Source organism: Vibrio pelagius, assembly GCF_024347575.1.
GTDB lineage: Bacteria > Pseudomonadota > Gammaproteobacteria > Enterobacterales > Vibrionaceae > Vibrio > Vibrio pelagius.
Window position 1 is genome coordinate 1,268,774 of sequence record NZ_AP025503.1, and the last position, 57,671, is coordinate 1,326,444.

Below are 57,671 nucleotides of genomic sequence, written 5' to 3' on the forward strand. Positions count from 1 at the left end.
GAAAGCAACGCAACTGGGTTTTCTAGCTCGTTAATTGCTGCTTCTACTGCTTCTGCAGGGATGTTATTACGGTAGATCTTCACGTTGTGGCCAAGTGAACGGAACTGGTCAACAAGGTTGTAAGTAAACGAGTCAAAGTTATCAATAAATACGATATCAGCCATGATTAAGACTCCTGCTTACTAGATGGTTGCTTAGGTGCAGTATGTGCTGCTTGAATCGCAGAAATGACGGCTTGCGCTTTGCCGCGTGTTTCATCGGCTTCGGTTTGCGGGTCTGAATCGAAAACCACACCTGCGCCAGCTTGGACTTGAGCAATACCGTTTTCAACATACGCTGAACGAATCACGATACAGGTATCGAGCGTGCCTTCACCCGTTAGGTAGCCCACTGCGCCTCCGTAGCTGCCACGACGAGTCTGTTCAACATCACGAATTAGCTGCATCGCACGAATCTTAGGTGCGCCTGTTAGCGTGCCCATGTTCATACAAGCTTGGTAAGCGTGCAGAGCATCAAGGTCTTCACGAAGTTGGCCCACAACGCGAGAAACGAGGTGCATTACGTGGCTGTAACGGTCTACTTTGAGTAGGTCCGCTACGTGGCGAGTGCCTGCTTCAGAGATACGTGCAACGTCGTTTCGTGCTAGGTCAACCAGCATCATGTGCTCAGCGTTCTCTTTTTTATCGGTGCGCAGCTCTAATTCAATGCGGCTATCTAGGTCGAAGTCAATTTGACCATTTGGACGCTTACCACGACGACGAGTGCCGGCGATAGGGTAGATTTCTACTTGGTTAGTCTCTTTCTCGTATTTCAGAGCACTCTCTGGTGAAGCACCAAACAGAGTAAACAGCTCATCCTGCATGTAGAACATGTAAGGGCTTGGGTTGCTCTGCTTCAGCTCTTTGTACGCTGCTAGTGGTGCAGGGCAAGGCAGAGTAAAGCGACGAGAAGGAACCACTTGGAATACATCGCCTTTTACCACGTACTCTTTTAGGTCACGAACCGTCTGGCAAAAATCTTCGTCAGAAACACTTGGTACAGCTTCAACGTCATCAAGAGGAGTAACTTCAGCAATCTCTTTGAGTGATTGGCATTGAGTTTGGATATCCGCTAAACGTTCAGTCAGGCGAGTTTTGATTGTTTGATCTTCTGAGAAAACGCTTGCGTGAAGCAGACCTTCGTTCTGTTGATGGTCAAAACGAAGTAGCGTTTCAGCCACGTAGAAGACAAAGTCAGGGCAGTTATTGGTCGCTTCTGCATCGCCAAGTGGCTCGAAGTTTGCCACGATGTCGTATGCAAATAGACCCGCCATGAAGAGCGCGTGCTTGTTGTCTGGATCTTGTGTAAAGCTGTGCTGGACTAAACGAAGTGCATCGAATGAAGAGGCTTCTCTTAGGCGAGAGTCTTCGTCTAGGTTAATGCTTGGTTGAGTGAAGCTCAGAGTCAGTACATTGTCTTCTAACGCAGATTTAATGTCTGATTTCACGTTCGCACTTAGGTGTTCGATCAGGTGTTGACCGTTATCCGTTAGAGCTTGGAAAGTGACCTGATGGCCTTCGCATACGATACGTACGGCAGAATCGATAAGCAGCAGGCTAGTGAGGTTTTGTTTAGACTCAATCTCAGCAGATTCTAGCAACAAGCTGTCTGTTTTATTTTCACACAGTGTGTGGAACACGCTTGTTGGATCTTGCGAGTAAGGAACGGTCGCATTGATAACATCAATCGTTCCCAGCTTTTTGATTTCAATGGCCTTGTTCACAAGACCTCCTTTATGATTCTTTAAATTTCCTGCCGTACATAGTCGCATAAAGATACCGCTTGCCCAATCTAGAATCTGTTCAATTCGTTGATTTGTTAGTCAGTTGAATGTGAGATGTCCGACAAATTAAAAAGCCCGCTATGGAAGCGGGCTTAGTGATAAACTTTTTATAAACAATCTGTTTAATTAGAAGTACACATTAGCCCACCAAGAACCTGTCCAAGTGCGCCACCAATTCAGCTCTGAACTTGCTTCTACTGAAGAAAGTTCTAAAACTTTATCTTTATGGTATTGGTTAAATTCTTGTAACATAGTGAGCCTATAAATAAAGGTACTTCGTATTTGTGTACTAGTTAACTAGTTCGGGGCTCGCAAGTCAAGCCCAATAAAGCAAATATCGTGTTAAATACAAAAAATAATGAATAGAAAATATGAGAATTGATCTACATAGCCATACCACAGCTTCAGATGGTCGACTTACACCACCTGAACTGATTGACCGTGCGTTGAGCTTCAATATTGAAGTTCTGGCTATTACCGATCATGACACAGTTGATGCCCTTGACGAGGCGCATCGTTATATCCTTGATAATGAGCTGCCAATTCAATTGATTAACGGTATCGAAATCTCAACCGTTTGGCAGAACAAAGACATCCACATTGTTGGTTTGAATGTTGACCCACAATCACCAGAGCTCAATACGTTAATTGAACAACAGAAACAGCATCGTATCGGCAGAGCAGAGCTGATTGCCCAACGACTGGAAAAAGCGACGCGCGAGGGTGTGTTAGAAGAAGTGAAAGCGATCGCGGGTGATGCTCCCATTACCCGAGCGCATTTTGCCAAGTGGCTAGTGGATAATGGCTACGCGAAAACCATGCAGCAGGTGTTTAAGAAGTTCTTAACACGTAATAACCCAGGCTATGTGCCACCAACATGGTGCAGCATGAGTGATGCGGTCACGGCAATTCATGCAGCTGGCGGACAAGCAGTACTTGCTCACCCGGGGCGCTATGGCTTTACCGCTAAATGGGTGAAACGTCTATTGACTGCTTTTGTCGAGGCGAACGGTGATGCGATGGAAGTGGCTCAACCGCAACAGGCGCAACAAGAAAGACGCACTCTTGCCGATTATGCTATACAATACAAACTATTAGCCTCTCAAGGCAGTGATTTTCATTACCCGTCTCCTTGGATGGAGTTAGGGCGCAATCTTTGGCTGCCTTCTGGAGTCGAAGAAGTATGGAAAGATTGGGAGTTTCAAACGTTTTCGTCATCTGAAACATCATCAGACGAACAAGCTCCTTCTGAAGATAGAGTCGAGAGACTCGATAATGAGGAAAAACAATGAGCCAGTTTTTTTATGTACACCCAGATAACCCGCAAGCTCGTTTGATTAATCAAGCGGTTGCTATTGTCCGTAATGGCGGTGTTGTGGTTTATCCAACAGACTCGGGTTATGCTCTTGGCTGTCAGCTTGAAAACAAACAAGCATTAGATCGTATCTGTCAGATTCGTAAAATCGATGATAAGCATAACTTCACGCTGCTTTGTCGTGATCTTTCTGAGCTTTCTCTTTACGCACGTGTTGATAACACGGCATTTCGTCTATTAAAAGCTCACACGCCGGGCCCGTACACGTTCATCTTTAAGGGAACGAAAGAGGTGCCACGTCGTCTAATGAACTCGAAGAGAAAGACTATTGGTATTCGTGTTCCAGACAACAAGATTGCACTCGATCTCCTGGAAGCACTAGGCGAGCCTTTGATGTCAACGTCTTTGATTCTGCCTGGTAACGAGACAACGGAATCGGATCCTGAAGAGATCCGTGATCGCCTAGAACACGCCGTTGATGTGATTCTAAATGGCGGTTATTTAGGTGAGCAACCAACCACGGTAGTTGACTTTAGCGATGATGATCCAGTAGTCGTTCGTGTTGGTTCAGGCGATCCAGAACCGTTCGAGTAACCCAGAAACTCGTTCACATCATGTTACTGTGCATTCGACGGTAATGTGTAAATAACGAGTGATTTTTCAAAGGTTCTTTGCGATAATGCGCGACCGCGATTTTGGTCGCGTATATTTCATTCGACGTCTGTGAAGACGACAATTAGGTAGAAAAGAGTAAATGAGCGAAAAATTACAGAAGGTTTTAGCGCGAGCTGGTCATGGCTCTCGTCGTGAGCTGGAAGCTTTAATCAGAGCAGGTCGTGTAAGCGTCAACGGCCAAGTCGCGAAATTGGGTGAGCGTCTAGAAGACGAAAACTCAGTGATTCGTATTGATGGTCACACTGTATCAGGTAAAGCGTCTGAAGAAGTGGTTTGTCGCGTACTTGCTTACTACAAGCCAGAGGGTGAGCTTTGTACTCGCCACGACCCAGAAGGTCGTCGTACTGTGTTTGATCGTCTACCTAAAATCCGCGGCTCACGTTGGATCTCGGTAGGTCGTCTTGATGCGAACACATCAGGCCTTCTACTTTTCACAACTGATGGTGAGCTAGCAAACCGTCTAATGCACCCAAGCCGCCAGGTTGAGCGTGAGTATCTAGTACGTGTGTTCGGTGAAGTGACTGAACAGAAGGTTAAAAACCTAGTACGCGGTGTTGAGCTAGAAGATGGCATGGCGCGTTTCGAAGACGTCGTTTACGCTGGTGGCGAAGGTATGAACCATACTTTCTACGTAGCGATTAACGAAGGTCGTAACCGTGAGGTTCGTCGTCTTTGGGAATCACAAGAAACGACAGTAAGCCGTCTAAAACGTGTTCGTTACGGTGATATCTACCTAGACAAGAAACTGCCTCGTGGCGGTTGGAAAGAGCTCGATCTTCAAGAAGTAAACTACCTACGTCAATTGGTAGAGCTTAAGCCTGAGAAAGAGACGCTACTAGACCTTGATCCTTCGAACACATCACGTAAGCGTGAGCGTTCTCGTAGCCAGAAGATTCGTCGTGCTGTTAAGCGTCACGAAGAGCGTGCAAACGCACCAAAAGGCCGTAGCAACCAGCCTAAGCGTAAGAAGCCAGCAACTCGCGGCACAACAACGCCAGATGCAGGTCGCAGCGCACCGAGCAGCAAGGGCAAGCCAAGCAACTCTCGTTCAGGAAATGGTTCTCGTGGCAACAACACGAACCGCCCGAACAAGCCAGCTAAGCCAAGAACTCGTCAATAATTAACGACTTCTTTTGAATACTAAAAAACCTGCTAACTTAGCAGGTTTTTTTACGTCCAAAAGAAGGGGAAGATGCGAGATGAGAGTCATCGAGTAGCGAAAAGCGCTGCAGTGATCAACTGTCTTGTGTTTTACGCTTTTCTTGCTTTGATTTCGTGAAGCTATAAATCTCTTCGTATCTCGTATCTCGTATCTCGTATCTCGTATCTCGCATCTGATGTTTTATTTATGATTCGAGAAGTTATCGCCTTTTGCCATACGATCATAAAGAATCACGTTCACCGCGGCGGCTAAGTTCATACAACCATTGGTTGGAACGTAAATCGTCTCGCGACAGAAATTGGTGATCTCTTTCTTCAATGTGCCATCTTCAGGGCCGAAAATGTAGAACGCGCGAGGAGGGTGCTTGTATTCAGGCAGAGGCTTAGCGCCTTCAATCAAATCAACAGCAACAGGTACGCATCCTACAGGGATAATGTCTTTTAGGTCTTCAACACCAATCAACGGAAGCTCTAAGTGCTTCTCTTTAGTGTCGGTATGAAACTGACGTGCGTGGTCGTAGCGTGTGCCTGTATAGAACACAGAATTTGCGCCGTAACAGCCCGCTGCACGCATAACCGAGCCTACGTTTTCTGGCGTTTTTGGGTTTACCAAGCCAATACAGGCATAGCCTTTTGACTGTGTATCAGTTTTTGCTTTGGTCATAATTGGTAATGGTGAAATTGGTGACAAAAATTAGCCGAGCATAGAGCCCGGCTAAGATATTGGTGTACTCATTGAATAGAGCAGCACAAACTTAAGTTCTAGTCACGCTTCCACAGCATGTGGCAGAACTTATGGTCTGGGTCGCGGCTGATCAGCATACGCGCGAAAACGTCATCTAAAACGTCGTCCTCTTCGTTTACTAGACCAATGCGAATTTCAGCGTAGATCTCTTTGTCGACTTCAAAGCCAACATGACCGACCCAATCGTCACCCGTTTCAACAAGTTCAGCAGCGCCGCGATCTTCGAACTGTGCAGTGAATAGAATCACGTCAGCAGGCTCTAGGTTATCCGGTGCCATCTCTAGGAAGATGTCGTATGCAGTGTCGATCGCATCATCATAAGACATTAAGTCATTAGCTTCAGTCATATCAGTATCTTAGCTTGCGCGGTTCATGTATTTACGTTCAGCAGTGTTAATCACAACTTTATCACCCGTTGCGATGTACTCTGGAACTTGAACGGTTAGGCCTGTTGCGAAACGAGCTGGCTTAGTGCGAGCAGAAGCAGAAGCGCCTTTGATTGACGGGTCTGTCTCTTCGATAACAAGCTCAACAGAAGTTGGAAGTTCAAGTGTTGCAGCGTTACCATCGATTAGGATTGCGTACATACCTTGAGTTTCTTCGTTGATGAATAGAAGCTCATCTTCGATCATCTCGCCGTTAAAGATGTATTGCGTGTAGTCTTCGTTGTCCATGAAGATGTACTCGTTGCCATCAACGTAAGAGAACATGACAGCGCGCTTAGTTACATCGATAGTTTCAACGATTTCGTCAGCCTTATGGCGAACTTCAGCTTTTACGCCTGTTGCTACGTCGTTACCACGGAAACGGTAGATCTTTTGACCACCACGACCGCCTGGTGTTGTGATCTCGATATCTTTAACTAGAAGCGTTTTGCCATCTACGTCGATCGCAAAACCTTTTTTAATTTCACTTGCTCTAGGCATTTTGTGTTTATCCTTATTGGTTCTATCTGGCGATTATATCTCGGAGAACCTATAAATAGGAATAGCTTGAATCATAAAGTCTCCTAAGCGATCATAGAGAAATAGTTAAATCATTCAATTTATTGACGAACTCACTTATGCAGCTACCTGTTATTGACCCGAAAGCGCCTTTCCAGCCTGAGTTTCAACCTGTGGTAAACGACCTGATTACATTTTTGAAAAGTGGCTTAGGTTCGAATCTTCATAGCATTTACATTTATGGCAGTGTAGCGAGGAAAACGGCAAAACCTGGGCAATCTAATCTTGATGTTGTTGTAGTCACGCACCGTTCGTTTTCTGATCAAAGAACCACACTACTCAATACGATTAAGTGGCGCTTCCAAAAGAGCTTTCCTCAGGTAACGCAAGTCTCTATTAAAACTGCTTTAGTCAGTGACATTGTCGACTTTGAGAATATCTTCACTTGGGGCTTTATGCTTAAGCACCTAGCGGTATGCGTACATGGTGAGGATCTTTCAGATTGCTATGGCGACTTCGAAACCAGTTGGGAGATTGCTAAGCACTGGAATATGGATGTCGAAAACTGGCTAGCGGTTTACCGTAACAGGATTGCCAGAGCTGCCACGCCTAAAGAGCAGGTTGCCGCGCAAGTTATTATTGCTAAAAAGCTACTCAGAGCCAGTTATTCGCTGATCATGTACCGAGACAAGTATTGGTATGACGATCCACGCGAATGTGGTCAACAGTTTCTAAAATATCATCCGGATCGAGAGGTTGAGATTCAACGCTTAGGGATACTTCTTGCAGGCAAACCGGTACCGAAGCGTTCTGTAATAGGGATTCTCGATGGCTTTGGTGAGTGGTTGGTAAAACAGTATGAAAAAACGGAATTTAGGATTGGTTAGAAACGCGTGAATGAAAGAGAGCAGAAGCGCGGTGCTTCTGCTTTTTTATTTGGGATAAGTGGACCTAGAACAACCCTAGTTGTTGACCGCTGACTTGTTCAAAATCGAGTCCGATAAACGGCAATATCGCTTCCGCGACAGGTTTCAACTGCTTATCGATGTAATGTTGATAGTCGATGCCACTCTTCAAGTACTCTTTGGGTTCAGGGCCGTTTAACGTAATCAAATACTCAATGCGCCCTTTGTTTTGGTATTGCAGAGGGCGGCCTAGCTTGTCGTTTATCTCATCCGCCATGCGTGCAGCACGAACTTGGGGCGGAATGTTCTTCTGATATTCGTGCAGTTTTCGTCTTAGCCGTTTTTGATAAACCAGCAAATCGTCGTGTTTGCCAGCCGCTGTTTCATCGACAAAATTACGAACGTAGTCGGTTGGGTCTTGGTCATGGAAAACCATCTCATACAAAGTCTGCTGAAAGCGTTGGGCGAGTGGCGTCCAATCGGTACGCGCACTTTCTAGCCCTTTGAAGACAATCTTCTCATCGCCTTCTTCGCCAATTAGACCTGCATAGCGTTTCTTTGAGCCTGTCTCTGAACCACGAATAGTAGGCATCAAGAATTTTCGATAGTGAGTCTCGTACTCCAGTTCGAGTATAGAAGTCAGGTTGTATTTGTCTTTTAGATGCTGTGTCCACCAATCGTTGATATACGCGACCAGTGATTGACCGATTTCATCCGCATCTTCTTGACTGTAGCTACCATTCAGAGACACGAATGTAGAGTCAGTGTCACCATAGATAACCTGATAGCCTTTCTCTTCGATAAGTACCTTGGTTTGTTTCATGATCTCATGCCCGCGCATGGTAATCGACGACGCCAAACGAGTATCGAAGAAGCGGCAGCCAGATGAGCCCAAAACCCCATAGAATGAGTTCATGATGATCTTGATCGCTTGCGAGAAGGCCTTTTCATTGTTCTTCTTTGCAACATCACGCGCAGCCCACAAGGTTTCAATCATCTCGGGTAGAAAGTGCTTGCTACGGTGGAACTGTCCACCTCGAAACCCCTCAACGGCTTGGTCGTCATCGCGGCCAATTTCTTGCTTTAATCCTTCAATCAAACCCATTGGGTCGATGAGGAAAGATCGGATGATAGATGGGTATAGGCTCTTAAAGTCGAGCACCAGCACTGAATCGTAAAGGTTCGGGATGGAATCCATCACATAACCGCCGGGACTAGCAATCCAGTTCTCAGGCTGTAAGTTTGGCGCAATGTACCCAGCTCGATGAATCTGAGGTAAGTAGAGATTAGTAAAGGCCGCCACAGAGCCACCAACCTTATCAAGCTCAACACCAGTTAGGCGAGACCGTTCAATAGCAAACTCAACAAGGTGTGTATGTTCAAAGATGCGATTGACTAAAACACAGTCTTGGAGGTTGTACTTGGCAAGTGAAGGTTTATCGAACTTAAACATTCGATTAATTTCATCCATGCGGTCGTGCACATTGTGGATGTCTTTACCTTCACCCAATAGCTCTTGAGAAACCGACTCTAGAGACCAAGACCTGAAGTGGTAGGTTGCGGTTTTGAGCATGTCGATACCGTCCAAAACCACACGTCCAGGGATAGTGATAAACCCTTGCTGACTTTGAGCAGAACTGCGGAAGAAGCTAGGTTGATTATCGCGACCGATATTGAGTTTTATTTTGTTCCATTCAGCCCGCTTGTGAAGCAGTCGGAAATCAAAATCAATCACGTTCCAACCGATAATGACGTCGGGGTCATAACGTTTAAACCAATCTATCATGGCTTCTAATAGTGCCGCTTCGTCTTTAACCCATTGAATCGCGGTTTCGGCTGCCTGCTCTGGACCCACCATGATAACGCGACTGTCCATTGGGCTATCTAAACCAATAGAGTAGAGGATACCTTTCTCTGAGCACTCGATATCTAATGAAACGACGGATAGAGTCGGTAAGTAATCGCCGGCTCGACATTTAGTGTTAGTGACACGCTGGTGCTGAGTTCGAGAAGTGACATTGCCGGTAAACTCAATGCTGCCTTTAATGAATCTTTCCATTAGGAAGCGATCGGCGAGACGAATATCAGCCTCAAACGTCACGATAGACTCTTGATTGAAGACTTGGTTTAAGGCGCTGCTTTCACGAATTAATCGTGTATAGCAACCTGCTAGCGGTGTGTGCGAGAAGTTGGTCAGTTCCAGGGCTTTTATTTCGCACTCAATCCCTGCTTCCTTAGCGAGTTTGATACAGGTGTCGATATTCGATTGCTCGATGAAGAAGATTGGGCGCTCGCCTTTAACAGTAAGCAAAGTTGGCCCATCCGGTGTACTGACCCAAATATCAATTTGAGTCTGGCCAGAAAAATCTCTTGCTTGTCTTGTCAGCACAAAGCCTTGCTGAATATCCAATATTGTCGCCTGTAATAATTTTTGGTGTTAAAACAAGATGCGATTCTAGCACTTAGTGTCGAAGCTGAGACAAAAGTCATTAAAAATAGCCAGTTTTTTTTGCTTTTAGCGACTCGATAACGGGACTTACCGAACAAAAAGGTGAATTTGTAACAATTGTTCAAATCGCGGTATTGAAAATATATTTATCTTGTGTAAATTAAATGATTGGCATCTTAACTGATTGTTTTTTAATAAAGCTTAGCTGAATAACTGTGGTTCTTGTAAATAAGTACTTGCTAAAGTTCGCGTTTCAGCACATATTCAACAGAGCTTTTTTTAACGATTTAAGTTAAGATGAACAGCAATGCTGCGATCCACTGTTCCTTTATTCAATTGTTTCAATTAGATGAATCAATACGGTGGTTGCAGAGCCAATTAATAGTGTGGAGATACAAGTTTGATAAATGTTTTCCTTGTAGATGATCACGAGCTGGTTCGCACAGGGATACGACGTATTATTGAAGACGTCCGTGGAATGAACGTAGCAGGGGAAGCTGAAAGCGGTGAAGAAGCAGCAAAGTGGTGTCGTACTAATAATACCGACGTCATTTTGATGGATATGAATATGCCTGGTATTGGTGGCTTAGAAGCAACCAAGAAGATTTTGCGCTTTAACCCAGACATTAAAATCATCGTTTTAACTGTTCATACGGAAAATCCGTTTCCAACTAAAGTGATGCAAGCTGGAGCTGCTGGTTACCTTACTAAAGGGGCAGGTCCGGACGAAATGGTCAATGCGATTCGCGTGGTAAACAGCGGTCAGCGTTACATTTCACCAGAAATCGCGCAGCAGATGGCACTAAGCCAATTCTCGCCTGCCTCTGAAAATCCATTCGCTGATCTTTCTGAGCGTGAACTTCAAATTATGATGATGATCACCAAAGGTCAGAAAGTAACGGACATTTCAGAACAACTTAATCTAAGCCCTAAGACAGTGAATAGCTACCGCTACCGACTGTTTAGTAAACTAGACATCAGTGGTGATGTAGAGCTTACTCACTTAGCGATTAGACACGGAATGCTAGACACCGAGACCCTCTAGCACTGAGATTATATAGTGACATCCTCATTTGACTCAGTCTCATTCCTAAAGACCGTAACAGAACAGCCCGGCGTTTATCGTATGTATAACGCCGAGGCTGTTGTTATCTATGTCGGCAAAGCAAAAAATCTAAAGAAACGCCTCACTAGCTACTTTCGTAAAAAAGTCGATAGCGAGAAAACGCGTGCTTTGGTTAGCAATATTGCCAAGATAGACGTAACGGTTACACATACTGAGACAGAAGCCCTAATCCTCGAGCACAACTACATTAAGCAGTACTTACCTAAGTACAACGTTTTGCTGCGCGATGATAAATCTTACCCTTATATCTTCATCAGTGGTCACAAACACCCAAGACTGTCGATGCACCGTGGTGCAAAAAAGAAAAAAGGGGAGTATTTCGGACCTTATCCTGATTCTGGGGCAGTGCGAGAAACCCTGCACTTGCTGCAAAAGATATTCCCAGCTCGACAATGTGAAGATACCGTTTATGCGAATCGTACTCGCCCTTGTCTGATGTATCAGATTGGTCGATGCGCCGCACCTTGTGTCAGTTCAATCATCTCCGATGAAGAGTATGCAGAACTGATTGGTTATGTGCGCTTGTTCTTGCAAGGGAAAGACAATCAAGTGTTGGAAACTCTGGTCCAAAAAATGGAGCAAGCAAGCCAACAACTCAAGTTTGAACAGGCAGCGACATTTCGCGACCAAATTCAGGCGATTCGTCGAGTACAAGAGCAACAATACGTATCTGACGATTCAATGGAAGATATGGACGTACTCGGCTTTGCGCAAGAAAACGGTGTCGCTTGTATTCATATTTTGATGATTCGTCAGGGCAAGGTGTTGGGTAGCCGCAGTCATTTTCCAAAGATCCCAAACAATACGGTTAGGGAAGAGGTGTTTTCGAGCTTCTTGAGTCAGTATTATCTGGCACATAATGAAGCGAGAACCATCCCAACTCGTTTGATCCTCAATACTGATTTGATTGAGGATGTGACTCCGATTCAACAAGCTTTGTGTGAAGTCGCAGGTCGAAAGATCCACTTCAATGCCAACCCTTCCGGAACCCGAGGTCGTTATCTCAAGTTGTCGAACACCAATGCGTTAACGGCAATAACGACCAAGATTAATCATAAAATGACGATTAATCAGCGCTTTAAAGAGCTTCAAGATGTCTTGTCTATGGATGCCATTAAGCGCATGGAGTGTTTTGATATCAGTCATACCATGGGTGAGAGCACTATCGCGTCTTGTGTCGTATTCAACCAAGAAGGTCCAGTGAAGCAGGAATACCGTCGTTACAATATCACGGGTATCACTGGAGGTGATGATTATGCTGCTATGGGGCAAGCGTTAGAGCGTCGTTACTCCAAGCAACTGGATGTGGATAAGATTCCAGACATTATCTTTATCGATGGTGGTAAAGGGCAGTTGAACCGCGCTCATGAGATTATTTCGCAATATTGGGGTGATTGGCCTGTTCGACCAAGAATGGTGGGTATTGCGAAAGGGGTTACCCGTAAACCAGGTCTTGAAACCCTAATTACTTTGGAAGGCGAAGAGTTTAACTTACCAACGGACGCGCCAGCTTTACACCTCATTCAACATATTCGTGATGAGAGCCATAACCATGCCATCGCTGGTCATCGAGCGAAACGTGGTAAAACACGTCGCACGAGTGCGCTTGAAGGAATCGAGGGGGTGGGGCCAAAACGTCGCCAAGCTCTGTTGAAATATATGGGTGGACTGCAAGAGCTTAAGCGTGCAAGTGTTGAAGAAATAGCCAAAGTGCCGGGCATTAGTCATTCTTTGGCAGAAAACATTTATCAAGCATTGAAACAATAGTAAAAATCCCGCACCATAAACGCGCAATGGATAAGAGCCTAATAATATGCGTTTGAATATACCCAACATTTTGTCCCTACTGAGACTTTTTTTAATCCCAGTATTCGTTATCGTTTTCTACCTACCTTATCAATGGGCTCCTTTTGCAGCTGCGATGGTTTTTTGGGTGGCCGGATTTACTGACTGGCTAGATGGTATGTTAGCGCGTAAGCTAGGCCAGACTTCTCGTTTTGGTGCCTTTATCGACCCTGTAGCCGATAAAGTTCTCGTAGCAACGGCTCTGATTCTGATTACTGAACACTACCACTCAATTTGGGTGACGATTCCAGCAGTAACCATGATTGCACGTGAAATTATTATTTCAGCACTTCGAGAATGGATGGCTGAAATTGGTAAGCGCGCAAGCGTTGCGGTTTCTTGGGTAGGCAAGGTTAAAACTGTTTCTCAGATGTTTGCCTTATGGGTCCTGATTTGGCGCTATGACGACTGGATGATTTGGGTCGGTTACGCCGCGCTTTATATCGCAACTATCCTGACATACTGGTCAATGGCTCAATACTTAATGGCAGCCAAAGATGACTTGTTGGATGAACAACATCATTAATTGAGAAAAGCGAGCTTAGGCTCGCTTTTTTGATCTTTGAATTTCAGCATCGAAGTAATCATATGACGTGACAGTGTGATGTTGATCAATTTTAATCGCCTATTCCTTCGACCTTTTTGTACATTAAGTTAGCTATTTAGCCCTTTTCGTATAAATACTATTCAAACGAATTAAAAATACAAAAATAGTGTTGACTCAATCGTGTGATTCCGTAGAATGCATCCCGTACCCAAGAGGATGGCAATGAGCGGTTCGATTGGAGTTACTAAGGCGCCTTGGCAGAGTGGCTATGCAGCGGATTGCAAATCCGTGGACCTCGGTTCGACTCCGGGAGGCGCCTCCATTCAAACCTTGAGTTTGAATACTATGCGACACTAGCTCAGCTGGTAGAGCGCAACCTTGCCAAGGTTGAGGTCACGAGTTCGAACCTCGTGTGTCGCTCCAAATTTTGTAATGTCGATTAGCATCGACATTAAGATGGTGTTTACGAATCGTAACGGCATCGCAATAAAGAATTGCGTGCCCTGGTGGTGGAATTGGTAGACACAAGGGATTTAAAATCCCTCGGCGTTCGCGCTGTGCCGGTTCAAGTCCGGCCCGGGGCACCATCTATAAAGTCTAAATTTAGTTTAGCAAATGCGACACTAGCTCAGCTGGTAGAGCGCAACCTTGCCAAGGTTGAGGTCACGAGTTCGAACCTCGTGTGTCGCTCCAAATTGAAAAACCCGAGCAGAAATGTTCGGGTTTTTTCTATTTCAGGTGCATACAATTTATTGGTAAACACAGTTATCTAAAAAGTAGGTCACGAGTCCCCCCGTGTACCTAGCCGGCCGCGTCGTTCCAAATTAAGAAAGGCTCATCAGAAATGATGAGCTTTTTTGCATCTAGAACATCGTAAAGGCCGACCGAAATGTTCGGGCTTCTTTGTATTCGGATGTTTGAAAATTCACGTGCTGTTTTAGATTCCCTATGAACTCGTTCCTCGTTCTAGGGAATGACGGCTGACAGGGGATCTTCTGTCTAATACCAATCACAGTAAATAAGTGGTCAAAAATAGCGCCGGGAAAAGACTTAAGAACAAGGCAGAATTTTTTGGTAAGTAGTTATTCTACAATCAAAAATTCTAACGCAGTTATCAAGCGTTTTAACAAGCTAGGATGATCAGTTATTTACTACGATTGGTATAATCACTCGTTACGCCTTTCTGGTTAGTCCTTTAACATAGGATGCAGTCTTAGGTTCCATGAGAGTCCCAATGAACTCGTTCCTCGCTCTAGGGAGTGACGGTTGACTGGGAGTTATCTTCGTCATCCTCGATCGTGAGGAACGAACGAGTCGGGGATCTTCTGTCTAATCACTCGTTACGTCCTTTCTGGTTAGTCCTTTAACATAATATGCAGTCTTAGGCTCTATGAGATTCCCTATGAACTCGTCCCTCGCTCTAGAGAATGACGGTCGACTGGGAGTTATTTTCGTCATCCTCGGTTGTGAGGATCGAGCGAGCCGGGGATCTATTCCGTTTCGCGACGAGTTTACCTATACCTCGTATTTATAGTCCTAATATTAAAAACTATTGCTAGTGTGTTAGAAACTATGTTACTTTCCCGCCCAATCTCGGAATGGACAACGATTGCTTCTGGGGGATACGCGCAGTGACCATTCAGGCTGATTGTGACACTGCGTAGGGTAGGTATCAGTTAGTTCTTTAACTGATAGACGGGATACTTATGGCGCTTGGTGCCATGTTAATGGGAAACCCAACATTGAACTCACTTAACACAACACTGCGAATCAGCTTTTCACATCCAATTGGGCCGGTGCTTCACCTTTGCCCGATCCTTCAAAACAGTAGTATTACTGAACCTTGATTTTACGCTAAGTAAATTTTGCTGCCGTTAGGCGGCGCTTGGTCGTGTTTGTCATTTGACTTGCACGGGCGTACAACTATACCTCGCTTCTAGCAATGTGCTGTTAGGAGGGAGTATGAATACATTCAAGGGATTTTTTATGACTACCGCCTTTGAAGTCGATACAAATACTATCGCACACTCGTTTTCAACTTCAGTTCCAGTCGTTGAAGGCACTTATGATCTTACACCAGACGCTATTTTGCTTGAACAAGAGCAAAACGAATCGGCAGTTCGTTCTTACCCAAGACGTCTACCGATTGCAATAAAACGCGCCTATGGTGCTCTGGTGGAAGATACTCGCGGACAAATCTTCCTAGACTGTCTTGCAGGAGCTGGGACGTTAGCGCTAGGTTACAACCATCCAGAGATCAACCAAGCATTAAAAGCTCAGTTGGATTCAGGTCTACCGTATCAAACTCTAGATATCACAACTCAGGCGAAAGAGACCTTTATCAATCGCGTTAAAGGATTCTTACCACAAGACTTTGCTGAAAATTCAGTGATTCAATTCTGTGGTCCATCGGGTGCTGATGCGGTTGAAGCTGCTATTAAGTTAGCCAAACAGACTACCGGTCGTAATACTATGTTTGCTTTCCGTGGCGCATACCACGGGATGACCAACGGTACTATGGGCATGATGGGTAACTTAGGCACGAAAGCGCGTCGTAGTGGCCTGATGTCTGATGTGCACTTTATGCCATTCCCATACAACCTTCGTTGCCCATTTGGTCTTGGCGGTGAGCAAGGTGCGCAAGCAAGTCTTCGTTACATTGAACGTCTATTAGCCGATGACGAAGCGGGTATTATGAAGCCTGCCGCGATGATTGTTGAGCCAGTGCAAGGTGAGGGTGGTGTTATTCCAGCGCCTGCATCTTGGTTACGTGGTTTACGACGCATCTGTGATGAGCACGGCATCCTACTGATTTTTGATGAAATCCAGTGCGGTGTGGGCAAAACAGGCCACCGCTTTGCATTTGAAGAGTCAGGCATTAATCCAGATATCCTATGTCTTTCTAAAGCGATAGGCGGCGGCCTACCAATGTCACTGTTGGTTTTCGATAAGAGTATTGATACTTGGAAAGCGGGTGAGCATACCGGCACTTTCCGTGGCAACCAATTGGCAATGGTGTCAGGTGCGAAAGCACTAGAGATTATTGAGCGAGACAACCTTGTTGAACATGCGAATATCGCGGGTCAATATCTTCGCCACGGTTTAGAAAAGCTACAACAACGTGTTGATTGTATTGCTGAAGTTCGTGGTAAAGGCTTGATGTTAGGTGTTGAGATTCAAAGCCCTAACGGTGAGAAGAACCGTTTTGGTGAGCCCGTTGCTGACGGCGATCTGACTCTGAAAATCCAGCGAGCAGCTCTTGAGCGCGGCTTGATGGTTGAAAAAGGTGGACGTGAAGGCTCTGTTATTCGTTTCCTTCCTCCAATGATCATCAGCTTCGAACAGATTGATTTTGCCCTTCGCGTGATGGAAGAAGCGATTCTTGCTGCAGGTGGTAGCCATGTTGAAGCTGGCAGTGCAAACAGCGAATGGAAGAAACACTTCATCCATACAGGCGTAGGTGGCAGCGACGAGTTTGAAAAGGTTCTTAATCAAACCACTCAAGCAATGAAGTCGGTGTTTGAACAAGTTGATGCCCCATACTCTGGCTTAGAGCCTAAAATACTGGAAGCGGCTATTAACGCAGTCGATCTTGATAACGTTCAAGGTTCGTTAGTTGACGTGGTAGAAGACACGGCTGACCTAGTTGCGAAGAACTCTATCTTTGTGCAACATCCTGATTGTATTGCACATCTTCACACACCACCATTGATGGCATCGGTTGCTGCTGAGTCTATGATTGCGGCACTTAATCAATCAATGGACTCCTGGGATCAAGCGTCTGCGGCTACCTATGTTGAGCAGAAAGTGATCGACTGGATGTGCGGCAAGTACGATCTTGGTGAGAAGAGCGATGGCATTTTCACAAGTGGTGGAACCCAAAGCAATTTAATGGGGCTGCTATTGGCACGCGACTGGATCGCGAACAAAATCGATAGTCACTCTATTCAAAAATTGGGTCTTCCAGAGTACGCAAAAAAATTACGTATTTTATGCTCTAAAAAGTCGCACTTCACTGTCCAGAAATCGGCTTCTTTGTTGGGACTTGGTGAAAATTCGGTGTGCTGTGTTAATACCAACAGCAATGGCACCATCAAAACCGAATTGTTAGAAAAAGCGATTAAGGAACTGAAAGATGAAGGCCTGATTCCGTTCGCAGTTGTGGGCACGGCAGGTACAACCGATCACGGTGCGATTGATGACTTAGAGTCGATTGCGCAGATCGCTCAGCAGCAAGAGTTGTGGTTCCATGTCGACAGTGCTTACGGTGGTGCTTTGATCCTCAGCAGCCATAAATCACGCCTTAAAGGCATTGAGAAAGCGGATTCTGTCAGTGTTGATTTCCATAAGCTGTTCTATCAAACGATCAGCTGTGGCGCGCTGTTGCTGAAAGATAAGCAAAACTTCCAGTTCTTATTGCATCATGCGGACTACTTGAACCGAGAGCACGATGAACTGCCAAACTTGGTTGATAAGTCGATTGCAACGACCAAGCGTTTTGATGCGCTCAAAGTCTTTATGACAATGCAGAGCGTAGGGCAGGCACAATTGGGTGAGATGTATGACCACCTGTTGGCACAAACACTTCAGGTTTCCGATCTAATTCAAAACCACGAAGGTTTTGAGCTATTAGCCGAACCAGCATTATCGACAGTGCTGTTTAGAGCGATTAATAGCAATGTCACGGATTTAAACACGTTTAACCAAACATTAAGGTTAGAGGCTCTGACTCGTGGAGTCGCTGTACTGGGCGAAACTATGGTCGATGGTAAGAGCGCGTTGAAGTTCACCATCCTAAATCCATGTTTAGACATGGCAGACTTCGAATCTCTAATTACAAAAATTCATAATCTAGCGGCTGAGCTAGCAGAACAACAAGGGTAATAAATATTATGGCAATTCTACAAATTGGTGCAGGTGGCGTAGGTTGGGTTGTTGCACATAAAGCGGCACAAAACAACGACGTTCTGGGTGACATTACTATCGCATCTCGTACTATCGCGAAATGTGAAAAGATCATCGAATCGATCAAAGGTAAAAACAACCTTAAAGATTCAACTAAGAAACTAGAAGCTCGCGCTGTAAACGCAGATGACGTTGATGCACTTGTTGCTCTAATCAAAGAAGTTCAGCCTGATCTAGTGATCAACGCAGGTCCCCCATGGGTAAACATGGCGATCATGGAAGCGTGTTACCAAGCAAAAGTATCTTACCTAGATACGTCAGTAGCGGTTGACCTATGTTCTGAAGGTCAGCAGGTTCCTCAAGCTTACGATTGGCAGTGGGGTTACCGTGAGAAGTTCGCAGAAGCGGGCATCACAGGTATTCTTGGTGCTGGATTCGATCCAGGTGTGGTTTCAGTATTTGCTGCTTACGCGGTTAAGCACCTGTTCGATGAGATCGATACTATCGATGTCATGGACGTTAATGCTGGCGACCACGGTAAGAAGTTCGCAACTAACTTTGATCCAGAGACAAACATGCTTGAGATTCAAGGCGATTCTTTCTACTGGGAAAACGAAGAGTGGAAACAGGTTCCATGTCACTCTCGTATGCTAGAGTTTGACTTCCCGAACTGTGGTTCTCATAAAGTTTATTCAATGGCACACGATGAAGTTCGTTCAATGAAAGAGTTCATCCCAGCGAAACGCATTGAGTTCTGGATGGGCTTTGGCGACAAGTACCTAAACTACTTCAACTGCATGCGTGATATCGGCCTCCTGAGCCCAGATCCACTAACGCTGCACGATGGAACTGTGGTTCAACCTCTGCACGTCCTTAAAGCACTGCTACCAGATCCAACATCACTTGCACCGGGCTACACAGGTCTAACTTGTATCGGTACATGGGTACAAGGTAAGAAAGACGGTAAAGAGCGCAGCGTTTTCATCTACAACAACGCAGACCACGAAGTGGCATACGAAGATGTAGAGCACCAAGCGATCTCTTACACAACTGGTGTGCCAGCAATCACAGCTGCCCTGCAGTTCTTCCGTGGTGAGTGGGCAGACAAAGGTGTGTTCAACATGGAACAGCTAAACCCAGACCCATTCCTGGAAACTATGCCGAGTATTGGTCTAGATTGGCATGTTCAAGAGCTTGAAGCTGGCCAAGGTCTTCCTGTGATTCACGAGCTGAAAAAATAAGAATCAGCTTCTTGTTTTGATTGCTAATTAAAGGGGACATGGATTGTTCCCTTTTCGATGATGATCTCTTTAAAGCTTTGGTATCATTTATTTTGATTTTGTAACTCACTACGTTCGAACAGGACAAAATCAAAATAAATCACACCAAACTTGTTTAATTTACCTTTCCATCTTTAGATGCTGCTTGAGCGCGTATAGAAAATGACATTTAAGAAAGAAGAACTTAAAACCCCATATTTTATGATCAACGAAGATAAGTTGATTGAGAATCTAGAGAAAGCAAAACAGCTTAAAGAGTTGTCTGGCGTTAAATTGGTATTGGCCTTGAAATGCTTCTCTACGTGGGGCGTATTTGACATCATTAAGCCTTACCTAGATGGCACGACAAGCTCTGGCCCGTTCGAAGTAAAACTTGGCCACGAGACTTTTGGTGGCGAAACTCATGCATACAGTGTGGGCTACAGCGAAGATGATGTACGTGAAGTAGCGGACATCTGTGACAAGATGATCTTCAACTCGCAGTCTCAGTTAGCGGCTTACCGCCACATTATCGAAGGGAAAGCGTCAATTGGTCTTCGTTTGAACCCGGGTGTCAGCTACGCAGGTCAAGACTTGGCTAACCCAGCGCGTAAGTTTTCTCGTCTAGGCGTTCAAGCAGACCACATCAAACCAGAAATCTTTGAAGATATTGATGGTGTGATGTTCCACATGAACTGTGAAAACAAAGATGTGGATGCGTTTATCGGCTTGCTAGATTCAATTTCTGATCAGTTCGGTGAATACCTTGATAAGCTAGACTGGGTGAGCATGGGCGGCGGAGTCTTCTTTACCTGGCCAGGTTATGACATTGAAAAGCTAGGTGCTGCACTAAAAGCATTTTCTGAGAAGCACGGCGTTCAAATGTACCTGGAACCCGGTGAGGCGATCATCACTAAGACAACCGATCTTGTGGTGACTGTGGTCGACATCGTAGAGAATGTAAAGAAGACTGCAATCGTTGACTCTGCAACCGAAGCGCACCGCTTAGATACGCTTATCTATGACGAGCCAGCATCTATCTTGGAAGCGTCAGAGAGTGGCAAGCATGACTACGTCATTGGCTCTTGTTCTTGTCTGGCAGGCGATCAGTTCTGTGAAGCAAGTTTTGATGAGCCGCTAGAGATTGGTCAGCGTCTGCACATCTTAGACAGTGCTGGCTATACAATGGTGAAGCTAAACTGGTTTAACGGTTTACGTATGCCTTCAGTCTACTGTGAGCGCTCAAGTGGCGAAGTACAGAAGCTAAACGAATTCGATTATTCGGACTTTAAGCGTTCATTATCGCAGTGGTCTATAAAATAGATTGAAATAAATAGAGCAACCGATGGGTTGCTCTTTTTGTATAAGGGTTAATTGGAAGCTTAGTTGAAGTCTTTAACCAGTCGTAACAGCATAAATCCGCTAGAATTTACTGTAACCTCTTGCCCTTCCGCAAAGTCAATCACTAGACCAGCATAATCAGCGTTAACATTGTGTGCATCTGGGGTATTAGTCCAATAAGGTACGTTTATAGTGCTCGGAAAGAAATCTAAGTTGATGGATGGTTTAGCACATTGATAATCAACAATTGACCCAAGCTCTTTGATATTCGGTAGTCTAAAATCATCAACCCCAACGTTCTCATTCATCAACGCTGAACTCCAGGTTGTAACGCTCGTTGGCTTACCGCTACAAGTATTGGTATCTGGAACGTATGTTTCTCCAACATTACACTTTTGCCAAAGCAGGTTAGTTGAAACATCTAAAACAGTCCCATCTTTGCGATCTATAAATTGCCCATCCGCTTGCGAATTAGGTTGATTCTCTACACATTGTTGAGCAAAACTCGAACTTGAAGCTATCAGCGTAGCTATAAAAAAGTACTTTAGTTTCATTATTCTATGCCTCCACTCACCGCGATTACACCTTGATACGTTCCCTTATTACACAACTTAACTTGCCCTGTTGGAACGTCCATACACCAAGCACTGCCCGTACCGGCTGCGGAACTTGAGTGTGTATAAATAGTGGTAGCTGAGTTGCCTACATCGTCACCTTTCATAAATGGGAAGTAGTTCTTGGTAGTAGGATCTTCAGCTCCTACACTGTAGTTAACAATAGATCGAGCTTCTGCGGGAGACGGTAATCTCCACGTATTAATTCCGCATACAGAAAAGCTGTTGAGGTTAGCTATGTAGCCTTCTGTGTCACAGCGTCGATTACCGCTTGATTCTGTCGAGTATGCACACATCGATGATATAGGCCCATCTGCTAATAACTCATCATTTTTATGACCTGGTGCATTAGCGTTTGATGTTGAATTGGAGTCATACCAAGTGTATCTATATTCCGAGCTTCTCCAGGCTCCTGACTCGCTAGTCCACGGATAAGCGTTATTATCTGGGTCATCAGCATAGGCTTCTAGCCAAGTATCAATATCAGCCTGAGAAGGCAAAGTGATCGGGGCCTGTTTGGCTTCAATGTAAATTCCCGTGCGTTCATCTCGAACACACGCCCACTCTAATGCATCGTTTGGAAGCATATTGCCACTGTAGTCAAGCTTAGTGAACTTAAACCCGTGTTCACCATCGGAGTGGACATTTTCACTTGCCGTATCTAGTCCGTAATCAGCATCTTGATTTTTGTAGCGCTCTGGGGCAGAGGTTCGAGTATGATCTACGCCATCTGAATAGGTAGCAAATCCAGTATCATTAATCTGCTTATCACCTGGGATATAGAAGGACAGAGTGTTGTTGGAACTATCAATTGTAGTGTTTCCACTACTCGCCATTGTATAGGTAACAGACTCTCCGCCTTCACTTAAGCCATCTTGTAAAGCTGTAACTTGCACTAGGTGACTTAACTTTTCAGCAGGTATTGTGATGGTTAGAGAGTTTAGGTTACTTGTAAAATCATCTGCAGAAGCAATACCTGTTTGTTCAAGAGTAACCGTTACATCTTCGTACGAATAATTGCTGAGGTCTATATAGCTTTGGGCATTATCTCCCTCCAAAACGGCTTTACTAGCATCTCTGAAACTAATGGTTGGTTCTGTATCACTGTCAGAGATTGCAACCGAAGCTTGGGAATTACCAATTTGATAATTATCGCTTGAATCAGCCGAAATCGTATAGGTTAAAATTTTGTTGCTTTCGTACAAGTTATTATGGATTACATCTAGTGGTAAAGATGCCTGTGTTACGCCCGCAGTAATTACAATAGTTTGCGCCGATAGTGGCTCGTAATTTTTAAATGTGCCCGTTGAACGGGTAGTCAGATCGCTCGTGTTAATCGATAGGGTCAAGTCGTTGGCTAAGGCACTTGAGAGAGTAACAGTAATGTACTCAGTAGCTGAACCTGAACTTGGCTCTGAAAAAGTTACTGAGCTAGGGATGCTTATTTCCACGACTTGAGGTTCAGTCGGATCGGTAGGGTCGGTTGGTGTTGTTGAATCACCACTATCTTCATGGCCACTTTGACAGCCTGTAAAAAGTGAAGTTAGAAGGATTACTGAGACGGCATTAAGAGGCCAACTCGGCTTGTTTCTATCCATGTATGAACCTAAGTGACTAAGTTAATGAAAGTAGCCGTATGGTAACAAAAAATGCAATCCGATAATCCTGTTTCACTAGCTAAAATTATGATTTAAGTAGAATTTATACATAAAATTTGTAAGTAATGTAAGAAGCCAAAGTGGTTTATAGGATGGAGTGGAAGAAGGGGGAAGGTTTTGCTCCTCCGATGGTTTGCTTCACCGGAGGAGAAAGTGAATCAACTCTCAATCATAACGCGTGTGTCTTCGCTCAGTGTCTCAAGTTCGTTTGCTACGTCTTGGATTGGTACTTCAAGAGGAAGTTTTACAGCAATTTTGGCGGTAAACAGACTTGAACTGACACCTCCGCCACCTGCGATAAACACTCGGTGACAGTCCATATCGAGAATTGTAATGCCTTGGCCATCTAACACGTGAGTGACTTCGTTGACGATACCGGCGCGATCGTTCGAATCTAAACGTAGATGGTGGATCGTATCTTGAGCTTGCGGAGAGTGGTCGGCATCAACAAATTGGACGATTAAGTCTACATTGGCGCTAAACGCCTCTTTGACCGTGGACTCATTCATTGCAGGGAGCTCTATTTTGATAACACCGGCGACTTGATCCTCAATGAAATTCACTTTACTAATCAGCCACTTACCCCCGTTTTCATGAGTGACTGCAGCGAGTTGTTTGATGGTTGCAGGTGATGCTTTACCAATAAAGTTAACGATAAATGTGCTATTCATATCAGCCCCCAAAGATTCAATTGAACGCTATTAATAAGCGTTTGAAATAACGAGATAATCTGTCTTACTTACAGTTTAGATGCTGGATTAGAACAATATTTGACCTGCGTCAATTTTTAAAAATAAGCCGCGGCGCGAATCAAGTTAATGAAGACTGGGGCACAAAAAAAGCGACTCGTAAGTCGCCTTTTAGAAAGATTTGCATTTAATGAGTGACTTAGAAGGTCACTTTGAAGTTCATGCCGACAAATTGCGAGTCGTATGCTGCACCAGCATCGTATGCAAATTTAGCGGCATCTTGGTTACCCCACCAAGGGTTGGTGTTCAGATTGACTTCGGCATCACCACCCCAAGCATCACTTACCCAGTAATGAATATGACCAACAGGGTTCAAGAAGAACAGAGAGACATCACCAACGGTTTTAGAGCCCATCACTTCGCCGCCACTCATTACGATGTCCTGCTCAGCTTCTAGCATAAGCTCACCGACAACGGCGCCGAAAAAGGGAGTGATGAAAAGGTCTTGCCAAGATGGGATTTCTGCAAACGCTTCTACACCGTACTCCCAGAAGAAGGTTGACATAGTCCATGAATACATGAACGATTCAAACTCGTTGTAACCTGCATGGCGAGCCGCAGTATAGTAAACGCCGCCGAAATACGGGTGCATTATGTAGTTCAAGAAGTGCTCGTCTCGGTCCCATACTGGGCCATCAGAGACGTTATCTTTCCACTTTTGACCAAGCTTACTTAAGTCACGCTGGTCATCATCCCACTTGGTAATGGATTCTGGTAAAAACGTCATTAAACCTACAGTTGCAACACTAAGACCAAGAATAGTGTAGGTTTGGCCCATCAGGTAATCCCAATCTTTCTCGTCGCTTACGGTAAGATACATCGGCTGTTGGATACTGAAATCGTACTCGTCGCTTGGTTCACTCAGCGCGTAATTGGTATTAGGTTTGTAGGTATACAAGTTATCATTTACGCAGTACTCTTGTGCGCAATCATCCGAGTATGAAAGGTTGAATGGTTGGTCAAAGTCGTATTGGTTTGCAACCGAATTTGCTGACATTAGTATTGAAAATGCAGCAGTAACCTTTGTTAATAACGGGGATTTGGCCACAAGGGTCTCCATGAAAAATGATAAGTTGAGCAGAGTCACAATTATCCATTAATTGTCTGATTTTTGGAACTAATAATTGTGAACATACTTAAAAATAATCTTAAATTTCACATCATTAATACTTGTGAAATGACTTGAATGCCTAAACATTGAAGATAGACCACTTTACAAATAATGCCGCGTCTCAACATGACAACAAGGGATAAAAATATGACCAAAATCGCAATGTTAAGTACAGGTGAAGAAGTTCTTCACGGAGACATTGTAGACACGAATGCCGCTTGGATGTCTGCTGAGTTCTATCAACACGGCTTTGCATTGGCAAAACGTTCCACTGTCGGTGACCAAATGGGTGCGCTGGTGGAAGAGCTTTTGATGCTGAGCTTTAACTACGATGTGGTCATTGTTAATGGTGGATTAGGGCCAACGACGGACGACATGAGTGCCGCTGCTGCTGCGAGCGCAACTGATCAAAAATTGGTTCTTTTTCCTGATTGGTTACAGCGTATGGAGAGCATGTTCGCTGCGCGTGGCGCTAAAATGCCAGACAGTAACCTCAAACAAGCAATGCTGCCTGAAAGTTCACAGATCGTCGATAACCCTGTTGGCACGGCTTGCGGTTTCAAACTTAAAATTAATGACGCGACTTTCTACTTCACTCCTGGTGTTCCGAGTGAGTTTAAAAAGATGGTGAAGGACCAAATCCTACCAGACCTATCGCGAAGCTACCCAGAAATCAGTGCTTTTGAATGTAGCAGGCTCTACACCTTCGGACTCTCTGAATCCGGTATCTCGGATATTCTAGATCAACTCAAGCTGCCAGAAGGGTACGAATTAGGTTACCGTTCTTACTTACCCTTTATCGAAGTGAAGCTATTCGGGCCTAAAGCGAGCCTTGAGGTGCGTGTAAAACTGCTTCAGATGGTTTATAAGCTGCTGGAAGGCAATGTAGTTAGTGTAGACGAGCCAATGGTTGAGCATTTGGGGCATTTGTTGAGCGAAAAAAAACAAACCTTATCGGTGTCAGAAGTGTCGACTAAGGGGGCTTTATCTGCTTGGTTACAGTCCGACGAAAACCTTGAAAACTGTTTTGGCCACTCTTGGGTAATGGCGGAGAGTAAAGGCAGCGAGATTGATAAAAGCGATCCTTTGGCTGCAACATTGGCCTTAGCCGGAGCGACAAGAGAGAAGTGTGCCACGGAGCTCGCTCTTGTGACTGGTAAACTTGAAGATAAGACCTTCAGTGTAGCGTTATCGACGCCAGCAGGTGAGTGGGGGCAAGTGTTTGAGTTTCATCGTTCATATAGCAGAGAAGACGCCAGAACCGTGATAAAAACAGTTGCAGCGGACATGCTACGAAGACACTTAGAAAATAAACCTATGTTTGGTCAGTTCACTTCGCTTAAGCGCATCAAAGAGCTGTTCATTCCTAATTCTGTTTTATGACAACAGGCTTGTAACGTTAGAATCAATATATGAAAAAGGGCCCGATAATATTAATTATCGGGCCCTTTGTGTTTTGATGTCTTTATCGAACTATTTCACTGCTAAGCGCGTTTTTGCTTGTTGCGATGAATCACGTTGCTCAATGACAACTCTGTTTTGGCTTTACAAATACAAGGCAGAATCTCGTTGCTTTGTGTGTAAGCCATAGCAAAACCAACGTACTCGACTTCACCTGAGTCCAACGTGCAGCGACAAGCACCACAGTGACCATCTCGGCAGTTATACTCAGGTTCAAGTCCTGCCTGCTCCATCGTCTCTAACAGAGTGTTAGATGGGTTAGATTCAATCGTGATGAGTTTGTTGATCTTCAGTGTTGGCATTACAGTTCGAAACCTTCGAAGTCATCAGCACTTACTTCGTTGTCGATTTGACCAACTAGGTAAGATGAAATTTCTGCTTCCTGTGGCGCTACTTGAACGTTATCAGAAGACAACCAAGCGTTGATCCACGGGATAGGGTTAGACGTTGCTTCTGGGTAAGCTGTGCCTAGACCAACCGCCTGCATACGAATGTTCGTAATGTACTCAACGTATTGGCAAAGGATGTCTTTGTTTAGACCGATCATAGAGCCATCTTTGAATAAGTATTCTGCCCACTCTTTCTCTTGCTCTGCCGCATCTTTAAATAGGTCAAAACACTCTTGCTTACACTCTTCGGCAATCTGCATGAATGAGAAGTCATCTTGACCGTTACGTAGCAGGTTAATCATGTGCTGAGTACCAGTTAGGTGAAGTGCTTCATCACGAGCGATTAGCTTGATGATTTTCGCATTACCTTCCATTAGCTCACGCTCTGCAAACGCAAATGAACATGCAAAACTTACGTAGAAACGGATAGCTTCTAGAGCATTAACAGACATTAGACATAGGTACAGCTTCTTCTTCAGCTCGTATAGCGATACTTTGATCTCTTCGCCGTTGATGTTGTGTGTACCTTCACCGTAACGGTGGTAGTCAGAAGTCAACTTGATTAGCTCATCGTAGTAGTGTGCGATGTCTTTCGCACGCGCTAGGATGTGTTCGTTTTCAACGATGTCGTCGAACACAACGCCTGGATCATTCACGATGTTACGGATGATGTGCGTGTATGAGCGAGAGTGGATAGTTTCAGAGAAAGACCAAGTCTCAATCCAAGTTTCTACTTCTGGTAGTGATACCAGTGGAAGTAGCGCTACGTTCGGGCTACGGCCTTGAATTGAGTCAAGAAGCGTTTGGTACTTCAGGTTTGAAATGAAGATGTGCTTCTCGTGCTCTGGTAGCTTGTTGTAGTCGATACGGTCGCTAGATACGTCAACTTCTTCTGGACGCCAGAAGAAAGACAGTTGCTTCTCGATAAGCTTTTCGAAGATTTCAAATTTCTGTTGGTCGTAACGCGCAACGTTTACAGATTGACCAAGGAACATAGGTTCTTTTAGTTGGTCATTTTTTGTTTGGGTAAAAGTACTGTAAGCCATGAATGCCTCAAATCCTTTCCAGACCTATATAACAGGCCTCGTTAATGCTTTAGACCCAGAGAAGAAGGCTTCTCTGGGTTCTTATGTTTGTTACTTGTGCTTAGATCTTACAACCGCCGCCTGCACAATCATCTTCTTGTGCCACTGCGCCCTGTTCATCTTTCGCACCATCACGAGTGTTATGGTAGTAAAGCGTCTTCACACCGTATTTGTATGCAGTCAGTAGGTCTTGAAGAAGTTTCTTCATTGGTACTTTACCGCTTTCGTATACGTTTGGATCATAGTTAGTGTTTGCTGAAATCGCTTGGTCTACAAACTTCTGCATGATACCCACTAGGTGCAGGTAACCGTCGTTAGAACCGATGTTCCAAAGTAGCTCGTAGTTGTCTTTCAGGTTTAGGAAATCAGGCACAACCTGCTTCAAAATACCGTCTTTCGATGCTTTTACAGAAACGAAACCACGTGGTGGCTCAATACCGTTTGTCGCGTTAGAGATCTGAGAAGATGTCTCAGAAGGCATTAGCGCTGTTAGTGTTGAGTTACGTAGGCCGTGTTCAACGATCTCTGCACGTAGTGCATCCCAGTCGTAGTGAAGCGGTTCTTCACATACTAGATCAACGTCTTTCTTGTAAGTGTCGATTGGCAGTAGGCCTTTCGCGTAGTTCGTTTCGTGGAACGAAGGACACTTACCTTGTTCTTTCGCAAGCTCTACCGACGCTTTCAATAGGTGGTATTGGATAGCTTCGAATGTACGGTGAGTTAGACCGTTTGCACTGCCATCTGAGTACTTAACACCGTTTTTCGCTAGGTAATATGCGTAGTTGATAACACCAACACCCAGAGTACGACGGTTCATTGTTGACTTGTAAGCCGCTGGTAGTGGGTAATCTTGGTAGTCAAGAAGTGCATCAAGTGCACGAACCACTAGGTCAGACAGTTCTGCTAGGTCATCAAGAGAATCAATTGCGCCAAGGTTGAATGCAGAAAGCGTACATAGTGCAATCTCACCTTCGTCGTCTTCTACGTTTGTTAGCGGCTTGGTTGGGAGCGCGATTTCAAGACATAGGTTTGACTGGCGAACAGGTGCTACTTCCGCATCAAATGGGCTGTGAGTGTTACAGTGGTCTACGTTTTGAATGTAGATACGGCCAGTAGAAGCACGCTCTTGCATTAGTAGAGAGAATAGCTCTACCGCTTTTACTGTTTCACGCTTGATTGATGGATCGTTTTCGTACTTAACGTACAGCTCTTCAAAACGCTCTTGGTTTTCGAAGAACGCATCGTATAGGCCAGGTACGTCAGATGGTGAGAATAAGCTGATGTTGCCGCCTTGAACCAGACGAGAGTACATAAGCTTGTTCAGCTGTACACCGTAATCCATGTGACGAACACGGTTCTCTTCTACACCACGGTTGTTTTTCAGTACAAGTAGAGACTGAACTTCACCGTGCCATAGTGGGTAGAATACTGTTGCTGCACCGCCACGTACGCCACCTTGAGAACAACACTTAACCGCAGTTTGGAAGTATTTGTAGAATGGGATACAACCAGTGTGGAATGCTTCACCACCACGAATCTCTGAACCTAGAGCACGGATACGACCAGCGTTGATGCCAATACCTGCACGCTGAGAAACGTAACGTACGATTGAGCTTGCTGTCGCGTTAATTGAATCTAGGCTGTCACCACACTCAATCAGTACACAAGAGCTGAATTGGCGTGTAGGAGTACGTACACCAGACATGATCGGTGTCGGTAGGGAAATCTTAAATGTCGACGCTGCATCGTAGAAGCGCTTGATGTAATCAAGACGTGTTTCTTTCGGATACTTAGCGAATAGACAAGCAGCAACCAAGATGTATAGGAACTGAGCGCTTTCGTAGATCTCTTTCGTTACACGGTTTTGTACGAAGTATTTACCTTCAAGCTGCTTAACCGCTGCGTAAGAGAAGTCTAGGTCGCGTTTGTGATCGATGTATTGATCCAACTCTGCAAACTCTGCCGGCGTGTAGTCTTCCAGAAGGTGACTATCGTACTTACCCATATCAACCAGTTTTGCAACGTGGTCAAATAGTGCTGGCGGCTCGTATTGACCGTACGCTTTCTTACGTAGGTGAAATACAGCTAGGCGCGCAGCTAAGTATTGGTAATCAGGAGTCTCTTCGGAGATCAGATCCGCAGCTGACTTGATGATTGTCTCATGGATGTCAGAGGTGGTGATGCCATCGTAAAACTGAATGTGAGCTTTCAATTCTACTTGTGATACAGAAACATTGTGCAAGCCTTCTGCTGCCCATGTGATCACGCGGTGGATCTTTTCTAGATCAATCGTTTCTTTGCGACCGTTACGCTTAGTAACAGTAAGTTGTTGGTTCATTCTGCTTAATTTCCCTAACAAAACTGATTAAAGCCGTGTTTTTGTCTATTTCTGTGTAATTTTTGTAAATTACATGTCGGCTTTGTGATCTTGGTCTACCCATATATTGTAGTTCAAACACAACATATAGGGGTCATTTGTTTGTTGGGTTACAAGATAGTGCTAGGCCGGAGATTTTTCAAGGCAAAGAAATGGGAGTTCTTGTGGATAACTACTGAATTGAAAAAAATCTGTAAGTAACCACTAACTGATGAGGATAGCTCTCACTTGATTGCAGAAAATTGGCTTTTCGATGATGGTTTAATTTTGCGCGCTCATAAAAAAAAATTCCTTGATCTTTGGCTAAAAGAGGAGGCGGATTTTCAAAGGTTAAAATTGAATCTAGATGGTTAAATTGGAATCGAGAGCACGAAATTTAGACTGAAAAAAGTCGCAAACTTATGGTAATTGCAACCTTTTTCATTAGTCTAAATTAAATTATTTTTTATGGGGTTATTGGTAGAATTTACGCAAAATTCTTTGTGTGAACAATGTAGTTAACATCTACGTTACTTCCCAAACGGTAGGTATCCGTCAATGGGTTGTAATGCAAGCCCGTAATGCCTAATTCCTGTAGAGGCGTGTTATCTATCATCTTGATAAGTTCAGCAGGGCGAATGAACTTTTCGTGCTCGTGAGTCCCTTCAGGAACGATCTTCAATAACTTTTCTGCGCCAACAATCGCAAACAAGTACGACTTAAAGTTGCGGTTTAATGTTGAAAAGAAGACGTGGCCGTTTGGCTTCACTAACTTAGAGCAAGCGGTGATCACCGATTGTGGGTCCGGCACGTGCTCAAGCATCTCCATACAAGTGACCACATCATATGTTTGTGGTTTTTGCTCTGCATGATCTTCAATGGTGCTTTGAATGTACTCAAGCTTGGTGCCAGTCTCTAAGGCGTGTAGACGAGCCACTTCGAGCGGTTCTTTACCCATATCTAAACCAGTAACAACTGCGCCTTCTTTTGCCATGCTCTCAGCGAGAATTCCGCCGCCACAACCCACGTCGAGAACTTTCTTTCCGAACAGGCCTTCTGTTTTCTCTAGCACGTAATTTAGGCGTAAAGGGTTGATTTGGTGAAGAGGCTTAAACTCGCCTTCGAGATCCCACCAGCGTGACGCCATGTCTTCGAATTTTTTGATTTCTGCTGGGTCGACGTTCTGTGATTTGGTCATAATCGGCATTTCCAAGTTAAATAATGCATCCATGAAATTGAGAGCATTATAACTTGGCTTTTTTCTCTGACCAGAAGATCTACAATTTTGCGCATTTGTTGGACGCAAAGTAACCACCTTTCAGCAAGATATGATGGTGACGTGCAATTTCTCATCAATTGATTGGCTACTAGGCTCACAAGATGATAAAAGGATAGGGAAAGTGATGCCTCACAAGGTAAATTTGTGTTATATTTTTCGGTCTTATACGTATTCAAAAATACGATCTGACTATAGAGGGAAAATGGCTCTATGAGCGATCTAGCGAAAGAGATCACGCCCGTAAATATTGAAGATGAGCTTAGAGGTTCATACCTAGACTACGCGATGTCCGTCATCGTTGGTCGTGCCCTTCCTGATGTGCGTGATGGCCTAAAGCCAGTACACCGCCGCGTTCTATTCGCGATGAATGTACTTGGTAATGATTGGAACAAACCATATAAAAAATCTGCTCGTGTAGTAGGTGATGTAATCGGTAAATATCACCCGCACGGTGATAGCGCTGTATACGACACTATTGTTCGTATGGCTCAGCCGTTCTCACTGCGTTACATGCTAGTTGATGGCCAAGGTAACTTTGGTTCTATCGATGGCGACTCCGCGGCTGCAATGCGTTATACCGAAGTTCGTATGGCGAAAATTGCCCACGAGCTTTTGGCTGACCTTGATAAAGAAACGGTGGACTACGTACCTAACTATGATGGTACTGAACAGATCCCAGCGGTTCTACCAACGAAAATTCCTAACCTATTGGTAAACGGTGCTTCTGGTATCGCAGTAGGTATGGCGACCAACATCCCACCTCATAACCTAGGTGAAGTTGTTGATGGCTGTTTGGCTTACATCAATAATGAAGAGATCACGATTGATGAGCTAATGGACTACATTCCTGGTCCTGATTTCCCAACAGCAGCGCTGATCAGCGGTCGTAAAGGCATCGTCGATGCTTACAAGACAGGTCGCGGCAAGATTTACATGCGTTCAAAAGCGGACATCGAAGTAGAGAAGAGTGGTAAAGAGACCATTATCGTTACTGAGATCCCTTACCAAGTAAACAAAGCACGTCTGATCGAGAAGATTGCTGAACTGGTTAAAGATAAGAAAGTAGAAGGCATCAGTGCACTGCGTGACGAGTCTGATAAAGACGGTATGCGTATTGTTATTGAATGTAAGCGTGATGCAGTGGGCGAAGTGGTTCTAAACAACCTATACGCACAAACTCAGCTGCAAACAACTTTCGGTATCAACATGGTTGCTTTAAACAATGGCCAACCACAGTTGTTCAACCTGAAAGACATGCTTAAGTGCTTCGTAGACCACCGCCGTGAGGTTGTGACTCGTCGTACTATCTACGAACTAAGAAAAGCGCGTGATCGTGCACACATCTTAGAAGCGTTATCTCTGGCTCTAGCAAACATTGATGAAGTTATTGAACTTATCAAGAACGCTCCAACGCCAGCAGAAGCAAAAATTGGCCTAGTTTCACGTGGTTGGGACCTAGGTAATGTTGCTTCAATGCTTGAGCGCGCAGGCACTGACGCGGCTCGTCCAGATTGGTTAGAAGACCAATATGGCATCCGTGACGGTCAGTACTTCCTAACGGAAACGCAAGCGCAAGCAATCCTAGAACTTCGTCTACACCGTCTAACCGGTCTAGAGCACGAGAAGATTCTAGACGAATACAAAGCACTTCTTGATGAGATCGCTGAGCTAATGCACATCCTTGCAAGCACTGAGCGCCTAATGGAAGTGATCCGTGAAGAATTAGAAGCAGTTCGCGATATTTACGGTGACGCACGTCGCACTGAGATCACCGCAGCTAGCCACGATATCGACATGGAAGAGCTGATTGCTCAAGAAGACGTAGTAGTGACACTGTCACACGAAGGTTACGTTAAGTACCAAATCCTAAGCGACTACGAAGCACAGCGTCGTGGTGGTAAAGGTAAGAGTGCGACTAAGATGAAAGATGAGGATTACATTGAGCGTCTGCTTGTTGCTAATACTCACGATAACATCCTATGTTTCTCTACTCGTGGTAAGACGTACCGTCTGAAAGTTTACCAACTACCACTAGCAAGTCGTACTGCTCGTGGTAAGCCAATCGTGAACATTCTTCCTCTAGAGGAAGGTGAGCGCATTACGGCAATTCTACCTGTATCTGAGTTCTCTGAAGATAAGTTCATCTTCATGGCGACTGGCGACGGTACTGTTAAGAAGACATCACTCGATCAGTTCGCAAACGTACGTGCTAACGGCCTAATCGCAGTTAACCTACGTGACGATGATTCGCTAATTGGCGTAGACATCACCAACGGCGATAGCGATATCATGCTGTTCTCGAAGTCGGGTAAAGTGGTTCGTTTCAACGAAGATAAAGTTCGCCCGATGGGTCGTACAGCGGCGGGTGTTCGCGGTATGAAGCTACCAGAAGATGACCAAGTTGTGTCGCTGATTGTTCCTTCTAACGAAGGTGACATTCTAACTGTGACTCAAAATGGTTACGGTAAGCGTACTGAGCTTGCGGAGTACCCAACTAAGGGTCGTGCAACTCAAGGTGTTGTATCTATCAAAGTCTCTGAACGTAACGGCCCAGTTGTTGGCGCAGTTCAAGTTGAAGAAGGCGATGAGATGATGATGATCACCGACGCAGGTACATTAGTACGCACTCGCGTAGCGGAAGTAAGTCAAGTTGGCCGTAATACGCAAGGTGTGACGCTAATCCGTACTTCTGAAGACGAGAATGTTGTTGGTCTACAGCGCATCGACGAAGTTGAAGAAGCAGAAGTCGTTGAAGGCGAAGCGCCAGAAGCGACAGCTGAACAGCCAGCTGCAGATGCATCTTCAGATGAGCAAGACGCAGAATAAAATCTATCGTTAAACATGATTTTATGAATAAAAACCGAGCCTTAGTGCTCGGTTTTTTATGTTTCAAATTCAGCACCAAAGTCAGGAAAGTTCGTAAACTCGATCAAAGTATATTGTTGAAGAAAGAGGTAAAGTAAGGCTTCTACTCTAGGAGATATGCATGGAAAATTGGTTGTTGATCTCGATCCTACTCACGAGCCTCTTTATCGTCTTGATGATCTTTAGGAGTAGTCGCAGCAAAACGGCACGACGCCTTAATTTAAGTTTGGCAGTGTTCGCTGTTCTAGGGACAGGGGTTTTATGGTATCTGATGAAACAAGATCTGCCACAACCTGACCCTTATGAGTCACAACCCGTTACCTTCGCTAACTACCAAAGTGAACTGCAGAGCAAGCTTGAACAAGATCCAAACCAAGCAGAACTGTGGTTTAAACTCGGCAGTGTCTACCTTGAGCAAGGGGAGTTTGCAGCAGCCGTAACGAGCTACGATTACGCTATCCGGCTAGAGCGCACGCCAGTAGCACGCCTGTTTGCTGCAAAAGCTACGGCGTTATACTACGTGAATAAGCAGTCGATGGGAGAGGAGGTTAATGCAGTTCTTAAACGATCGTTGGAGCTTGATCCTAACGATCGTACAGCATTAATGCTCATTGCGAGCGATCACTTCATTAGCATGCGATATGAGCAAGCGATCGAGGTTTGGACTCAGCTGTTAGACTCGAACCAGCAAGGGCTCGATAGGGTTTCAATCATCCACTCAATCAATCAAGCTAAGCAGATGCTGTAGCAAAACGCCTTCTACTGATTAGCTTGTTAGGATCAACCAACGATCTTGCTTAAAGACTCTGTTTTCCTATCAAGGCAAATAAAGTCCAGAGCTTATTTACTTTGCTGCATCTCTACCAATCCACCAGCGTTATGCAAATTGGTGAATCCTTGCTTCTCTAACCATTGATAGGCTTGACCTGAGCGATTTCCACTACGACAGTAAAGAACGATTTGAGTGTCCTTGTCGAGTTGTGCGAAATGCTGCTCTATCTCGGAGAGCGGATAGTTAATCGCATTGTCTAAATGACCATCTGCGAATTCTTGAGGCGTTCTTACATCAACAATCAAAGCGCCTTGCTCAATCCATTCCCATCCCGTTTCTGCACGCTCAGAGGCTTGAGCGATGCCACAGGTTAAACTTACACACAATGCGGTGATGACTAATGTTGTTTTCATCGGTTCTCCATTGGCTCTCGAGTGGGTGAATAAGATAAAAGAAAGCCACACGTAGAGTGTGGCTTGATTTGATGGTGACGTCTATTTCAGGGCGTTAAAAAGCAGCCTTTGATCATAGTGAGTATGGATACTCACGGTTTTGGCTAAAATTACCGCCCTTGGCTGTCACGATTAATAGTCGTAATCCGCTTCGCGTTTTTCAGCCGCTTCATCCCATTTTGGAACGACAGTATCTAAGAAATGCTTCTTATCAGCGTTCATCTTATCCATATCCATGCCTAGTGCTTTCTGTGCAGCCGCTTTGGTTGAGATATCTGGGATCTCGATAGGATCTGTGATTCCTTTTTTCGCTAGCAGGCGAACCAGTTTAGTACGTGCATCTGCTGCTCTATCAACCGCTGTTCCTAGCACTTCTAGTGCAACTTCAGGAGCGTGCATATGTACACCGTGAGAGGCAATCGCATAGTCCCAACGCCATTGTGCATGACGAATATCTTGTAGGATAGGTTGCATTTCATCTTCAGTTGCACCAGCATCCCAGGCTGCGCCCGCTTCAAAGTGTGCTGCCACAATCTGCTTCTCTGCGGTTAGTTTCATGTTAAGCACTTGCGCTTTACGGCTAGAAACGATGTTCTGCATGGTCTCTTTGCTTTGTGTATGACAGTTTGCACAAGTGTCTTCAAAGCGGTCGAATGGGTTTCCGACTTTATGGTCGGTATACACAGTTCCATCTTCCTTAGTCACTTTAGGCATGTGGCAGTCGACACAAACCACTTTGTTCTTACCATGGATGCCTTCACGCCATGTTTCATAGCCTGGATGCTGTGCTTTTAGCATTGGCGCTTTAGAGACTTTATGTGTCCAATCTTTGAAGTTCAGAGCGTCGTAGTAACGCTCCATCTCTTCGACGGTTGTGCCTTGATCCCAAGGGAATTTAACGCTTTTGTTTGGACCGGTGAAATAGTATTCAACGTGGCACTGCGCACATACAGAAGCTTGTTGATCGAGGCGGCTCTGCTCATCAAACTTCTTGCCAATCGCTTCGAATGCACGCTCAACATAAGGTCGAGTGATTTTCAAAGCGGGTTCGCCGTTTTTAAAGCCGTCGCTTTGCGTATCATGACAGTCTGCACAGCCAATTGGGTTGACGATCTCTTCGCCTAGGCGTGCCCATTTGCCTTCGAAGTAACCATCTTCGCCACGCTCTTCGATAACACGAGCGACATCTGGGCTCTTACAGCTCCAACACGCCATTGGCATAGGGCCAGATCCTTCGTCCATTGGTGCGCCCGTACGAAGCGTTTGTCTGACATCGTCAAGTGCATAAAAGTGGCCTCTGGCCTTGTTATAGTCTTTTGCAAAACCATAACCCGCCCACATGATCACCATATTTGGGTCTTCATGTAACGCATCTTCTATATGTTCACTCTCCGATGTTTGTTTCCAAGAGTGGTATTGGTCAGGGTGGTTCTGCTCGAATTGCTCGTTACGAGGGTCACCAATTGTTTTTTGTTCTGACGCAGCAAAGCAAGCTGCACTTACTAGTGAAGTGCTGACCAGCAATAAGGCTGTGACGGAATTACGTATCCAGTGCTTTTTCACAGTGATATCTCCAATATACTGATTTTTATACCAAGCGTTGTGAGTTTGCTATTTCAAATTAAGAATTGGAGAATTCCTGTTTATATTAATTCATAATCAAACACATTTTGTTACGTGTTGAGGCATTGTTGTTTTAGATCAATTATCACTAGTGATGTGAATCACGCTAGTTCAGTAATAACCCTAAAGGGGTAGTCTGGGGCAATGTGAGTAGGTAAGTATAAGAATTATTCTCATTAAAGAACAATAGCTTATGAATATAACCATGATTTAAATGTGGTGACTATGCTCACATAATCATCAATGCAAATTTCAATTTAACCCATTAGGGGTATATCCTCACTAGTAGAAAGCGTTGTGGCTTTTCCAAAATAAGAATTGATATCATTTAGACGGTAATAGTGCTGTTTAACGATACTTTTGTTTAATCGGATTTTTATTTAGTTGAGAGTTAAATAAATCCGATATAAGGAAAGGAAAAATGGGCAATATAAAATTGGCCATAGTCATAATGCTTAAATCCCTTCTAGCATTCTGCCTCTATGGTTATTCCATTCATGCTGTTGCCGAATCCGTTGAAATAACGCCAACGGAATCAAATAGGCATGCAGTCGAATTAATTCGCGATAAAGATTATAAGTGCGTTCAATGTCATAAAGATTCCAAAGAAACATTACTGGATTCACATGGTATAGATGCACATAATATTGTTGGACGAGAAATTAACTGTACAGATTGTCACAGTAATATAAGTCCGGATCACCGAGAAGGGGCACCAGAGGTGATCAAATATCGCTCCGCACAATCGCAAAAAGGAACAAATAAGGTATTTTTGGATCCTCAAAAGATCTTACAAGCAAATAGTGGATGCACCGATTGTCATAAACCAGAATATTTACAAGAAGATAACTGGACACATGACGTTCACGCGAAAAACCTTACTTGTTCAAATTGTCACGATGTACACGCCAATAAATCTAAGGTTCTGAGTTTAGATAAGAAACAAACGATCAAACTGTGTGTTGATTGTCACTCAGACTTTAACCAGAAGAAAGAGGAGGAGTAATCTATGAGCTGCTCTAGAAGAAACTTTTTAGCTGGTGCCGGTGCAGTGATTGTGACAACCGGGATCGCTGGCACATCGGTTGTTACTAGCAGAAAAACACTGGCTAGCGTACAGACTGATGGCAATAAGCGCTATGGAATGATCCACGATGAAACCGCATGTATCGGTTGTACAGCCTGTACAGAAGCGTGTCGGGAAGTGAATAAGGTTCCTGAAGGTGTTTCAAGGTTGGAAATTGTGCGCAGCGAGCCACAAGGTGAATACCCTGATGTCGATTATCGCTTTACACGAAACTCCTGCCAACACTGCGACAACGCACCGTGTGTCATGGTGTGTCCAACAGGTGCGGCATATAAAGATGAGAAGACTGGCATTGTCGACGTACACAAAGAGAAGTGTGTTGGTTGTGGCTATTGTCTGCTGGCTTGCCCTTATCAAGTACGCTTTTTCAATCCACAAGACGGTTCGGCCGACAAGTGTAATTTCTGTCGCGATACGAACTTAGCACAAGGAAAACTGCCTGCTTGCGTGGAGTCTTGTCCAACAACAGCACTGATATTCGGCGATCTTAATGATCCAAACAGTAAGATCAATCAAGTGCTGAAATCCGAAGTGGTTTACAGAGATAAAGTGCACTTAGGCACGCAGCCTAAGCTTTACAAAGTACCACATCAGAAAGGGGAGATTTGATTATGAGTGCATGGGATACAGCTTTCCAATCTGGAACAGTGGTCTGGGATTGGATTATCGCTATCTACTTGTTTTTAGCAGGTATGTCAGCGGGTGCAGTGATGATCTCTATCTACCTCAAGAGGAAGGTTATCGAAGGTGATGCGTCGAAGAACGGAGTGTTGAAGGCAACGGCTTTTCTTGCGCCATTTGGCATCATTTCGGGTCTGCTTATTTTGGTGTTTCACCTTACGAAGCCACTCTCTTTCTGGAAGATCATGATCTTCTATAACCCAACATCTGTGATGTCGATGGGTGTGATCCTATTCCAAGTCTACATGGCGATCTTGTTTGTATGGATCGGAATTATATTCAGGGATCAGATCACGCTGTTTCTGAGTGAGCAGAGCTGGCTTAAAGGACGTTTAGATTTTGTTGGGAAACTCATTGGCAAACTGGAACCTCTTGAAAACGCAACAGAAATATTTTTGGCTGTGCTAGCACTCTTGCTTGCGGCGTATACCGGTTTCCTACTATCAGCGCTAAACACATTCCCAATGTTGAACAACCCAGTATTACCAATACTGTTCTTGTTCTCGAGCTTGTCCTCAGGTGCAGCAGCCTGCATTTTGTTTGGGGTTCTGGTGTTTAAAGAGTCTCCTCAAGGCCCGAGTATCTCTTGGATCCATGGTTTCGAACGTCCAGTGGTGATGTTTGAACTGTTCGTTCTCGTGACCTTCTTCACTGGTTTGATCTTCGCTGGTGGTCAAAGCGAGCAAGCGGCGTGGAATGCTATTGGTAGTGGGTTCTGGGCGAGTTGGTTCTGGTATGGCGTGATTGGTATCGGTATGGTTTTACCTTTGCTGCTCAATGCTTTTACCCCTAAAGCGGTTCGTCATACTGGAGTCTACATTTTTGCTGTGACTTGCTTAAGTTTGGCGGGCGTTTTAATGCTTCGTACCTTTGTACTTTATGCAGGTCAACTAACTCTAGCGTAAGCGTGAGTGATGTTTGTTCTATCCGGCCCCTTCGTTGGGGCCATATCGAGGTGATATGCTAGGTTCTTTAGGGCTATTCAATCTCATTGGTGTCGCAGTTCTCAGCAGTTTGGTGAGTATTGTTTATTTGGCTGGCTGTTATTCTCAGTCAAAGCGCTATTCCGCCTTCATTGGCAGTGCGACTCAAGCGGCCTCTCTTCTATCGATTTCTGCTGTGAGTATCCTCGCTTTGGCTTTCTATCAGGACGACTTTTCGATTCTCTACGTCGCTGAGCATTCAAATACCCAACTACCAAGCGCCTTTAAAATAGCAGCTGTATGGGCAGGACATGAAGGCTCGTTGCTTTTTTGGGTGCTTACCTTAAGCTGCTGGGCAGGGTTTATCGCCAGACGAGATCATTATCGAACGGACTATTGTGATGCAGTCCTTTGGGTAATGAATCTACTTATCACGGTGTTCGCTTGGTTTACCTTGATTGCTTCCAATCCATTTGAACTTAATTCAGTGTTTGTGACTGAAGGACGCGATCTGAACCCTATGTTGCAGGATGTTGGGCTGATTTTTCATCCGCCATTACTCTACCTTGGCTACGTCGGTTTTTCGGTTGTTTTGGCGTTTTCAGTTGCGGCCTTGATGGTCAAACCTATTGAATTTGATTGGGTAAGACATTGCCGAACATGGTGCTTAGTGGCTTGGTGCTTCTTAACCGCGGGTATTGCGCTTGGCTCTTGGTGGGCTTACTACGAGCTGGGTTGGGGCGGCTGGTGGTTCTGGGATCCGGTTGAAAATGCGAGCTTGTTGCCTTGGCTAACCGCGACGGCGTTACTGCATATTTTGGGCGTTGCCAATGGTAAGAAACAGTTATTGAAGTGGTCTTTCAGTTTAGCTTTTATCACGTTTAGTCTAAGTATCTTAGGCACTTTCATTGTTCGCTCTGGAGTGCTTACTTCAGTACATGCATTTGCGGTTGATCCAACCAAAGGAATGTCATTACTTTTGATCCTAGTTTTGGTATTACTGAGCTCTTTCTCCCTGTTAATCATCAAAGGGGAGCAATTCGAATCGCAAGCGATTGTTAGTTTTAAAAGCAAAGGCTTTATGGTGTTGATCGCCGCGCTGATGTTGATACTGGCGATGTCGATTGTTTTGTTTGGTACTTTCTACCCGATGGTTTTTGAATTGTTAGGCCTAGGGACTATTTCTGTTGGCGCGCCGTATTTCAATCTGTTGATTGCACCATTAGGGCTATTGGCTCTTGTAATGATGGGGATCGCACCACTAATGGTGTGTAAACCACAATGCTCGCTTAAGTTAGCGATGTTGTTGGCAGTGGTTTCCATGATAAGTGGCGCGCTTCTATACGTACCACAAGTGTTAGTTAGTGACTTGTACTCAATCTCATGGATGGTATTGGTTACTTGGTGCTTAGCGTGTTGGGTCGTTTTTACCCATGGTTATGGCCTGTGGCGCACCCGAAACATGCGTTATCAGCGTAAATTGTTTGGGATGTCGATAGCACATCTTGGTGTGGCTGCTCTCGCGGTAGGGGCTGGGATGAACAGCTTTCACTCTTTTGAAGCGAGCTACCGTTTGGCGCCGCACAGCCAAGTTGAATTTATCGACTGGACGTTGACCTATCAAGAGACAGAGCTTTATGTAGGAAACAACTACACAGCAGAGAGAGGCGTTATTGAGGTCTCAAACGAAGCGCATCGTTTCGTTATCGCACCCGAACGTCGCCATTACCCTGTACGGGTGATGAATATGAGTGAACCTGCGATGAAGTGGTTCTGGCATGGTGATATTTACATCACAATGGGAGAGAAGGTCGATCGTCAAGGTTATGCATTTAGAGTGCAGTACAAAGCGTATGTGCGCTGGATTTGGTTGGGGGCATTACTCATGATGTTAGGAGGTTTAGTGTTAGTCTTGCAAAGGTATCAGCGACGAATCAAGGAGACGGGTTATGAAATCCAATGTTCGTAATAAAATGGTGATACTGTTTGCCATTACTTTTGTGGTAATGGTCGTCTTTGGTTTGGCTTTAGGTAAAAAACAACAAGTCAGTGTCACCGATCAACATACAAGAGACTTCCCTAAGTTTTCGCTTGCGAGTCTATCCATGCCCGAAGAAAGTGCAGTAGGTGGAAATGCTCCTGTTACTTTGACGAGAGAAGATGTGACTGCACACCCATACCAATTAGTGAATGTATGGGCTTCGTGGTGCGGAATATGTAAGCAAGAGCATCCAGTCTTATTAAAGCTTGCAGATAGTGATGTTCCTATCATTGGCTTGAACTATCGTGACACGGCTGCAGCGGCGATTAAGGCGCTTCAAACTTCCGGTAATCCGTACCATCAAGTGATAAGCGACCCTAATGGTAAATTGGCGTTGGATCTAGGCGTTATTGGTACACCTGAGACATACCTAGTTGACCAACAGGGGAGAGTGATTAAAAAGCTAGTGGGAGCAATGACACAACAAGTGTGGCAAGAGGAGTTTGCTGACTATTTTACGAATAAGGCAACGTTATGAAGTGCTTAGTATTGGCATTGTTGTTCTTGAGTGTGTTAGGTGTCAGCCCACTAATAAAAGCGAATGAGCTGTTTGTTTCTAATAACAAACAGGTTGCGATAGAAGTTGAGTTGTTTGAATTTGATAATTTAGCTCAGCAGCAACAAGCAATATCATTAGCGAAAACATTACGTTGCCCTCAGTGTCAAAATCAAAATTTGATTGAATCAAATTCTCCAATAGCGAAAGATTTACGACTTCATGTATTTAACATGGTTAAGTCTGGAAAAACCGATACACAAATCATTGAGTATATGACTGAGCGATATGGGGAATTTGTTTTATATAAACCCGCATTCAAAATGACAAATGGGTTACTTTGGCTCTTCCCGCTTCTCTTATTATTGCTATTTGTATATTTGCTAATTAAAAGTGTTAAGGCGAGTCCATAAAAAATTAAATTAATTGTTTACCTCAAGTTCTGTATTTTGTAACATATATCACTCGTATATGACTTGGCACTTCAATATAAGGACGTATTGGTGGAAAACGTAATCTCAAATCTAAAAAAAGAGTTTTATAGCCATGTCCAGTCTGAACAGTGGGCAGATAAGTACAGTGCTAAGTCAACCGTCTCTATGTTGACGCAAGAAGAGCTGGCTGAGTTGGAAAACGCTTGGATTCAACTCGTGATCTGGAAGCAGAAACAGGTCGGTTAAGTCAATCTAACAGCCTAATTTATAACCCCATGTCAACCTAGTTGGTGTGGGGTTTTTTAATACTGCTAACAAATAGTGTTATATTATAACATTTTCTTGGTTCGGAGCCTTGAAAAAAGTGATCAACAGCGCCATAGTGTCTATCATTAGATTGTTCGCTACAAAATTATTACTGAAATGAATAACGTAGCGCTGTTAAATACAACGAATTGCAAGTGAGTGTAGATATGGCGGAAGTTCGTGCCAGAGTAGATTTTAAAGTTGGAGCAAGCAGCAACATTGATGCAGAGCTTCTTTCATTCCACGGCTTAAAAACAGACAAAGAACACGTTGCTGTGATTTTCAGAGCAGCAGACAAAACGCAACAAATCCCTCTCGTTCGCATGCACTCAGAGTGTTTGACTGGGGATGTGTTCCACTCGTCACGTTGTGATTGTGGTGAACAGTTAGACGAGACGATTCGTCGCATGGGTGAGTCTGGCGGTATTATTCTTTACCTTCGTCAGGAGGGTCGAGGTATTGGCCTTTACAACAAAATTGACGCCTACCGTTTGCAAAGCGAAGGTATGAATACGTACGAGGCGAATAATCACCTAGGTTTTGGTGATGACTTACGTGATTTCACTGAAGCTGCAGAGATGTTGCGTGCATTAGAGGTGACTAAAATCCGTCTAATTACTAACAACCCTAAAAAAATCAACGAGCTGAAGTCTTACGGTATTGAGATCGAAGAGGTCGTAAACACCGCGGCTCATATCAAGTCTGGTAATGAAAATTACCTCAAAGCAAAAGTGTCTCACGGTAAGCACAACTTAAACATCGACTGATGTAACATGTTGCTGATAGCATAAAATGAAGAAAAAACCTCACATTTGTGAGGTTTTTTTGTATTTGCCTTGCAAATAAATTGTAAATTTGTATTATCGCAATAAGTAGTGCAAATGATAATGGTTTGCACTACCGATATTTATAATAATTCAAGCTCAACAAGGATGCTTCATGACCATTAAATCTTTAGTGACTAAAGCGGTTACTTCGTCACTCATTTTTGCTTCTGCTTCATCTTTTGCAGCAGTGACCCAAGATCAAGTTGTCGAGCACTACGCTGACATCGCGCACGCGGTATTTGCTGACTCTGTGATTACAGCGAAAGCTCTTAACTCTTCTATCGACACATTTTTAGCTTCGCCGTCTGCGAGTAACTTTGAACAGGTAAAGCAAGCTTGGTTGGAGTCTCGCGTTCCTTACCAACAGTCTGAAGTGTTCCGTTTTGGTAACGCTGTGGTTGATGATTGGGAAGGTCAACTAAACGCATGGCCACTAGATGAAGGTCTAATCGACTACGTTTCAACTGACTACCAATACGAGCTAGGTAACGAAGGCGCGAGTGCAAACATCGTTGCAAACGAAACCTTCCAAATTGGTCAAACTAAAGTTGACGCATCAAACATCACACCAGAGCTTATCGCTGATCTAAACGAGATCGGTGGTTCTGAAGCGAACGTTGCATCGGGTTACCACGCAATTGAATTCCTACTTTGGGGTCAAGACCTAAACGGTACTAACGCTGGTGCTGGTGCGCGTGCATACACAGATTTTGTGGTTGGTGCGGAATGTACAAATGGCAACTGTGAGCGTCGTGGCGCTTACCTTAAAGCGGCGGCAGAACTTCTAGTTCAAGATCTTGAGTGGATGGAAAAGCAGTGGTCTGCGGATGAGAAGGGTAACTACCGTCAAGAGTTACTAGCAGAATCTAGTGACAATGGCCTACGTAAGATGCTATTCGGCATGGGTTCACTGTCTCTTGGTGAGCTTGCTGGTGAGCGTATGAAGGTAGCATTAGAAGCTAACTCTACTGAAGATGAGCACGATTGTTTCTCTGACAATACGCACAACTCTCACTACTACAACGAGCAAGGTATCTACAACGTTTACACTGGTCTGTACAAGCGTGAAAACGGTACATTGCTTTCGGGTCCAAGCATCTACGATCTCGTTGAGCAAAAAGATAAGCAAGCGGCAAAAGAGATCCAGAAGCAGTTTGACCTAGCACGCGCACAAGTTGGCGAGCTTGTTTCTTCGGCAGAGAAGAACAACGAGTATTTCGATCAACTGATCGCAGCAGACAACGCGGCGGGTAATGCACTTGTGAATAAAACTATTGTTGCGCTGGTATCTCAAACGGCTGCAATCGAGCGTGCAGCGGGCATCATCGGTATCGATAGCTTAAACCCAGACACAGCTGACCACGAATTTTAATCTCTCGTGATGTCTCGATATTGATAAGGGCTCGTTTGAGCCCTTATTTGTTGAGCCTTAATCATCAAAGCTAACCCAATCTAATAAATCTAAGTATTAGCCAATAAAAAGTACAACGAAGCTAACTACTCACTAACTTAGCAAAGGCAATGTATGAAGTCGTATCTTTCCGCCTCGTTTTTAACCGCTCTGTTTTTCGTTTCTCCACTACACGCCCACGATGTTTACTCTGGCGGTAAGACTACCGTCAAAAAAGAGGGAGCGAACGCATTCTCTCTTCCTGCAGCAAACCTGCCTATGACCAAGCGTCTGGACTTCAGTGTCGGTAATAGCTTCTTCAGAAACCCTTGGGTTCCGGCGCCTTCATCGACAGATGCTCGTGATGGCTTAGGTCCACTATTTAATACTAACGGTTGTCAAAACTGTCACATCAAAGATGGACGTGGACACGCGCCTGAAAAAGGCGATGAGAATGCCGTTTCGATGTTGGTTCGCCTCAGCATCCCTGCAGAAACGGCAGAGCAGAAAACCGCTTTTATTCGTGATGGTGTGATTCCTGAGCCAACGTACGGTGGTCAACTTCAAGACTTTGCAATTCAAGGTGTTCAACCTGAAGGCAAGATCAATATCTCCTATACTGATGTGCCTGTGACGTTTGCCGATGGCAGTGTTGTAACACTTCGCAAGCCAACATTAACCATCACCGATTTAGCCTTTGGCGAGATGCACCCTAAAGCACAATTCTCAGCGCGTGTCGCACCACCGATGATTGGTCTTGGCCTATTAGAAAGCATCCCAGAAGAGACCATTCTAGGTTTTGCTAAGCAGCAACAGCTAGAGAACAGGGGAGTGTCAGGTAAAGCGAACCAAGTGCTTGATGTACGCACCAACGAAATGACTCTCGGTCGCTTCGGTTGGAAAGCAGGACAGCCAAATCTAATGCAACAAAATGCTGCGGCGTTTAATGGTGACTTAGGTCTAACAAGTAACCTATTCCCAAATGAAAACTGCACTTCGGCCCAATCAACGTGCACTGATTTCCCTGATGGCGGTAAGCTGGAAGTGAGTGACAACATTCTCGACTTTGTCGAGTTCTATTCTCAACACTTAGCAGTACCAATTCGCAGAAATGTAGAGGATCCACAAGTCGTTAAGGGGCAGGCACTGTTTGCGCAATCTGGTTGTCAAAGCTGTCACCAAACCGATATCCGTACTATGGAGCGAGAAGGGCTACCGGCACTGTCTAAACAACTTATTAGTCCGTATACCGATATGCTTTTACATGATATGGGCGAAGGCCTGGCAGATAACCGTCCTGAATACTTGGCGAATGGCCGTGAGTGGAGAACGACACCACTTTGGGGCTTGGGCTACACGCAAGAAGTTAACGGCCATACGTTCCTATTGCACGATGGACGAGCTCGTAACGTGATGGAAGCTGTGCTTTGGCACGGTGGTGAAGCTGAGCAAGCTAAGCAGAACGTGCTCAAGTTGAATAAGTCTGAACGTGACGCACTTATTGCGTTCTTAAACTCGTTATAATCGACGTTCAGGCTCTATATCTTTATCAGAAATTCACAATGTTTATTAAGGTCAATAGACCTTAGTCTTGTGAATTTTCTTTGCTATGCGTGACGTAAACCAATAATCAAACGCGCAACAATGCTCAACATTAGGTAATAACATGAAAAATAAGCAATTCATGAAAAACAAATTGTGGGCTCTTCCGCTTTCAGCTCTGGTTGTGGCGGGGTGTCAGTCTTCGGGAGAATCCAACGTTTCACGAGAGACAAATCTTGGTTACTCTGCCGATACGACTCAACACTTGAGCACAAATGTTTATCTGACTGAATTCAATTCAGCGGTAAATTTTGCGAAACAAGCGTCTGAGCTAGAAGCAGCGGTTGAATCTTATTGCCAAAGCGATGCAGTAACATTGGATCAGCTAAAGTCGGAGTGGCAACAAACTATGACGGCTTGGATGGCGTTGCAAGGGCAGGAGCGTGGCCCTGCAAAAGCGCTTGAAGAGAGCTGGAATGTACAGTTCTGGCCAGATAAAAAGAACACCACTGGGCTGAAAATGAGTCAGCTTAACCAGCAGGATAAACGTTGGACGCAGCAAGATATCGCGCTTCAAAGTGTGACGGTTCAAGGCCTAGGCGCACTTGAATGGTCTTTTTACGACAAAGCTTCCCCATTACTGACTGACAAAGAGTCTGGTTGCAAAAGCGTTGCAGCCATTGCACAAAATTTAGCTGTGAAGTCGTCCACCATTGCATCGGCTTGGCAGGTTAACCCGTGGACCTCTCTTGATGAGAAGCAATGGGAATCTGAGTACATTGCGCTTATGACGAATCAACTCGACTACAGCATGAAGAAGTTGAGCCGTCCATTGGCGAAAATCGGTAAGCCACGACCATACTTTTCTGAATCATGGCGCGCGCAAACCTCATTGGTTCAACTAAAAGCGAATGTTGTTGCACTAGAGGCGCTGTATTTGGCAGATGGTAAAGGTTTAGATGCAATTCTACGAGAGCAGGGACATCAGGACCTTGCTGACCGTGTTTTCACTCAGTTTGAGCAAACCATTGAAACTTGGCCAGAGCAAGAGAGCTTGTTTGAATTATTGCAAAGCAAAGAAGGCTACCGTTTAGTTTTGTCCCAATACAACAAACTAGAACAGCTGAAATATTTGATTCACGAAGAAGTGGCGATCGAACTAGGTGTGGTAATAGGGTTTAATGCAACCGATGGTGACTGATTCTACACGTAGAAACCTGTTGAAGGCGGCGCTCGGTTGTGCCGCTGTTCCAGTGCTGCCGTTTGGTTGTGCTTCCAATCAATCGAATCACGTAACAGATGGTTCGCCTAAACTGATTGGTTGTGCATTGAACGGTAGAGATCGCTTCTCTGCGGTGGTTGCTGATCAATTTGGTCAACCAATGAGCCAATTGCCGATCCCAGAACGTGGGCACGGTGTTGCCATCAGTCCCAAGCAAAACCATGCTGTGGTATTTGCTCGTCGTCCGGGTAACTTCTTTATCGTGTTTGACTACATGACTGGGCAACAGTTGAAAATGACGGTTAAAGGCGATAATCGCCACTTCTACGGACATGGCGTTTACTCGCTAGATGGTCGTTATCTGTATGCGACCGAAGGTAAGAGTGACACCAGTGAAGGGGTGATTGGCGTTTACGACGTGGAGCAACACTACGCCAAAGTTGAAGAGTTTAGTGGTTTTGGTATTGGTCCTCATGAAGTGATCATCATGCCAAGTGGTGATTTAGCGATTGGTGTTGGCGGGGTTCATACTGATGGCCGCACGCCGAAAAACCTCGATACCATGAAGCCAAGTCTCACTTACCTCTCTCCTAAGGGGCAAATTCTCGACCAAGTGGGATTGCCTGATAACAAATTGAGTATTCGACATCTAGCGCATGATGGCGCAGAGACTGTGTTATGCGGACAGCAATATCGCGGTGAACCAGACGAGTACCCATCTCTACTCGCGATGCACACTAAAGGGGGAGAGTTTGTCAGTTTGAACGCTGAGCCAGAACAGTGGGCGAGGTTTAATCACTATATTGCGAGTATTGCCGCATCTGAAGAGTGGATACTAGCGACATCTCCGCGCGGTAATTGCTACGGAATTTGGTCGAAACAGACGCGTGAGTTGGTCGAGCTTTCATACCTAGCTGATGCTTCTGGTGTGGTCCTATTTGATGATGAATTTCGGCTGAGTTCAGGCGCTGGTGGTGTGATCAGTCAGTCTAAACCAAACGATAAATCGATACTTCAATCGGGTATTCAATGGGATAACCATTGGGGTGCAATTTGATGCATAAAAATCTTTAAAAAATAACATGCTTGCTCCATTTCTTTGCCATACTTAAGAAATGATTTGGCATCAGGAGCATCGTATGTTAGTGAAGTATATTTTCGCCATATTACTGGTGGTCTCCACGCATTCGTGGGGCTCCGCCGGTCATCATATGGGACAGGATATCAAGCCCGGCTCTGATCTGTCATTTTCTCTCCTGTATCCAGAGCTGACTCAGCGTATCTATCAAGAGACCTCTTATCCCGTGGTTTGGGCGTCATTAGCAGCATCTAATGCTTTTGAATTTCAGCTGTCGCTCATCGACAAAGCGCAATTTGCCCCTCTTTTTAGTAAGCAATTTAAGCAAATAGCAGAGCACAAAGCATCAGGCGAATGGGACAAAGTGGATATCCTCACCACAGATGCGCTTCTATATTATTTAAGCTATGTAGAGAACGCTCCGCTGGTTGGTAAAGAGTGGTACTTCTCGGAGAAATTGCAAGATAGGCTACCTGAGCCTGCCCCAGAGACCATCGCACGCTTATTGGACAGTATTAATAACGGCTACCTGCTGGAATTGGTGCTTTCTTATGCGCCGCCTGTGGGTAATTTCGATCAGCTTAAAGAGTCTTACGCTGTCCTATCTCAAGCGATGAGTGAGACTGTCCCTATGTACGACCAAATCGGACTCAAAAGGCTTGACGATGAGATTACCCAAAAGCCCATTTTATTGGAGCGAATGGCTTTGGTGGGCGTCGATACCTCGCACGTTGACCCAAATATTGCGATGTTCGATCTCGAGTTAGAGATTGCAGTCAAATCCTTCCAAAAAATTCACGGAATAAAACCTGATGGGATCATAGGCCCCAATACATTGAAGTGGATCAATATGCCGTTTGATGATCGTTTACGAGCGATTGCGTTGAATGCGGAGCGTGCACGTTTGTGGCCGAAAGATAGAGACTCACTGATTGTGGTTAACGTGCCTAGCTTTGATATGAAGTATTGGGAGGGAGGCAAAGAGGTCTTTGAATCTAAGGTTGTTGTGGGCAGAAAATCACGCAAGACCCCGTTGTTAGAGATTAATCTCGACTCCGTGATTCTCAATCCGACTTGGAACGTACCGTGGAAGATCATGGTAAAAGATATTTTGCCGAAAGTACGTGCCGACGAGAGCTACCTAACTAGCAACAATTTTCGAGTTATTGATGGCTGGAGAACGATGGAAACCATAGATCCCGAGCTCATTGATTGGCAGAGCATCAACTTCAACTCCTTCCCATATCGTATGAGGCAAGAAGCGGGTTCGCGAAACGCATTAGGTTTGTATAAGTTCAATACACCAAATAAGCGGGCGATTTATTTACACGATACGCCGAGTAAGGGGCTATTCAATGATGATTTCCGTGCTTACAGCTCTGGTTGTATCCGTGTAGAACATGCCGAAGAGCTCGCAGAGTTGTTGTTTGCAACTAAAGTTAGAAAGGCACCACAACAAGATGGTTTGCTTGGTCCGAACACCAAAGTGAGGCTAAAAAAACGAATCCCGGTGCATATTATTTATCAAACCGTTCTGTTTGAAGAAGAAGGAATTCAGTATCGCGGTGACGTTTACCAATACGATAAGGAAGGTGGTGAAGGGTGATCTTAACCAAAAGTTTACAAACAAAATTTTATAGATGATTTTGTAAAGCCTATCAATAACTAAGAGTTTTAAGGCATCGAAAATAGCGTCTTTGAGCAAGTTTTGCGCATTGACGTCGCTATACCCATTATGTATCGTGCGTTTTTTGTTCGATTTAATGGGATTTTTTGCTGTATGTCTCAAAATGTATTCTCTCGCCGTCAGTTTCTCACTATTGCTGGTGGCTCTGTGGTCGCAGCTTCGCTCACTCCTTCTCTCGCGTTTGCTTCTTACCCAGACCAACCTAGAGTCATTAGCATGAATAACCTTCATACCGGTGAACGATTGGAAAGTTGCTACTTCGATGGTAAGAATTACGTGGGTGATGAAATGGCGCGCTTGAGTAAGTTGTGTCGCGATTTCCGTCGTAATGAAATTCATCCAATGGACAAAAAGCTGTTTGATCAAATCACCCAAATTCAAAATATTCTTGGTATTCAAAAAGAAGTACAGATCATATCGGGTTACCGTTCTCCAGCGACCAATGAAGCGCTTCGCTCAAACTCAAGTGGTGTGGCGAAAAAGAGCTACCACATGTTGGGTAAAGCGATCGATTTTCGTATCGATGGTGTAAACCTGAAAGAGCTACGTGATGCCGCGAAAAGTTTGCAAGCGGGAGGTGTAGGTTATTATGCGCGTAGTAATTTCATTCACATTGATACTGGCCCTGTGCGTAGCTGGTAACCAACTCCTCGGTTACTGGATTCGGTTGTACCAAGCTCAAAACTTGTCAAAATAGACATCCAATGTCATAGTTTGCGCCAGATTATGTAATGGAACGCTAAATTAGCCATTATTAAGTTTGCTTTCTAAGGTTTGTATATGTCTCTCAAGTATCAAGTTGTACCGGTTACCTCTTTCTCTCAAAACTGTTCGATTGTGTGGTGTGATGAAACCATGGAAGGCATTGTTGTTGATCCAGGCGGTGACGTTTCACAGTTAGCAGCAATCATCGAAGAGTTGGGTGTAAAGGTGGTGAATTTGGTGCTTACTCATGGTCACTTAGATCACGTAGGCGGCACGGTTCCACTGGCAGAAATCTTAAATGTTGAGATTGTTGGACCGCATAAGGCAGATAACTTCTGGCTTCAAGGTCTAGAGAACCAAAGTCAAATGTTTGGTTTCCCTCTGTGTAAGGCATTTGAACCTAATGCATGGCTAGATGAAGGGGATAAGGTGACATTTGGTAATCAAGTGATCGATGTTATCCACACTCCAGGTCATACCCCAGGTCACGTTGTCCTATTCAGTGAAGAAGCGCGCATGGCGTTTGTTGGTGACGTACTGTTCAACGGTGCGATTGGTCGTACAGACTTCCCTCAAGGTGATTTCAATACGCTAATCTCGTCGATTAAAACTAAACTCTGGCCACTGGGTAACGATGTGACGTTTGTTCCGGGTCATGGCCCTGAATCGACATTCGGTCGTGAGCGTGCATCTAACCCATTCGTTGCTGACGAAATGCCTCTTTACTAAACGAGCGGTATAACTGACTTCTAAATAAACAGCTCGCTCAAGAGCTGTTTATTGCTTTTATTGCTCACGTTCTGCCGCTGCAAGGTAACGTCTAGCAATCCCCACAAACTCTTCTCCACTCATTTTCAAGTCATTGGTTGATATAAAGATATCGTAGCCATGATACTCTCGTTGATAACGCATCCGGTTGGCCAGCATTGCTTGTAAACCTGAATATTGCCAACGCTTGTCTCTCTCTTTTGTTAGAGTCTGTACCTTTGAAGCATTGAGCGCGTCTTGGTCGATAAAAACATTATGGTCATCTTCGCTGAAGTGGATCTTTCTGTTGAATTGCGATGAGTCCAAAACAATGTCTTCAAACTTAGATTCATGCCCCGCTTGCTTAGCACCAAGGTAGAGCAGTGCTCGTTGGTTCAGTAGCAGTTCAGTTGTGATCTTAGGGCAGATGGAATCAAGGTAAGGGGCGTAGTCTCGAATTTTGATGCCAATCCAAGGAAGAGGTTGATGCCATCCATCTTGTTGATAGGTGCATAGGCCAATCTTTTCTATATTTGACCATTTCAGCACCCAACCACCTTTGTAAAAGTGTTGTTGGAAATGAGTTGGTGTTAACGTAAACAGCACTCTGCTACGCAGCATTAAATAATAGCCTGCGACAAGTAAAACGATGACTAAAAAGGCGCCAACAAAAAGCAAGCGTGGAGCGTCATAATAGAGAGCAACTAATAAGCAAACGAAGCCCAAGATGACAGCAACATAACGATAGGCACTTTTGAATTTAGGCAGTGAAAAATTTGCAATATGACGTGTTTCCATAGGGTTCACCAAGTTTCATATTTTGGGTCTGGATGGATAACCAGTAGATATGACCTCGAATTAATAATGCCCTGTCTAAATAATAGACGTTGATAGACAATATCGTTATTTTTCGTCGACTTTCGACGCTCCACTCTACAAATAGCTCCCGTTTTTTGGTATAAATCGCGCTTCAAATTTTCACCACTGCGAGTTAGAGCAGTGAACTGGAGAAATATTCAATGAGACTTGCTCATAAGCGTAAGGTGCAGGCGAAGCTGCAAAAGCGCATTAAAGCGGCTGTAGCAAAAGTAGAAGCAACGCCAAAAACAGCAAAGCCTGTCGCAGAGAAAGTTGTAGCAGAAAAAACTGTAGCAGCAAAACCAGCGGTAGAGAAAACAGTAGCAGCACCAAAAGCGGCGTCTGTATCACTGACTCCTAAACAGCAACAAGTTCTAGACATCGTTGCTAGCAATGCCGACGGCATCAACCCTAAAGGTATCGGCCTAGCGGCTGGTCAAGAAGATGCGAAAGCTGGTTCATGGGCAACAGGCGCATTGAAAAAACTTCTTGAAGAAAACCTAGTAGCGAAAGAACAGCTTGCAGGTAACAAGGTTGTCTACAAAGCAATCTAATTCCTTTGGAATTAATTCGCTTTCTAAGTTTTAAGCCTCGATTTTATCGAGGCTTTTTTGATCTGGTGCCGATCAGACTATCTTCTGCCTCTGAACATAGCAAACCTACAAGGGCTTTCTCAGTTTTGAATAAGAGCTTGGGCTCATATGTGCATTGCACTCTATACGATGTCTGTCACGTTCTCGTAAAATGTTATTAACTTTAGCCCTAGATTACTACGTACGAAGTTTTCTTGGCGATCTCTTGCTCATCTCTTCTCTGTCGCTCTAACTGGCGTCGTCTTGGTAGAAGTCCTACGTACTACTACGTAGTTCTTTGGTCTAATACTGAATTTATTCGCGGAATAACCTGCGTGCTCATTCCCATTTCTTATCAACGGATGTCGATGCATTCTTTTGTTGAATCATAAAGTGCTCATAGAAAGAGTATTGAACCCAACAAAGGACGTGAACATGAGTCTTATTTCTAACTCCCTCACTCGAGTGTTTAAAAACGTGGCGGTTACCGCAACAGCTTGTTTAGCAATGGTTGCGACTGGCGCAACAGCTGCTGAGAAGGTCTATCGTTTGAAACTGGCGGAAACTTGGGGACCAAACTTCCCAATTTTCGGTGACACCACTAAGAATATGGCCAAGATGGCTGAAGAGATGTCGAACGGTCGTCTACAAATTCGTATCGACTCTGCGAATAAACACAAAGCGCCATTAGGTGTATTCGATATGGTGAAATCTGGTCAGTACGATATGGGTCACTCCGCATCGTATTACTGGAAGGGTAAGGTGCCAAACACACTTTACTTTACTTCTATGCCTTTCGGTATGCTACCAACAGAGCAGTATGCTTGGTTCTACTACGGTGGCGGTATGGAACTGATGGAGAAAGTTTACTCTCCACATAACCTACTTTCATTCCCAGGTGGTAACACAGATACTCAGATGGGTGGTTGGTTCCAGAAAGAGATCAACTCAGTAGAAGATCTACAAGGTCTTAAAATGCGTATCCCAGGCTTCGCTGGTGAAATCTTAGCTGAGCTAGGCGCTAAGCCTACAAACATCGCACCGGGTGAGCTGTACACGTCTCTAGAGCGTCGTACGATTGATGCACTGGAGTGGGTAGGTCCATCTCTAGATTTACGTATGGGTTTCCACAAAATCGCACCTTACTACTACACAGGTTGGCATGAGCCAGGTACAGAGCTTCAGTTCCTAATCAACAAACGTACTTGGAACAAGCTACCAGATGACTTGAAAGCGATTCTGCAAGTAGCGATGAAGACGGCGGCTTACGATATGTACACACAATCTAAGCACGAAAGTGGTAAGAACTGGGCTTCAATCCAGTCTGAGTACCCAAATGTACAGGTAAAGGACTTCCCAGTTGAAGTAATGAGTGCACTTCGTGAAGCGAATGACCGCCTATTGAAAGAGCATGCTGACAAAGACGCAACAGCTAAAGAGATCCAAGCTTCGCAAGCAGCTTACATCGAGCAAGTTCGTCCATGGTCAAACATCTCACACCGTGCTTACCTAAACAGCCAAGCGCAATAATTGGTTTGCGTAGTAAGACGTAATCCAAAAAATCGGTAGCTTGGGCAAGTCTTGAGCTACCGAGAAGCCCAAGAAAACCTCTTTGTAGTTTCACCTTAAATAATAACGAAACGCTAAGAGCCCCTAATACAGCTCCGCTGTTGCATTGAGCGGAGCCATTTCAAATTCCATGGAGTAGGGAATGAGAAGTCTAATTTATATCGAACGAGCCTTTAATCGTTTTGGTGATTTCCTTGGCTGGTTATCCAGCATCCTGTTCATCATGTTGCTAGCCAATGTGGTGTATGACGTTGTGATGCGTTATGTATTTAACGACGTGTCGATTGCGTTTCAAGAGATGGAATGGCACCTATTCTCGGCTGTATTCCTACTTGGTGTTCCTTATGCTATCAAAGCGGGCGGCCACGTACGTGTTGACCTGTTCTACGAGCGCCTTTCTAATCGCGCTCAAGCCATCATCGATCTACTAGGAACAATATTCTTCCTGTTCCCGTTCTGCCTGTTGGTAGCTTGGTACGGTATTGATTTTGCCAAAGAGAGTTACTCACTAGGTGAAACATCGGGAGATCCGGGCGGCTTGCCTTATCGCTGGATTATTAAAGCGATGATCCCATTGTCATTCCTATTTATGGCAATCAGTGGTGTTGGCCTGATGCTGCACTCGCTGAACAAAATATTTAACCCACACCTGATTCAGTCACACGAGCAAAAGTAAGGAGACAAAAATGATCGGTATTGTAATGTTTTTTGTAGCCTTGTTTGCGTTGCTACTTGGCTTCCCGGTTGCGTTCACCTTTGGTGGTATCGCGTTGATTTTTGGTGTGTGGGCCGAAGGCATGGATATGTTTGCCTTCATGCCTTATCGAATCCAATCCATCATGGAAAATACGGTATTGATGGCGGTGCCACTGTTCGTGTTCATGGGTTTGGTATTACAGAAAACTCGTCTTGCTGAGCAGTTACTTGAATCCATGGGTAAACTGTTTGGTGGTGTACGAGGCGGTATCGCTATCTCGACGGTTTTAGTTGGTGCGTTGCTAGCAGCCTCGACAGGTGTAGTAGGGGCTTCAGTGGTAGCTATGGGCCTTATTTCGCTCCCTGTTATGCTTAAGTACAACTACGATAAAGGATTAGCGTGTGGCACCATCTGTGCTTCAGGTACTCTGGGGCAGATCATTCCACCTTCTATCGTACTTATTCTATTAGGTGATGTGCTTGGTGTACCGGTTGGTGACCTTTTCCAAGCGGCAGTATGGCCTGGTTTGGTATTGGTTGGCGCTTATGTGCTGTATATCCTCATCTACGCAAAAATGAACCCTGAAGCGGCGCAAGCTATTCCAAGTGACGATAACATCAGTCGTAAGCAAGAAGTTATCACCGCGCTAAAAGCTGTAATTCCGCCACTAGCTCTCATTGTTGTGGTACTAGGTTCAATCTTTGCGGGTGTTGCGACGCCAACGGAATCAGCCGCGCTTGGTGGTGCTGGTGCTATCGTATTAGCGCTACTTTACCGTCAGTTTAGTTGGACAATGGTATACGAAGCATCAAAAGAGACAGTGAAAGTAACAGCAATGGTATTTGCCATTCTGTTGGGTGCAACCGCTTTTTCTATGGCGTTTACTTACACCGGTGGTGATTATCTAGTTGAAGAGTGGATGCTACAAATTCCGGGTGAGAAATGGGGCTTCCTTATCATCACGATGTTGGTTATTTTGATTCTTGGTTTCTTCATCGACTTTGTTGAAATCTGTTTCATCATCGTTCCAATCATTGCACCGGTTGCAGAGATCTTGGGCATCAACATGACGTGGTTTGCAATCTTGATCGCAATGAACCTACAAACCTCTTTCTTAACACCACCATTCGGATTTAGTTTGTTCTACCTGAAAGGGGTAGCGCCAAAAGGTGTGACGACTCGTGATATTTACCGTGGTGTAATGCCGTTTATCGGGATTCAGATACTGGTGCTTGCATCGCTACTGGTATTCCCTGAATTCTACGGAATGTGATCGCCTGATTACATAAAATTAACAAGTCTTGATAAAGTAAAGCTGCTCTTAGGGGCAGCTTTGTGTTTTTCCAAGGCAAAGAA

Annotated in this window: 50 protein-coding genes, 4 tRNA genes and 1 other annotated feature (1 of these 55 cut by a window edge); of the genes, 36 read left to right on the top strand and 18 right to left on the bottom strand. The window is 44.6% G+C overall.

Annotated elements, in window-relative coordinates; genetic code table 11:
- The 3 genes from vsple_RS05700 to trpL2 all read right to left on the bottom strand — a co-directional run.
- Nucleotides 1-164, bottom strand: partial view of an aminodeoxychorismate/anthranilate synthase component II gene (locus tag vsple_RS05700; RefSeq protein WP_152468520.1) — the 5' portion only. It extends 445 nt beyond the left edge of the window; only the first 164 of its 609 coding nucleotides appear in the window; it begins with the start codon at nucleotides 162-164; its stop codon lies beyond the left edge, outside the window.
- A 2-nt stretch (nucleotides 165-166) separates the two neighbouring features.
- Nucleotides 167-1,762, bottom strand: coding sequence for an anthranilate synthase component 1 (locus vsple_RS05705; RefSeq protein ID WP_261882930.1), 1,596 nt, complete (start codon nucleotides 1,760-1,762; stop codon nucleotides 167-169).
- 125 nt (nucleotides 1,763-1,887) lie between these two features.
- Nucleotides 1,888-2,002 (bottom strand) — a sequence feature (Trp leader region).
- The gene (trpL2, locus tag vsple_RS05710; RefSeq protein ID WP_261882931.1) at nucleotides 1,949-2,074 is read right to left on the bottom strand and encodes a tryptophan operon leader peptide; all 126 of its coding nucleotides are present in this window, start codon (nucleotides 2,072-2,074) and stop codon (nucleotides 1,949-1,951) included. It overlaps the preceding feature by 54 nt.
- 119 nt (nucleotides 2,075-2,193) lie before the next feature.
- Here trpL2 and rnm point away from each other — a divergent pair, with 119 nt between their 5' ends.
- The 3 genes from rnm (at nucleotide 2,194) to rluB (ending at nucleotide 4,932) form a co-directional block, all read left to right on the top strand.
- On the top strand, nucleotides 2,194-3,114 hold the full coding sequence (rnm, locus tag vsple_RS05715; protein WP_255230930.1) for an RNase RNM: 921 nt from the start codon (nucleotides 2,194-2,196) through the stop codon (nucleotides 3,112-3,114).
- Nucleotides 3,111-3,731, top strand: a complete 621-nt coding sequence (locus tag vsple_RS05720) for an L-threonylcarbamoyladenylate synthase (protein WP_032549308.1) — start codon at nucleotides 3,111-3,113, stop codon at nucleotides 3,729-3,731. Before rnm ends, vsple_RS05720 begins: the two co-directional genes overlap by 4 nt.
- 160 nt (nucleotides 3,732-3,891) lie before the next feature.
- Entirely contained in the window at nucleotides 3,892-4,932 is a 1,041-nt protein-coding gene (gene rluB, locus vsple_RS05725) for a 23S rRNA pseudouridine(2605) synthase RluB (RefSeq protein ID WP_032549307.1), read from the top strand.
- Between the two features lie 222 nt (nucleotides 4,933-5,154).
- Here the strand turns inward: rluB and vsple_RS05730 are convergent, their stop codons facing one another.
- The 3 genes from vsple_RS05730 to efpL form a co-directional block, all read right to left on the bottom strand.
- Nucleotides 5,155-5,637, bottom strand: coding sequence for an RNA methyltransferase (locus tag vsple_RS05730; protein ID WP_261882932.1), 483 nt, complete (start codon nucleotides 5,635-5,637; stop codon nucleotides 5,155-5,157).
- 98 nt (nucleotides 5,638-5,735) lie between these two features.
- Nucleotides 5,736-6,065, bottom strand: coding sequence for an HI1450 family dsDNA-mimic protein (locus vsple_RS05735; RefSeq protein ID WP_032549305.1), 330 nt, complete (start codon nucleotides 6,063-6,065; stop codon nucleotides 5,736-5,738).
- 9 nt (nucleotides 6,066-6,074) lie between these two features.
- A complete protein-coding gene (gene efpL, locus vsple_RS05740; protein WP_032549304.1) occupies nucleotides 6,075-6,644 on the bottom strand; it encodes an elongation factor P-like protein EfpL in 570 nt (189 codons plus the stop codon).
- 137 nt (nucleotides 6,645-6,781) lie between these two features.
- On the opposite strand from efpL, the gene vsple_RS05745 reads away from it, so the two are divergent.
- On the top strand, nucleotides 6,782-7,549 hold the full coding sequence (locus vsple_RS05745) for a nucleotidyltransferase domain-containing protein (RefSeq protein ID WP_261882933.1): 768 nt from the start codon (nucleotides 6,782-6,784) through the stop codon (nucleotides 7,547-7,549).
- Nucleotides 7,550-7,613: 64 nt separating this feature from the next.
- On the opposite strand, the gene vsple_RS05750 is transcribed toward vsple_RS05745, so the two are convergent.
- On the bottom strand, nucleotides 7,614-9,977 hold the full coding sequence (locus tag vsple_RS05750) for a DNA polymerase II (protein ID WP_261882934.1): 2,364 nt from the start codon (nucleotides 9,975-9,977) through the stop codon (nucleotides 7,614-7,616).
- 439 nt (nucleotides 9,978-10,416) lie between these two features.
- Between vsple_RS05750 and uvrY the strand changes: the two genes are divergently transcribed.
- The 10 genes from uvrY (at nucleotide 10,417) to nspC (ending at nucleotide 21,021) form a co-directional block, all read left to right on the top strand.
- Nucleotides 10,417-11,061, top strand: a complete 645-nt coding sequence (gene uvrY / locus vsple_RS05755; RefSeq protein ID WP_032549301.1) for a UvrY/SirA/GacA family response regulator transcription factor — start codon at nucleotides 10,417-10,419, stop codon at nucleotides 11,059-11,061.
- Nucleotides 11,062-11,076: 15 nt separating this feature from the next.
- Nucleotides 11,077-12,909, top strand: a complete 1,833-nt coding sequence (gene uvrC, locus vsple_RS05760) for an excinuclease ABC subunit UvrC (protein WP_261882935.1) — start codon at nucleotides 11,077-11,079, stop codon at nucleotides 12,907-12,909.
- Nucleotides 12,910-12,955: 46 nt separating this feature from the next.
- Nucleotides 12,956-13,513 (top strand): CDP-diacylglycerol--glycerol-3-phosphate 3-phosphatidyltransferase, encoded by a 558-nt coding sequence (gene pgsA / locus vsple_RS05765; protein WP_032549299.1) that lies wholly within the window; start codon nucleotides 12,956-12,958, stop codon nucleotides 13,511-13,513.
- 269 nt (nucleotides 13,514-13,782) lie between these two features.
- Nucleotides 13,783-13,856 (top strand) — tRNA-Cys (locus tag vsple_RS05770).
- 25 nt (nucleotides 13,857-13,881) lie between these two features.
- Nucleotides 13,882-13,957: transfer RNA gene (locus vsple_RS05775), tRNA-Gly, on the top strand.
- Between the two features lie 77 nt (nucleotides 13,958-14,034).
- Nucleotides 14,035-14,121 (top strand) — tRNA-Leu (locus vsple_RS05780).
- Nucleotides 14,122-14,151: 30 nt separating this feature from the next.
- Nucleotides 14,152-14,227: transfer RNA gene (locus vsple_RS05785), tRNA-Gly, on the top strand.
- Between the two features lie 1,293 nt (nucleotides 14,228-15,520).
- Nucleotides 15,521-18,418, top strand: coding sequence for a pyridoxal phosphate-dependent class III aminotransferase (locus vsple_RS05790; protein ID WP_420833797.1), 2,898 nt, complete (start codon nucleotides 15,521-15,523; stop codon nucleotides 18,416-18,418).
- Between the two features lie 8 nt (nucleotides 18,419-18,426).
- Nucleotides 18,427-19,680, top strand: a complete 1,254-nt coding sequence (locus tag vsple_RS05795) for a carboxynorspermidine synthase (RefSeq protein ID WP_261882937.1) — start codon at nucleotides 18,427-18,429, stop codon at nucleotides 19,678-19,680.
- Nucleotides 19,681-19,881: 201 nt separating this feature from the next.
- A complete protein-coding gene (nspC, locus tag vsple_RS05800) occupies nucleotides 19,882-21,021 on the top strand; it encodes a carboxynorspermidine decarboxylase (RefSeq protein WP_261882938.1) in 1,140 nt (379 codons plus the stop codon).
- A gap of 59 nt (nucleotides 21,022-21,080) precedes the next feature.
- Here nspC and vsple_RS05805 read toward each other — a convergent pair whose 3' ends face one another.
- From vsple_RS05805 to vsple_RS05820, 4 genes are all read right to left on the bottom strand, one after another.
- Entirely contained in the window at nucleotides 21,081-21,593 is a 513-nt protein-coding gene (locus vsple_RS05805) for an Lcl C-terminal domain-containing protein (protein WP_255230924.1), read from the bottom strand.
- The gene (locus vsple_RS05810) at nucleotides 21,593-23,251 is read right to left on the bottom strand and encodes a DUF1566 domain-containing protein (protein ID WP_261882939.1); all 1,659 of its coding nucleotides are present in this window, start codon (nucleotides 23,249-23,251) and stop codon (nucleotides 21,593-21,595) included. The genes vsple_RS05805 and vsple_RS05810 overlap by 1 nt, the downstream gene beginning before the upstream one ends.
- Before the next feature lie 218 nt (nucleotides 23,252-23,469).
- Entirely contained in the window at nucleotides 23,470-23,982 is a 513-nt protein-coding gene (locus vsple_RS05815) for a glycine cleavage system transcriptional repressor (RefSeq protein ID WP_261882940.1), read from the bottom strand.
- 217 nt (nucleotides 23,983-24,199) lie between these two features.
- Nucleotides 24,200-25,108 carry a DUF3943 domain-containing protein gene (locus vsple_RS05820; protein WP_261882941.1) on the bottom strand — a complete coding sequence of 303 codons (909 nt, stop codon included), beginning with the start codon at nucleotides 25,106-25,108 and terminating at the stop codon, nucleotides 24,200-24,202.
- A 210-nt stretch (nucleotides 25,109-25,318) separates the two neighbouring features.
- Here vsple_RS05820 and vsple_RS05825 point away from each other — a divergent pair, with 210 nt between their 5' ends.
- The gene (locus vsple_RS05825) at nucleotides 25,319-26,554 is read left to right on the top strand and encodes a CinA family nicotinamide mononucleotide deamidase-related protein (protein ID WP_261882942.1); all 1,236 of its coding nucleotides are present in this window, start codon (nucleotides 25,319-25,321) and stop codon (nucleotides 26,552-26,554) included.
- Nucleotides 26,555-26,655: 101 nt separating this feature from the next.
- Here the strand turns inward: vsple_RS05825 and yfaE are convergent, their stop codons facing one another.
- The 4 genes from yfaE to ubiG all read right to left on the bottom strand — a co-directional run bounded on the left by yfaE (nucleotide 26,656) and on the right by ubiG (nucleotide 31,693).
- Complete coding sequence (yfaE, locus tag vsple_RS05830) at nucleotides 26,656-26,934, bottom strand: class I ribonucleotide reductase maintenance protein YfaE (protein WP_150872047.1); 279 nt, start codon at nucleotides 26,932-26,934, stop codon at nucleotides 26,656-26,658.
- Nucleotides 26,934-28,067 (bottom strand): class Ia ribonucleoside-diphosphate reductase subunit beta, encoded by a 1,134-nt coding sequence (gene nrdB / locus vsple_RS05835; RefSeq protein ID WP_032549288.1) that lies wholly within the window; start codon nucleotides 28,065-28,067, stop codon nucleotides 26,934-26,936. Before nrdB ends, yfaE begins: the two co-directional genes overlap by 1 nt.
- A 100-nt stretch (nucleotides 28,068-28,167) precedes the next feature.
- Nucleotides 28,168-30,444 carry a class 1a ribonucleoside-diphosphate reductase subunit alpha gene (gene nrdA, locus vsple_RS05840; RefSeq protein ID WP_261882943.1) on the bottom strand — a complete coding sequence of 759 codons (2,277 nt, stop codon included), beginning with the start codon at nucleotides 30,442-30,444 and terminating at the stop codon, nucleotides 28,168-28,170.
- Nucleotides 30,445-30,949: 505 nt separating this feature from the next.
- Nucleotides 30,950-31,693, bottom strand: a complete 744-nt coding sequence (gene ubiG, locus vsple_RS05845) for a bifunctional 2-polyprenyl-6-hydroxyphenol methylase/3-demethylubiquinol 3-O-methyltransferase UbiG (RefSeq protein WP_261882944.1) — start codon at nucleotides 31,691-31,693, stop codon at nucleotides 30,950-30,952.
- Nucleotides 31,694-31,951: 258 nt separating this feature from the next.
- Between ubiG and gyrA the strand changes: the two genes are divergently transcribed.
- Nucleotides 31,952-34,567 carry a DNA gyrase subunit A gene (gene gyrA, locus vsple_RS05850; protein WP_261882945.1) on the top strand — a complete coding sequence of 872 codons (2,616 nt, stop codon included), beginning with the start codon at nucleotides 31,952-31,954 and terminating at the stop codon, nucleotides 34,565-34,567.
- 160 nt (nucleotides 34,568-34,727) lie between these two features.
- Complete coding sequence (locus vsple_RS05855) at nucleotides 34,728-35,354, top strand: TPR domain-containing protein (RefSeq protein WP_261882946.1); 627 nt, start codon at nucleotides 34,728-34,730, stop codon at nucleotides 35,352-35,354.
- A gap of 92 nt (nucleotides 35,355-35,446) precedes the next feature.
- On the opposite strand, the gene vsple_RS05860 is transcribed toward vsple_RS05855, so the two are convergent.
- Nucleotides 35,447-35,791 (bottom strand): rhodanese-like domain-containing protein, encoded by a 345-nt coding sequence (locus tag vsple_RS05860; RefSeq protein WP_261882947.1) that lies wholly within the window; start codon nucleotides 35,789-35,791, stop codon nucleotides 35,447-35,449.
- A gap of 171 nt (nucleotides 35,792-35,962) precedes the next feature.
- Nucleotides 35,963-37,393, bottom strand: a complete 1,431-nt coding sequence (gene nrfA, locus vsple_RS05865; protein ID WP_261882948.1) for an ammonia-forming nitrite reductase cytochrome c552 subunit — start codon at nucleotides 37,391-37,393, stop codon at nucleotides 35,963-35,965.
- Between the two features lie 481 nt (nucleotides 37,394-37,874).
- Between nrfA and nrfB the strand changes: the two genes are divergently transcribed.
- The 15 genes from nrfB to vsple_RS05940 all read left to right on the top strand — a co-directional run bounded on the left by nrfB (nucleotide 37,875) and on the right by vsple_RS05940 (nucleotide 52,601).
- On the top strand, nucleotides 37,875-38,459 hold the full coding sequence (gene nrfB / locus vsple_RS05870; RefSeq protein ID WP_261882949.1) for a cytochrome c nitrite reductase pentaheme subunit: 585 nt from the start codon (nucleotides 37,875-37,877) through the stop codon (nucleotides 38,457-38,459).
- Nucleotides 38,460-38,462: 3 nt separating this feature from the next.
- Nucleotides 38,463-39,149 carry a cytochrome c nitrite reductase Fe-S protein gene (gene nrfC / locus vsple_RS05875; RefSeq protein ID WP_261882950.1) on the top strand — a complete coding sequence of 229 codons (687 nt, stop codon included), beginning with the start codon at nucleotides 38,463-38,465 and terminating at the stop codon, nucleotides 39,147-39,149.
- Between the two features lie 2 nt (nucleotides 39,150-39,151).
- Entirely contained in the window at nucleotides 39,152-40,126 is a 975-nt protein-coding gene (gene nrfD / locus vsple_RS05880; protein ID WP_032549277.1) for a cytochrome c nitrite reductase subunit NrfD, read from the top strand.
- 55 nt (nucleotides 40,127-40,181) lie between these two features.
- Nucleotides 40,182-42,113 carry a heme lyase CcmF/NrfE family subunit gene (locus tag vsple_RS05885; RefSeq protein WP_261882951.1) on the top strand — a complete coding sequence of 644 codons (1,932 nt, stop codon included), beginning with the start codon at nucleotides 40,182-40,184 and terminating at the stop codon, nucleotides 42,111-42,113.
- Complete coding sequence (locus vsple_RS05890; RefSeq protein WP_261882952.1) at nucleotides 42,094-42,663, top strand: DsbE family thiol:disulfide interchange protein; 570 nt, start codon at nucleotides 42,094-42,096, stop codon at nucleotides 42,661-42,663. Before vsple_RS05885 ends, vsple_RS05890 begins: the two co-directional genes overlap by 20 nt.
- Nucleotides 42,660-43,094: a heme lyase NrfEFG subunit NrfF gene (gene nrfF / locus vsple_RS05895; RefSeq protein WP_261882953.1), complete on the top strand. Its 435-nt coding sequence runs from the start codon at nucleotides 42,660-42,662 to the stop codon at nucleotides 43,092-43,094. The genes vsple_RS05890 and nrfF overlap by 4 nt, the downstream gene beginning before the upstream one ends.
- Before the next feature lie 90 nt (nucleotides 43,095-43,184).
- On the top strand, nucleotides 43,185-43,361 hold the full coding sequence (locus vsple_RS05900) for a hypothetical protein (protein ID WP_261882954.1): 177 nt from the start codon (nucleotides 43,185-43,187) through the stop codon (nucleotides 43,359-43,361).
- Between the two features lie 227 nt (nucleotides 43,362-43,588).
- The gene (locus vsple_RS05905) at nucleotides 43,589-44,188 is read left to right on the top strand and encodes a GTP cyclohydrolase II (protein ID WP_261883130.1); all 600 of its coding nucleotides are present in this window, start codon (nucleotides 43,589-43,591) and stop codon (nucleotides 44,186-44,188) included.
- Between the two features lie 172 nt (nucleotides 44,189-44,360).
- Nucleotides 44,361-45,620 carry an imelysin family protein gene (locus vsple_RS05910; protein ID WP_261882955.1) on the top strand — a complete coding sequence of 420 codons (1,260 nt, stop codon included), beginning with the start codon at nucleotides 44,361-44,363 and terminating at the stop codon, nucleotides 45,618-45,620.
- A 153-nt stretch (nucleotides 45,621-45,773) separates the two neighbouring features.
- Nucleotides 45,774-47,162, top strand: a complete 1,389-nt coding sequence (locus tag vsple_RS05915; RefSeq protein ID WP_261882956.1) for a di-heme oxidoreductase family protein — start codon at nucleotides 45,774-45,776, stop codon at nucleotides 47,160-47,162.
- Between the two features lie 160 nt (nucleotides 47,163-47,322).
- Nucleotides 47,323-48,381 (top strand): imelysin family protein, encoded by a 1,059-nt coding sequence (locus tag vsple_RS05920; protein ID WP_261883131.1) that lies wholly within the window; start codon nucleotides 47,323-47,325, stop codon nucleotides 48,379-48,381.
- Nucleotides 48,371-49,459 carry a DUF1513 domain-containing protein gene (locus vsple_RS05925; RefSeq protein WP_261882957.1) on the top strand — a complete coding sequence of 363 codons (1,089 nt, stop codon included), beginning with the start codon at nucleotides 48,371-48,373 and terminating at the stop codon, nucleotides 49,457-49,459. Before vsple_RS05920 ends, vsple_RS05925 begins: the two co-directional genes overlap by 11 nt.
- A gap of 82 nt (nucleotides 49,460-49,541) precedes the next feature.
- On the top strand, nucleotides 49,542-51,086 hold the full coding sequence (locus vsple_RS05930) for a L,D-transpeptidase family protein (protein WP_261882958.1): 1,545 nt from the start codon (nucleotides 49,542-49,544) through the stop codon (nucleotides 51,084-51,086).
- A gap of 174 nt (nucleotides 51,087-51,260) precedes the next feature.
- Complete coding sequence (gene mepK, locus vsple_RS05935; RefSeq protein ID WP_255230903.1) at nucleotides 51,261-51,809, top strand: peptidoglycan L,D-endopeptidase MepK; 549 nt, start codon at nucleotides 51,261-51,263, stop codon at nucleotides 51,807-51,809.
- Nucleotides 51,810-51,947: 138 nt separating this feature from the next.
- Nucleotides 51,948-52,601: an MBL fold metallo-hydrolase gene (locus vsple_RS05940; protein WP_255230902.1), complete on the top strand. Its 654-nt coding sequence runs from the start codon at nucleotides 51,948-51,950 to the stop codon at nucleotides 52,599-52,601.
- Nucleotides 52,602-52,658: 57 nt separating this feature from the next.
- Here the strand turns inward: vsple_RS05940 and vsple_RS05945 are convergent, their stop codons facing one another.
- Nucleotides 52,659-53,417, bottom strand: a complete 759-nt coding sequence (locus vsple_RS05945; RefSeq protein WP_261882959.1) for a DUF2982 domain-containing protein — start codon at nucleotides 53,415-53,417, stop codon at nucleotides 52,659-52,661.
- A 221-nt stretch (nucleotides 53,418-53,638) separates the two neighbouring features.
- On the opposite strand from vsple_RS05945, the gene vsple_RS05950 reads away from it, so the two are divergent.
- The 4 genes from vsple_RS05950 to vsple_RS05965 all read left to right on the top strand — a co-directional run bounded on the left by vsple_RS05950 (nucleotide 53,639) and on the right by vsple_RS05965 (nucleotide 57,588).
- The gene (locus vsple_RS05950) at nucleotides 53,639-54,031 is read left to right on the top strand and encodes a hypothetical protein (protein ID WP_032549263.1); all 393 of its coding nucleotides are present in this window, start codon (nucleotides 53,639-53,641) and stop codon (nucleotides 54,029-54,031) included.
- Nucleotides 54,032-54,484: 453 nt separating this feature from the next.
- The gene (locus tag vsple_RS05955; protein WP_255230900.1) at nucleotides 54,485-55,579 is read left to right on the top strand and encodes a TRAP transporter substrate-binding protein; all 1,095 of its coding nucleotides are present in this window, start codon (nucleotides 54,485-54,487) and stop codon (nucleotides 55,577-55,579) included.
- Between the two features lie 181 nt (nucleotides 55,580-55,760).
- Complete coding sequence (locus vsple_RS05960) at nucleotides 55,761-56,294, top strand: TRAP transporter small permease subunit (protein ID WP_255230899.1); 534 nt, start codon at nucleotides 55,761-55,763, stop codon at nucleotides 56,292-56,294.
- Nucleotides 56,295-56,304: 10 nt separating this feature from the next.
- Entirely contained in the window at nucleotides 56,305-57,588 is a 1,284-nt protein-coding gene (locus tag vsple_RS05965) for a TRAP transporter large permease (RefSeq protein ID WP_150872095.1), read from the top strand.
- Nucleotides 57,589-57,671 lie beyond the last annotated feature (83 nt).

Excerpts from the sequence above, each read along its gene's own strand:
- rluB (WP_032549307.1), top strand. The coding sequence starts at position 3,892 with ATGAGCGAAAAATTACAGAAGGTTTTAGCGCGAGCTGGTCATGGCTCT.
- vsple_RS05930 (WP_261882958.1), top strand. The coding sequence starts at position 49,542 with ATGTTAGTGAAGTATATTTTCGCCATATTACTGGTGGTCTCCACGCAT.
- vsple_RS05735 (WP_032549305.1), bottom strand. The coding sequence starts at position 6,065 with ATGACTGAAGCTAATGACTTAATGTCTTATGATGATGCGATCGACACT.
- vsple_RS05825 (WP_261882942.1), top strand. The coding sequence starts at position 25,319 with ATGACCAAAATCGCAATGTTAAGTACAGGTGAAGAAGTTCTTCACGGA.
- nrfB (WP_261882949.1), top strand. The coding sequence starts at position 37,875 with ATGGGCAATATAAAATTGGCCATAGTCATAATGCTTAAATCCCTTCTA.
- vsple_RS05815 (WP_261882940.1), bottom strand. The coding sequence starts at position 23,982 with ATGAATAGCACATTTATCGTTAACTTTATTGGTAAAGCATCACCTGCA.
- vsple_RS05940 (WP_255230902.1), top strand. The coding sequence starts at position 51,948 with ATGTCTCTCAAGTATCAAGTTGTACCGGTTACCTCTTTCTCTCAAAAC.
- trpL2 (WP_261882931.1), bottom strand. The coding sequence starts at position 2,074 with ATGTTACAAGAATTTAACCAATACCATAAAGATAAAGTTTTAGAACTT.
- nspC (WP_261882938.1), top strand. The coding sequence starts at position 19,882 with ATGACATTTAAGAAAGAAGAACTTAAAACCCCATATTTTATGATCAAC.
- vsple_RS05955 (WP_255230900.1), top strand. The coding sequence starts at position 54,485 with ATGAGTCTTATTTCTAACTCCCTCACTCGAGTGTTTAAAAACGTGGCG.
- vsple_RS05795 (WP_261882937.1), top strand. The coding sequence starts at position 18,427 with ATGGCAATTCTACAAATTGGTGCAGGTGGCGTAGGTTGGGTTGTTGCA.
- vsple_RS05720 (WP_032549308.1), top strand. The coding sequence starts at position 3,111 with ATGAGCCAGTTTTTTTATGTACACCCAGATAACCCGCAAGCTCGTTTG.
- vsple_RS05730 (WP_261882932.1), bottom strand. The coding sequence starts at position 5,637 with ATGACCAAAGCAAAAACTGATACACAGTCAAAAGGCTATGCCTGTATT.
- vsple_RS05925 (WP_261882957.1), top strand. The coding sequence starts at position 48,371 with ATGGTGACTGATTCTACACGTAGAAACCTGTTGAAGGCGGCGCTCGGT.
- vsple_RS05960 (WP_255230899.1), top strand. The coding sequence starts at position 55,761 with ATGAGAAGTCTAATTTATATCGAACGAGCCTTTAATCGTTTTGGTGAT.
- vsple_RS05890 (WP_261882952.1), top strand. The coding sequence starts at position 42,094 with ATGAAATCCAATGTTCGTAATAAAATGGTGATACTGTTTGCCATTACT.
- nrfD (WP_032549277.1), top strand. The coding sequence starts at position 39,152 with ATGAGTGCATGGGATACAGCTTTCCAATCTGGAACAGTGGTCTGGGAT.
- gyrA (WP_261882945.1), top strand. The coding sequence starts at position 31,952 with ATGAGCGATCTAGCGAAAGAGATCACGCCCGTAAATATTGAAGATGAG.
- nrfC (WP_261882950.1), top strand. The coding sequence starts at position 38,463 with ATGAGCTGCTCTAGAAGAAACTTTTTAGCTGGTGCCGGTGCAGTGATT.
- nrfF (WP_261882953.1), top strand. The coding sequence starts at position 42,660 with ATGAAGTGCTTAGTATTGGCATTGTTGTTCTTGAGTGTGTTAGGTGTC.
- vsple_RS05950 (WP_032549263.1), top strand. The coding sequence starts at position 53,639 with ATGAGACTTGCTCATAAGCGTAAGGTGCAGGCGAAGCTGCAAAAGCGC.
- yfaE (WP_150872047.1), bottom strand. The coding sequence starts at position 26,934 with ATGCCAACACTGAAGATCAACAAACTCATCACGATTGAATCTAACCCA.
- vsple_RS05920 (WP_261883131.1), top strand. The coding sequence starts at position 47,323 with ATGAAAAACAAATTGTGGGCTCTTCCGCTTTCAGCTCTGGTTGTGGCG.
- vsple_RS05855 (WP_261882946.1), top strand. The coding sequence starts at position 34,728 with ATGGAAAATTGGTTGTTGATCTCGATCCTACTCACGAGCCTCTTTATC.
- vsple_RS05790 (WP_420833797.1), top strand. The coding sequence starts at position 15,521 with ATGACTACCGCCTTTGAAGTCGATACAAATACTATCGCACACTCGTTT.
- nrdA (WP_261882943.1), bottom strand. The coding sequence starts at position 30,444 with ATGAACCAACAACTTACTGTTACTAAGCGTAACGGTCGCAAAGAAACG.
- vsple_RS05860 (WP_261882947.1), bottom strand. The coding sequence starts at position 35,791 with ATGAAAACAACATTAGTCATCACCGCATTGTGTGTAAGTTTAACCTGT.
- vsple_RS05965 (WP_150872095.1), top strand. The coding sequence starts at position 56,305 with ATGATCGGTATTGTAATGTTTTTTGTAGCCTTGTTTGCGTTGCTACTT.
- vsple_RS05905 (WP_261883130.1), top strand. The coding sequence starts at position 43,589 with ATGGCGGAAGTTCGTGCCAGAGTAGATTTTAAAGTTGGAGCAAGCAGC.
- rnm (WP_255230930.1), top strand. The coding sequence starts at position 2,194 with ATGAGAATTGATCTACATAGCCATACCACAGCTTCAGATGGTCGACTT.
- vsple_RS05805 (WP_255230924.1), bottom strand. The coding sequence starts at position 21,593 with ATGAAACTAAAGTACTTTTTTATAGCTACGCTGATAGCTTCAAGTTCG.
- pgsA (WP_032549299.1), top strand. The coding sequence starts at position 12,956 with ATGCGTTTGAATATACCCAACATTTTGTCCCTACTGAGACTTTTTTTA.
- vsple_RS05745 (WP_261882933.1), top strand. The coding sequence starts at position 6,782 with ATGCAGCTACCTGTTATTGACCCGAAAGCGCCTTTCCAGCCTGAGTTT.
- vsple_RS05810 (WP_261882939.1), bottom strand. The coding sequence starts at position 23,251 with ATGGATAGAAACAAGCCGAGTTGGCCTCTTAATGCCGTCTCAGTAATC.
- vsple_RS05885 (WP_261882951.1), top strand. The coding sequence starts at position 40,182 with ATGCTAGGTTCTTTAGGGCTATTCAATCTCATTGGTGTCGCAGTTCTC.
- vsple_RS05915 (WP_261882956.1), top strand. The coding sequence starts at position 45,774 with ATGAAGTCGTATCTTTCCGCCTCGTTTTTAACCGCTCTGTTTTTCGTT.
- mepK (WP_255230903.1), top strand. The coding sequence starts at position 51,261 with ATGTCTCAAAATGTATTCTCTCGCCGTCAGTTTCTCACTATTGCTGGT.
- vsple_RS05945 (WP_261882959.1), bottom strand. The coding sequence starts at position 53,417 with ATGGAAACACGTCATATTGCAAATTTTTCACTGCCTAAATTCAAAAGT.
- nrdB (WP_032549288.1), bottom strand. The coding sequence starts at position 28,067 with ATGGCTTACAGTACTTTTACCCAAACAAAAAATGACCAACTAAAAGAA.
- ubiG (WP_261882944.1), bottom strand. The coding sequence starts at position 31,693 with ATGGATGCATTATTTAACTTGGAAATGCCGATTATGACCAAATCACAG.
- vsple_RS05910 (WP_261882955.1), top strand. The coding sequence starts at position 44,361 with ATGACCATTAAATCTTTAGTGACTAAAGCGGTTACTTCGTCACTCATT.
- efpL (WP_032549304.1), bottom strand. The coding sequence starts at position 6,644 with ATGCCTAGAGCAAGTGAAATTAAAAAAGGTTTTGCGATCGACGTAGAT.